This window comes from Corallococcus sp. EGB, assembly GCF_019968905.1.
In the GTDB taxonomy this organism is placed as follows: domain Bacteria; phylum Myxococcota; class Myxococcia; order Myxococcales; family Myxococcaceae; genus Corallococcus.
The window spans coordinates 2,107,980-2,164,622 of the sequence record NZ_CP079946.1 but is presented as its reverse complement, the minus strand read 5'-3'; the positions used below and the strand labels follow the sequence as shown (position 1 = coordinate 2,164,622).

General features: G+C 68.5%; 54 protein-coding genes and 1 pseudogene (2 of these 55 running past the window's edge). 23 read left to right on the top strand and 32 right to left on the bottom strand.

Annotated features, from left to right (window positions below; genetic code table 11):
• The 4 genes from KYK13_RS09055 to KYK13_RS09040 all read right to left on the bottom strand — a co-directional run.
• On the bottom strand, positions 1–1,554 hold the 5' portion of the coding sequence (locus KYK13_RS09055; RefSeq protein ID WP_223643674.1) for a WD40 repeat domain-containing protein. Its footprint begins 936 nt before the window's first position; the window shows 1,554 of its 2,490 coding nt (coding positions 1–1,554); it begins with the start codon at positions 1,552–1,554; the stop codon falls past the left edge of the window.
• Positions 1,555–1,775: 221 nt separating this feature from the next.
• Entirely contained in the window at positions 1,776–4,850 is a 3,075-nt protein-coding gene (locus KYK13_RS09050) for an efflux RND transporter permease subunit (RefSeq protein WP_223643673.1), read from the bottom strand.
• A gap of 18 nt (positions 4,851–4,868) precedes the next feature.
• Entirely contained in the window at positions 4,869–6,047 is a 1,179-nt protein-coding gene (locus tag KYK13_RS09045; RefSeq protein WP_223643672.1) for an efflux RND transporter periplasmic adaptor subunit, read from the bottom strand.
• Positions 6,040–7,293 (bottom strand): TolC family protein, encoded by a 1,254-nt coding sequence (locus KYK13_RS09040; RefSeq protein ID WP_223643671.1) that lies wholly within the window; start codon positions 7,291–7,293, stop codon positions 6,040–6,042. Before KYK13_RS09040 ends, KYK13_RS09045 begins: the two co-directional genes overlap by 8 nt.
• 206 nt (positions 7,294–7,499) lie before the next feature.
• Between KYK13_RS09040 and KYK13_RS09035 the strand changes: the two genes are divergently transcribed.
• The 3 genes from KYK13_RS09035 to KYK13_RS09025 all read left to right on the top strand — a co-directional run bounded on the left by KYK13_RS09035 (position 7,500) and on the right by KYK13_RS09025 (position 11,208).
• Positions 7,500–8,156 carry a response regulator transcription factor gene (locus KYK13_RS09035; RefSeq protein ID WP_223643670.1) on the top strand — a complete coding sequence of 219 codons (657 nt, stop codon included), beginning with the start codon at positions 7,500–7,502 and terminating at the stop codon, positions 8,154–8,156.
• Positions 8,137–9,498, top strand: coding sequence for a HAMP domain-containing sensor histidine kinase (locus KYK13_RS09030; protein ID WP_223643669.1), 1,362 nt, complete (start codon positions 8,137–8,139; stop codon positions 9,496–9,498). The genes KYK13_RS09035 and KYK13_RS09030 overlap by 20 nt, the downstream gene beginning before the upstream one ends.
• A 129-nt stretch (positions 9,499–9,627) precedes the next feature.
• A complete protein-coding gene (locus tag KYK13_RS09025) occupies positions 9,628–11,208 on the top strand; it encodes a metallophosphoesterase (protein ID WP_223643668.1) in 1,581 nt (526 codons plus the stop codon).
• Positions 11,209–11,235: 27 nt separating this feature from the next.
• Here KYK13_RS09025 and KYK13_RS09020 read toward each other — a convergent pair.
• The 3 genes and pseudogenes from KYK13_RS09020 to KYK13_RS09015 all read right to left on the bottom strand — a co-directional run.
• Positions 11,236–11,364: pseudogene (locus tag KYK13_RS09020) on the bottom strand (IS5/IS1182 family transposase); the annotation flags it as partial.
• Between the two features lie 134 nt (positions 11,365–11,498).
• The gene (locus KYK13_RS39230) at positions 11,499–11,702 is read right to left on the bottom strand and encodes a LysR substrate-binding domain-containing protein (protein WP_370645404.1); all 204 of its coding nucleotides are present in this window, start codon (positions 11,700–11,702) and stop codon (positions 11,499–11,501) included.
• A 105-nt stretch (positions 11,703–11,807) separates the two neighbouring features.
• Entirely contained in the window at positions 11,808–12,149 is a 342-nt protein-coding gene (locus tag KYK13_RS09015; protein WP_223643667.1) for a helix-turn-helix domain-containing protein, read from the bottom strand.
• Between the two features lie 65 nt (positions 12,150–12,214).
• On the opposite strand from KYK13_RS09015, the gene KYK13_RS09010 reads away from it, so the two are divergent.
• Entirely contained in the window at positions 12,215–12,559 is a 345-nt protein-coding gene (locus KYK13_RS09010) for a nuclear transport factor 2 family protein (RefSeq protein WP_223643666.1), read from the top strand.
• Positions 12,556–13,335, top strand: a complete 780-nt coding sequence (locus tag KYK13_RS09005) for an SDR family oxidoreductase (protein ID WP_223643665.1) — start codon at positions 12,556–12,558, stop codon at positions 13,333–13,335. The genes KYK13_RS09010 and KYK13_RS09005 overlap by 4 nt, the downstream gene beginning before the upstream one ends.
• 9 nt (positions 13,336–13,344) lie before the next feature.
• Here the strand turns inward: KYK13_RS09005 and KYK13_RS09000 are convergent, their stop codons facing one another.
• From KYK13_RS09000 to KYK13_RS08990, 3 genes are all read right to left on the bottom strand, one after another.
• Positions 13,345–14,058: a hypothetical protein gene (locus KYK13_RS09000; protein WP_223643664.1), complete on the bottom strand. Its 714-nt coding sequence runs from the start codon at positions 14,056–14,058 to the stop codon at positions 13,345–13,347.
• 788 nt (positions 14,059–14,846) lie between these two features.
• Positions 14,847–15,338: a hypothetical protein gene (locus KYK13_RS08995; protein WP_223643663.1), complete on the bottom strand. Its 492-nt coding sequence runs from the start codon at positions 15,336–15,338 to the stop codon at positions 14,847–14,849.
• A complete protein-coding gene (locus KYK13_RS08990; RefSeq protein ID WP_223643662.1) occupies positions 15,338–15,772 on the bottom strand; it encodes a hypothetical protein in 435 nt (144 codons plus the stop codon). Before KYK13_RS08990 ends, KYK13_RS08995 begins: the two co-directional genes overlap by 1 nt.
• Positions 15,773–15,918: 146 nt before the next feature.
• Here KYK13_RS08990 and KYK13_RS08985 point away from each other — a divergent pair, with 146 nt between their 5' ends.
• A complete protein-coding gene (locus KYK13_RS08985) occupies positions 15,919–16,593 on the top strand; it encodes a lipid-binding SYLF domain-containing protein (protein ID WP_223643661.1) in 675 nt (224 codons plus the stop codon).
• A gap of 7 nt (positions 16,594–16,600) precedes the next feature.
• On the top strand, positions 16,601–17,833 hold the full coding sequence (locus KYK13_RS08980; protein WP_223643660.1) for a hypothetical protein: 1,233 nt from the start codon (positions 16,601–16,603) through the stop codon (positions 17,831–17,833).
• 482 nt (positions 17,834–18,315) lie between these two features.
• Here the strand turns inward: KYK13_RS08980 and KYK13_RS08975 are convergent, their stop codons facing one another.
• The 3 genes from KYK13_RS08975 to KYK13_RS08965 form a co-directional block, all read right to left on the bottom strand.
• A complete protein-coding gene (locus tag KYK13_RS08975; protein WP_223643659.1) occupies positions 18,316–18,468 on the bottom strand; it encodes a hypothetical protein in 153 nt (50 codons plus the stop codon).
• A 521-nt stretch (positions 18,469–18,989) separates the two neighbouring features.
• Positions 18,990–19,634 (bottom strand): AgmX/PglI C-terminal domain-containing protein, encoded by a 645-nt coding sequence (locus tag KYK13_RS08970; protein WP_223643658.1) that lies wholly within the window; start codon positions 19,632–19,634, stop codon positions 18,990–18,992.
• A 95-nt stretch (positions 19,635–19,729) separates the two neighbouring features.
• A complete protein-coding gene (locus tag KYK13_RS08965) occupies positions 19,730–20,452 on the bottom strand; it encodes a hypothetical protein (protein ID WP_223643657.1) in 723 nt (240 codons plus the stop codon).
• A gap of 456 nt (positions 20,453–20,908) precedes the next feature.
• Between KYK13_RS08965 and KYK13_RS08960 the strand changes: the two genes are divergently transcribed.
• Positions 20,909–22,393: an FAD-dependent monooxygenase gene (locus KYK13_RS08960; protein WP_223643656.1), complete on the top strand. Its 1,485-nt coding sequence runs from the start codon at positions 20,909–20,911 to the stop codon at positions 22,391–22,393.
• Positions 22,394–22,699: 306 nt separating this feature from the next.
• Here the strand turns inward: KYK13_RS08960 and KYK13_RS08955 are convergent, their stop codons facing one another.
• The 5 genes from KYK13_RS08955 to KYK13_RS08935 form a co-directional block, all read right to left on the bottom strand.
• Positions 22,700–23,953, bottom strand: coding sequence for a hypothetical protein (locus KYK13_RS08955; RefSeq protein ID WP_223643655.1), 1,254 nt, complete (start codon positions 23,951–23,953; stop codon positions 22,700–22,702).
• A gap of 342 nt (positions 23,954–24,295) precedes the next feature.
• Entirely contained in the window at positions 24,296–25,558 is a 1,263-nt protein-coding gene (locus tag KYK13_RS08950) for an ABC transporter substrate-binding protein (RefSeq protein WP_223643654.1), read from the bottom strand.
• A gap of 112 nt (positions 25,559–25,670) precedes the next feature.
• Positions 25,671–26,210 carry a hypothetical protein gene (locus KYK13_RS08945; RefSeq protein ID WP_223643653.1) on the bottom strand — a complete coding sequence of 180 codons (540 nt, stop codon included), beginning with the start codon at positions 26,208–26,210 and terminating at the stop codon, positions 25,671–25,673.
• Between the two features lie 281 nt (positions 26,211–26,491).
• Positions 26,492–27,415: a hypothetical protein gene (locus tag KYK13_RS08940; protein WP_223643652.1), complete on the bottom strand. Its 924-nt coding sequence runs from the start codon at positions 27,413–27,415 to the stop codon at positions 26,492–26,494.
• Between the two features lie 272 nt (positions 27,416–27,687).
• Entirely contained in the window at positions 27,688–28,650 is a 963-nt protein-coding gene (locus KYK13_RS08935; RefSeq protein ID WP_223643651.1) for an alpha/beta fold hydrolase, read from the bottom strand.
• Positions 28,651–28,884: 234 nt separating this feature from the next.
• Between KYK13_RS08935 and KYK13_RS08930 the strand changes: the two genes are divergently transcribed.
• The 4 genes from KYK13_RS08930 (at position 28,885) to KYK13_RS08915 (ending at position 31,260) form a co-directional block, all read left to right on the top strand.
• Complete coding sequence (locus tag KYK13_RS08930; protein WP_223643650.1) at positions 28,885–29,685, top strand: helix-turn-helix domain-containing protein; 801 nt, start codon at positions 28,885–28,887, stop codon at positions 29,683–29,685.
• 189 nt (positions 29,686–29,874) lie between these two features.
• On the top strand, positions 29,875–30,036 hold the full coding sequence (locus tag KYK13_RS08925; RefSeq protein WP_223643649.1) for a ribbon-helix-helix domain-containing protein: 162 nt from the start codon (positions 29,875–29,877) through the stop codon (positions 30,034–30,036).
• A gap of 2 nt (positions 30,037–30,038) precedes the next feature.
• Complete coding sequence (locus tag KYK13_RS08920; RefSeq protein ID WP_223643648.1) at positions 30,039–30,410, top strand: hypothetical protein; 372 nt, start codon at positions 30,039–30,041, stop codon at positions 30,408–30,410.
• The gene (locus KYK13_RS08915) at positions 30,403–31,260 is read left to right on the top strand and encodes a class I SAM-dependent methyltransferase (RefSeq protein WP_223643647.1); all 858 of its coding nucleotides are present in this window, start codon (positions 30,403–30,405) and stop codon (positions 31,258–31,260) included. The genes KYK13_RS08920 and KYK13_RS08915 overlap by 8 nt, the downstream gene beginning before the upstream one ends.
• Positions 31,261–31,360: 100 nt before the next feature.
• Here the strand turns inward: KYK13_RS08915 and KYK13_RS08910 are convergent, their stop codons facing one another.
• From KYK13_RS08910 to rlmN, 4 genes are all read right to left on the bottom strand, one after another.
• Entirely contained in the window at positions 31,361–32,173 is an 813-nt protein-coding gene (locus KYK13_RS08910; protein WP_223643646.1) for an RICIN domain-containing protein, read from the bottom strand.
• 226 nt (positions 32,174–32,399) lie between these two features.
• Positions 32,400–33,749 (bottom strand): hypothetical protein, encoded by a 1,350-nt coding sequence (locus KYK13_RS08905; protein ID WP_223643645.1) that lies wholly within the window; start codon positions 33,747–33,749, stop codon positions 32,400–32,402.
• 211 nt (positions 33,750–33,960) lie between these two features.
• Complete coding sequence (locus KYK13_RS08900; RefSeq protein WP_223643644.1) at positions 33,961–34,320, bottom strand: NIPSNAP family protein; 360 nt, start codon at positions 34,318–34,320, stop codon at positions 33,961–33,963.
• 25 nt (positions 34,321–34,345) lie between these two features.
• The gene (gene rlmN / locus KYK13_RS08895) at positions 34,346–35,461 is read right to left on the bottom strand and encodes a 23S rRNA (adenine(2503)-C(2))-methyltransferase RlmN (protein ID WP_223643643.1); all 1,116 of its coding nucleotides are present in this window, start codon (positions 35,459–35,461) and stop codon (positions 34,346–34,348) included.
• Positions 35,462–35,722: 261 nt separating this feature from the next.
• On the opposite strand from rlmN, the gene KYK13_RS08890 reads away from it, so the two are divergent.
• From KYK13_RS08890 to KYK13_RS08880, 3 genes are all read left to right on the top strand, one after another.
• A complete protein-coding gene (locus KYK13_RS08890) occupies positions 35,723–36,424 on the top strand; it encodes a response regulator (RefSeq protein WP_223643642.1) in 702 nt (233 codons plus the stop codon).
• Between the two features lie 58 nt (positions 36,425–36,482).
• Positions 36,483–37,865, top strand: a complete 1,383-nt coding sequence (locus tag KYK13_RS08885; RefSeq protein ID WP_223643641.1) for an ATP-binding protein — start codon at positions 36,483–36,485, stop codon at positions 37,863–37,865.
• 98 nt (positions 37,866–37,963) lie between these two features.
• A complete protein-coding gene (locus KYK13_RS08880) occupies positions 37,964–39,730 on the top strand; it encodes a serine hydrolase (RefSeq protein ID WP_223643640.1) in 1,767 nt (588 codons plus the stop codon).
• Positions 39,731–39,790: 60 nt separating this feature from the next.
• Here KYK13_RS08880 and KYK13_RS08875 read toward each other — a convergent pair whose 3' ends face one another.
• Complete coding sequence (locus KYK13_RS08875) at positions 39,791–40,909, bottom strand: FAD-dependent monooxygenase (protein ID WP_223643638.1); 1,119 nt, start codon at positions 40,907–40,909, stop codon at positions 39,791–39,793.
• Positions 40,910–41,047: 138 nt separating this feature from the next.
• Between KYK13_RS08875 and KYK13_RS08870 the strand changes: the two genes are divergently transcribed.
• A complete protein-coding gene (locus tag KYK13_RS08870) occupies positions 41,048–41,689 on the top strand; it encodes a TetR/AcrR family transcriptional regulator (RefSeq protein ID WP_223643636.1) in 642 nt (213 codons plus the stop codon).
• Here KYK13_RS08870 and KYK13_RS08865 read toward each other — a convergent pair.
• From KYK13_RS08865 to KYK13_RS08845, 5 genes are all read right to left on the bottom strand, one after another.
• Positions 41,635–43,104 (bottom strand): hypothetical protein, encoded by a 1,470-nt coding sequence (locus tag KYK13_RS08865; protein ID WP_223643634.1) that lies wholly within the window; start codon positions 43,102–43,104, stop codon positions 41,635–41,637. The genes KYK13_RS08870 and KYK13_RS08865 overlap by 55 nt on opposite strands.
• A gap of 199 nt (positions 43,105–43,303) precedes the next feature.
• Positions 43,304–46,138 carry a carboxypeptidase-like regulatory domain-containing protein gene (locus KYK13_RS08860; protein ID WP_223643632.1) on the bottom strand — a complete coding sequence of 945 codons (2,835 nt, stop codon included), beginning with the start codon at positions 46,136–46,138 and terminating at the stop codon, positions 43,304–43,306.
• 189 nt (positions 46,139–46,327) lie between these two features.
• On the bottom strand, positions 46,328–47,056 hold the full coding sequence (locus KYK13_RS08855; RefSeq protein ID WP_223643630.1) for a helix-turn-helix transcriptional regulator: 729 nt from the start codon (positions 47,054–47,056) through the stop codon (positions 46,328–46,330).
• Positions 47,050–47,688 carry a DUF6058 family natural product biosynthesis protein gene (locus KYK13_RS08850; RefSeq protein ID WP_223643628.1) on the bottom strand — a complete coding sequence of 213 codons (639 nt, stop codon included), beginning with the start codon at positions 47,686–47,688 and terminating at the stop codon, positions 47,050–47,052. The genes KYK13_RS08855 and KYK13_RS08850 overlap by 7 nt, the downstream gene beginning before the upstream one ends.
• A 72-nt stretch (positions 47,689–47,760) precedes the next feature.
• The gene (locus KYK13_RS08845; protein WP_223643626.1) at positions 47,761–48,660 is read right to left on the bottom strand and encodes a LysR family transcriptional regulator; all 900 of its coding nucleotides are present in this window, start codon (positions 48,658–48,660) and stop codon (positions 47,761–47,763) included.
• A 105-nt stretch (positions 48,661–48,765) separates the two neighbouring features.
• Between KYK13_RS08845 and KYK13_RS08840 the strand changes: the two genes are divergently transcribed.
• Positions 48,766–49,638 carry an aldo/keto reductase family oxidoreductase gene (locus tag KYK13_RS08840; RefSeq protein ID WP_223643624.1) on the top strand — a complete coding sequence of 291 codons (873 nt, stop codon included), beginning with the start codon at positions 48,766–48,768 and terminating at the stop codon, positions 49,636–49,638.
• Between the two features lie 125 nt (positions 49,639–49,763).
• On the top strand, positions 49,764–50,342 hold the full coding sequence (locus KYK13_RS08835) for a TMEM175 family protein (protein WP_223643623.1): 579 nt from the start codon (positions 49,764–49,766) through the stop codon (positions 50,340–50,342).
• A gap of 35 nt (positions 50,343–50,377) precedes the next feature.
• On the opposite strand, the gene KYK13_RS08830 is transcribed toward KYK13_RS08835, so the two are convergent.
• Positions 50,378–50,953 carry a class I SAM-dependent methyltransferase gene (locus KYK13_RS08830; RefSeq protein ID WP_223643621.1) on the bottom strand — a complete coding sequence of 192 codons (576 nt, stop codon included), beginning with the start codon at positions 50,951–50,953 and terminating at the stop codon, positions 50,378–50,380.
• Between the two features lie 194 nt (positions 50,954–51,147).
• Between KYK13_RS08830 and KYK13_RS08825 the strand changes: the two genes are divergently transcribed.
• Positions 51,148–51,552 carry a hypothetical protein gene (locus KYK13_RS08825; protein ID WP_223643619.1) on the top strand — a complete coding sequence of 135 codons (405 nt, stop codon included), beginning with the start codon at positions 51,148–51,150 and terminating at the stop codon, positions 51,550–51,552.
• Positions 51,553–51,703: 151 nt separating this feature from the next.
• Here KYK13_RS08825 and KYK13_RS08820 read toward each other — a convergent pair whose 3' ends face one another.
• The 3 genes from KYK13_RS08820 to KYK13_RS08810 all read right to left on the bottom strand — a co-directional run bounded on the left by KYK13_RS08820 (position 51,704) and on the right by KYK13_RS08810 (position 53,776).
• Entirely contained in the window at positions 51,704–52,636 is a 933-nt protein-coding gene (locus KYK13_RS08820) for an RNA polymerase sigma-70 factor (RefSeq protein ID WP_223643617.1), read from the bottom strand.
• A complete protein-coding gene (locus tag KYK13_RS08815) occupies positions 52,633–53,229 on the bottom strand; it encodes a carboxymuconolactone decarboxylase family protein (protein ID WP_223643615.1) in 597 nt (198 codons plus the stop codon). Before KYK13_RS08815 ends, KYK13_RS08820 begins: the two co-directional genes overlap by 4 nt.
• Positions 53,230–53,377: 148 nt before the next feature.
• Positions 53,378–53,776 (bottom strand): GFA family protein, encoded by a 399-nt coding sequence (locus tag KYK13_RS08810; RefSeq protein WP_223643613.1) that lies wholly within the window; start codon positions 53,774–53,776, stop codon positions 53,378–53,380.
• Between the two features lie 228 nt (positions 53,777–54,004).
• On the opposite strand from KYK13_RS08810, the gene KYK13_RS08805 reads away from it, so the two are divergent.
• The 4 genes from KYK13_RS08805 to KYK13_RS08790 all read left to right on the top strand — a co-directional run.
• Positions 54,005–54,928: an RNA polymerase subunit sigma-70 gene (locus KYK13_RS08805; protein WP_223643612.1), complete on the top strand. Its 924-nt coding sequence runs from the start codon at positions 54,005–54,007 to the stop codon at positions 54,926–54,928.
• On the top strand, positions 54,925–55,821 hold the full coding sequence (locus KYK13_RS08800) for an alpha/beta fold hydrolase (protein WP_223643610.1): 897 nt from the start codon (positions 54,925–54,927) through the stop codon (positions 55,819–55,821). The genes KYK13_RS08805 and KYK13_RS08800 overlap by 4 nt, the downstream gene beginning before the upstream one ends.
• A gap of 113 nt (positions 55,822–55,934) precedes the next feature.
• A complete protein-coding gene (locus KYK13_RS08795; protein ID WP_223643608.1) occupies positions 55,935–56,207 on the top strand; it encodes a hypothetical protein in 273 nt (90 codons plus the stop codon).
• A gap of 77 nt (positions 56,208–56,284) precedes the next feature.
• Positions 56,285–56,643: the start of a PQQ-dependent sugar dehydrogenase gene (locus KYK13_RS08790; protein WP_223643606.1), read on the top strand. The gene runs 2,653 nt beyond the window's last position; the window shows 359 of its 3,012 coding nt (coding positions 1–359); it begins with the start codon at positions 56,285–56,287; its stop codon lies beyond the right edge, outside the window.

Below are 56,643 nucleotides of genomic sequence, written 5' to 3'. Positions count from 1 at the left end.
CGGGTGGAAGGGCGGGCGATCGCCAAGCTGCATCAAGGGGCAGGCGAAAACTGCATTGTCAGGGCTCACCTTCCAAGGCGCCAGAGGGACGGCGCGGTACTCATCGGGCGCGGTGCTCGCGCGCCCGTCGGCGCCAATCACCTGCACTTGCAAGCCCCTCTTCTGCCGAGCGAAGGCAAGCAGCCCCTCGGCGCTACCCCACAGGGACCTGGTGCGGTTCTGCTCGGCGAGCAACGCCGGGGAAGGGTCCTCCTTCAGGTCGCCGATGAGCAACCGTCCATCGGATGCGGTGAGGGCGAAGTGCTCGCCGTCGGGGTGAAACGCCACCGTCCTCCCATGCGCATCGTGCAAATAGGGGCGGGCCCGCGACACGGCGCCGCTCGTGACGTCCAGCACCTCCACGCGATTGACGGAGTCCATGCCCAGCCGGGAGCTGTCCAACCAAGCCAGCGAGGAGCATGGGCCTGTTCCGGTCGCGCCGGGCACTCGCGTCCAGTCCTCCGTCTTCACCCGCACCACGCCGTCCACGTCCGCGAGTGCGAGCCACGCACCGTCCGGACTGAAGGCCACGGAGTTGACGGAGGAGGTGGTGGGAACTCGGGCCACCTGATCGCCTGTCGCCACGTCCCAAACACGTACGGTATTGTCCGAAGCGCCCGTGGCCAGCCAGCGGCCTGAGGGGTGGAAGGCAACGCTCAATACCGACTGCTCATGACCGACAAGCGTTTGTGCCACCTCGCCGGTTGCGACGTCGATGAGCCTCACCCTCCAGCCCAGATTTGCCGCGGCCACCGTGCGCCCGTCCGGGCTGAAGGCCACCGACGTGACCTGTCCTTCCTGGCGGGTGAGGGAGTGCAACAAGGCTCCAGTCTCCGCGTCCCAAATGCACGCATCGTGGCTGCGGGCCCCGGAGGCCAGCTTCGTCCCATCCGGACTCCATGCGACGCTCCGGACGTCAAAGCCGTGGGCCAGACCCTGAAGGCGGGTGCCGGTGGCCACGTCCCAGATGTGCACGGTGTCATGGCTCCCCTGGGTGCCTGTCGCCACCTTCGCCCCGGAGGGACTGAAGGCCACGCACAACACACGGGCGTCGTGGGCAAGAAACCGGTCCTCGCCCATAAGCGGCCCCGGGAGCGGCCTCAGGGACTCCACCCACGGGGAACTTGAGCGGGACTCCCACTGCCGTCGCCAATGCTCCGCGAGGCGCCACACTTGGGACGCAGGGTCGCTCCAAGGACCTCGGCTCTCCGGGGTGAAGTGCTGTGCAGCGTCGGGCGCGTCGAACCAGCGCAGCCGGTTGTAGAGGCACTGGAAGAGCGCTTCGGGATGGGCGCGGAGGAAGGCTGCGTCAATCGCCAGGGCGCGCAGGAGCACCCGAAGCGCCCTCGTGTCGTTCAGGCGGGGGCCGTCCGGCGGGGCCTCGCTCGCCGCCGGCACTTGCCCCAGCAGTCGCTCCAGCGCGCGCTGGAGCGCGTCCAGGCCCTGCTCTTTGAAAAGACGCTCGAGCACGAAGAAGTCGGAGAGGGCCTCGCGAGTCAAGTCGGACGGGTTCATAGGCCATCCTTGTGACAGAACATGTCCCGGAGTCCCAGCGCAGACGCCACAGAGGCAACCAGGGAGGGCTGGGCATGATCCGCTACAGTGGACACCCACGAAGAGGCGGAGACGGTGTCCGACCTGGTGGAAGCGAAGTAGGAGCCCCCCAGCGCCAGGGGGTGCGCTTCACGACGCACTCCCAGCCCTGCCCTGCCCCAGGCGGGAAGCCCCACGGCCGTTCAGGCCTCCCCGCGCACCGCGCGTGTCCCGCGCCCGAAGCGCAGATACAGGGAGGGCACCAGCAGCACGTTCAACACCGCGGAGGAGACCAGGCCTCCGAGGATGACGACCGCCATTGGGTGTTCGATTTCCTGACCGGGCTTCAGACCTCCAGCGACGAGTGGCATCAGGGCCAGGGCCGTCGTCAGCGTCGTCATCGCCATGGGCTGAAGGCGCTCCAGCGTGGCGCGGAGGACCAGCTCCCCACCGAACGGGACGCCTTCACTGGACTCGAGGTGTCGGTAGTGGCTCACCAGAAGGATGCCGTTGCGGGCCGCGACGCCCAGCACCGTGACGAAGCCGACCAGTGAGCCCAGGGAGACCACTCCTCCGGTCAGCAGCACCCCCACGACCCCACCCACGAGCGCGAAGGGCAACGTCCCCAGCGTGAAGGCGACGAGGCGGAGGGACTGGAAGTCCAGGTAGAGCACCAGGGCGATGCCCAGCACCGCAAGGAGGGAGAAGGCCAGCAGGCGCGTCCGTGCACCCTGCCGCTCGGCGTACTCCCCCAGCACCTCAGCATGGTGGCCCGTGGGCCAGTCGATGTCAGCGATGGCGGCCTGGATGTCGGTCACCACCGCGCCCAGCGCCCGGCCCTGGGCGTCGCAGGTGATGTCCAGCCGGCGGGAAGCGCCCTCGTGCTGGACGATGTTGGGCACGGAGACCAGCTCCACCCTGGCCACGTCACCCAGTCGGTATGGCATGCCCGAGGTGGGGGCCACCAGACGCAGCGCCTTCACGGCGGCGACGTCCTGGCGCAGGAAGTCCTCGCCCCACACGACGACGTCCAGGGTGCGCTCTTCCTGGTACACCTCGCCCACCTTCGTACCTTGCAGCAGCGTGGCCACCGCGCGCTGCACGTCACCCGGAGTCAGGCCCAGCCTCCGCCCCGCCTCCGGTTCGAGCCGGACCTGAATCTGGGGCACCAGCACCTGGGGCTCCACCTTGAGGTTCACCACGCCGGGAATCGTCCGGAGCTTCGCTTCGATGACGCGGGCCTTGGAGCGCAGCGTGTCCAGGTCGGGGCCGAAGGAGCGCACCACGATGGACCCACCGGCTCCGCTGAGCACCTCCTTGATGCGCTCCTGAAGGTACGTCTGCACGTCGCGGTAGAGGCCGGGATAGCCCTCCACCACCTCGTTGATGCGCCGCACCGTCCCCGTGTAGTCGTCGACCTCGTCCAGGCTGATCCACAGCTCCGCGAAGTTGGGGCCCACCACCTCGTCCGCCACCTCCGCGCGGCCGATGTGCGCGCCGAAGTGACGGACCCCGGGGATGGCTCGCAGCTCCGTGCTGGCGCGCAGGGCCGTGCGCAGGACGGCATCCCCAGACGTCCCCGGCTTCGCCACCCAGTGCATGAGGAAGTCCGACTCCTGGAAGTGAGGCAGGAAGCCCTCTCCCAACAGCGCCGCCATCCCCCCGCCCACCGCCAGCACCGCCAGCACGGTCCGCACCACCAGTCGAGGGCGGTCCATCCCCCACGCGACAATGGGGCTGATGCGTGAGCGCAGCCATCCCGCGAGCCGGGGCGGCTTCTCCTGATGGTTCTTCAAGAACAGCAGACACAGCACCGGCGTCACCGTCAGCGCGACCACCATCGACGCGCCCACCGCCAGGACATACGCCACCGCGAGTGGCCGGAAGAACGCGCCACTGACTCCCTCCAGGAGGAAGACCGGCAGGAAGACGAAGACGACAATCACCGTCGCATAGACGACCGCGCTGCGGACCTCCATGGAGCCCTCGAGGACCACCTCGAAGACGGAGCGAGGACTGCCCAGCTTCCGGTTCTCCGCCAGCCGCCGCTGCACGTTCTCCACGTCGATGATGGCGTCGTCCACCACCTCGCCCAGGGCGAGCACCAGCCCCGCGAGCACCATGGTGTCGAGGGTCGCCCCCACCAGTCGCAGGGCGACGACGGCGCCCACCAGGGAGAGGGGAATCGCGACGAGACTGATGGCGGCGGTCCGGACGTCCTGGAGGAAGACGAACAGGACGATGATGACCATGATGCAGCCGAGCAGCACCGCGTGCCGGAGGTTGCCCACCGCCTTTTCGATGAACGTCGCGGGCCGGAAGATGCCCGGCACCAGGGTGACGCCCTGGAGCGCGGGACGCATCTGCTCCAGCGCGGCCTCCACCTGCGCGGTGACCTCCAGCGTGTTGCCCCAGGGCTGCTTCTCCACGATGAGGAGGATGCCCGGCGCGTCATCGACGATGCCCTCGCCGATGGGCGGTGGATGCCCCTCCTGCACCGTGGCCACGTCCGCGAGCCGGATGGAGGCGCCATTGCGGAAGGCCACGGGGACCTCCTTCAAGGCCTCCAGTGGGGTGTCCGCCGAGAGGCTCACGGCGAGCCGCTGATTGGGCGTGTCGACGAAGCCGCCCGAGGACGGGAGGCTCGCTTCCCTCGCCACGCGGAGGACGTCGTCCAGGCGGACGTTCGCGGCGCGCAGCCGCTCGGGGTCGACCTTCACCTGAAACTGCCTGTCCCGCTGGCCCCAGATGGCGACGTTCGCCACGCCCGGAATGCTCATCAGACGAGGACGCAGCGTCCACCGGGCGACCTCCGACAGCGCCATCCGGTCCAGGGTGTCGGAGACGAGGCCCACCTTGAGGACGCGGCTCGTCGCCGACACGGGTGAGAGCATCACCGGCGGGCGGGAGACTGCGGGCAGCGTGGGGGCCAGCCGCGCCAACCGCTCCTGCACCAGCTGCCGCGCCCGGAACAGGTCCGAGCCCCGCTCAAAGATGAGCACCACCGACGAGAGGCCGAGCACGGACTTGGAGCGCATCGTCTTGAGCGCCGGCACGCCCGCGAGGCCATTCTCCAGCGGCGTGGTGATGAGCTTCTCCACCTCCAGGCTGGAGAGCCCGGGGACCTCCGTCTGGATTTCGACCAGGGGCGGCGCGAACTCGGGAAACACGTCGAGCGGCATGTCGCGCAGGCTCGCGTAGCCCATGAGGAGCAGCAGGACCGCGGCGGCGATGGGGACGAGGCGATGGTTCAGGCAGGCGGCGATGAGCGAGCGCATGTCGAGGTCAGGTCTCCATCAGTGGCCAGCACCGAACTCCGTCCCGAACAACTCCGCCGCTCCCACGGCCACGACCGAGGTGCCCGCCGGCGGCCCCCGCGAGAGCAACGAATCCGCCCCCTCCTGGCGCATGACGTCGACGCGGCTGCGCGTGTACACGTGCTCCTGCTGCCGCACGTACACCCAGGCTCCCCCCAGCGCGTCGTAGACGACCGCCGACGACGGCACGGCGAGGACCTCCGCGTCATCGCCCAGTTGCAGCGACACCCCGACGCGCTGCCCCGGCGCCAGGCTCACCGACGCGGGCAGCTCGTAGAAGCGGTCCACCGTGGCGGCGATGGGGTCCGCGCTGGGAGGCCCCAGCACCGGCAGCGCCTCCACCCCGTCATCCCTGCCCGTGAGGAGCGCGTGCACGCGCACGGGGACGTCCGCCTTCACGCGGTGGGCCTCGTCGACGAAGAGCGACACGCGCACCCAGTTCGCCGTGGTGCCCACCACCTCGAACAGCGGAGCTCCCGCCGTGACGGACTGCCCGGGTGCGAACGACACCTGTCGCAGGACGCCGTCGCGCGGCGCGCGGATGCGCAGGCTGACGTCCGATTCGAGCGGCGAGCGCCCCACCAGCGCCAACCGCGCGTTCGCCGCCTGGAGCTCCGACCGGGCCACGGCCCGGTCCGCGCGAGCCTCTTCCACCGCCCGCTCGGTGCCCGCGCCATCCTTCAGCAAGCGCTCCGCGCGAGCGAGCCGGGCCGCCGCGGCCTCGTCACGGGCACGGGCGCTCTCCACGGTCCGCTGGGCCTGGGCATGGAGGTCCCGGTCCACCGTGGCGAGCGGCACCAGCCTCAACAACACGTCGCCTCGCTTGACAGCGGCTCCGGGACGCAGCGCGGACGCGGCGCCTTCCGCGACGACGCCACCCGCCACGGGCGCCGTCACCACGAGGGCACTGCCAGAGGGCACGACGACCTCGCCGCCCAGCACCTGCTTGCGCGCCGCCTTGCGTTTCTCCACGCTCTGGACGCGCAACGCCAGGCGCTCCTCGGCTTGGGGGACGAGCGTCACTGTCGCCAGCGCGGACTCAGCCACGTGGGCGCTCACCTTCGCAGCGGGAGGAATCGGCGCGGGCTTGTCGGGCCGGCACGCGAGCTTCAGGGTGACGAGGCTCGCGATGAGCGTGAGTCGGAGATGTCTACTCATGGGCCACTCCCTGTTTGCCCAGACCGCGGTCCAGTTGGGCAAGTGCACGGCGGAGATCCGCCTCGAGGTCGAGGGCGCGGAGGCGCGCGTCGGCCAGACGGCGGAGCGCGTCCAGCACCTGGAGGTAGGGGATGTCACCGGCGTCGAAGGCCTTGCGCGCACCCTCTCCCGCGGTGGTCAGCGCAGGCAGGATGCTGGCTTCGAAGGCCTCCAGTGACTGCGAGGCCTGGACCGCCAGCTCGCGCGCGGTGAGGACCTCGTTGGAGACCTGCTGTCGCAGCAGGACATAACGAGCGGAGGCGCGCATCAGCTCGGCCTCCGCGCGGCCGATTCCACCAGGGTTCCAGTTGAAGATGGGCACCTCGAGCTGCGCGCCGGGAACCCACAAGGCCTTGGGCTCACCGCTCGCCGTCGTCGAGGGCTTGGTGTCCAGCCTCGCCATCAACTGGAGGATGCGCGTCTTCTCCCAGCCGAGCCGTCCTCCCGCCAGGGCGATGCCCAGCTCCGCCGCGCGGACGTCGGGCCGCGCGGCGAGCGCGAGCTGGATCAGGTCCGGAAGGGGTCGCAGTGCCCGTGCATCCCGCGGCGGGACGAGCGGCGGGGCCGTCTGGAACAGCGGGCTCTGCGCCACGCCCATCAACAGTCGCAACCGCTCCCTGGCCAGGGTCACGTCCGTCCGTGAGCGCCGGGCGGCATCCTCCGCCAGCCAGGCCTCGGACCTCAGTGAGGCCACCTCGACCCGGCTGGCATCACCCGCCGCCTGTCGTGCCTCGACGAGCTCGCGGGTGTGCGCCCACAAGGCCGCCAGCTCCTCCAGCGCCACGCGGCGTCCCTCCGAGCGCACCCAGTCCGAGTGGGCCAGGCGGACGTCGCGCGCGACATCCAGCCCGTTCTGGACGAGTCCCCGCGCGACCTGCTCCACCTGGACCTTCGCGGCCGCCACGCGAGCGGGCCGCTGCCAGAGCGAGAACAGGGGAAGCAGCAACGAGGTCTCCAGCGTCCTGGGCCCCACGGGCATCAACAGCGAGAACGTCGGATTGGGGAGCGCCCCCGCCTCCGCCAGGTCAGCTCGCGAGACGCCGAGCTGTGCCATGTCGGACTGGAGCGCGGCGCTGTTCCAGAGCGCCACCGCGACGGCGGTCCGCTCGTCCAGCGGCAGGGTGTCCGTGACACCCGGAGGCAACGAGGGAGCCTCGGTGACGCCCGGCCCCAGCGGGGCCGCGAGCGTCGCGAGTTCCGAGGACACCCAGGCACGGTCATAGGGCGAGCTGGCACACCCCGTGGTGACCACCCACGCGAGCGCCAGCGTTCGAGCTTTGGGCCGTCGAGTCCTGCACCGGAAAGACATGGCGCGGACCCTGCCAGCCGAGGTTGAACGGTGGCTGAACGTCGGCCCGGCGGCCCCGTTTCGGAGCGACTCGCGGGTGGTATAGCTCCATGGAGAACCCCGCCATGCGAGTCCTCGTCGTCGATGACCATCAGGAGCTCCGCGCCCTCGTCACCCAGTCCCTGGAGCGCGACGGCCACGTCGTCCGCCAGGCGGGAGACGTGGAGCAGGCGCGTCGGTCGCTCGTCGACGAGACGGATGTCATCGTGCTCGACGTGGGCCTCCCGGACGGCTCCGGGCTGTCGCTCTGTCGCGAGCTGCGCGCGGACGGAATCCAGACCCCCATCCTCCTCCTCACCGCGCATCACCGCGTGTCCGAGCGCGTCGAGGGACTGGATGCGGGAGCGGACGACTTCCTGGGCAAGCCCTTCGCCATCGCCGAGCTGCGGGCGAGGGTGCGCGCGCTCGGACGCCGCAAGGACAAGGCGAGCACGGTGCGCGCCCGGGTGGGCGACGTGGTCCTCGACTTCGGCCGGCGTGAGGCCCTGCGGGCCGGCGCGGCCGTGGCCGTCACCGCGCGTGAGTGGGCCATCCTGGAGACGCTGGCGTCCCATGGAGACCGCGTCGTGAGCCGCGATGCGCTGCTGGAGTCCGTCTGGGGCGACGTCAGCCCTGGCGCCGCGAGCAGCCTGGAGGTCCTGGTCGGGAGGATTCGCCGCAAGCTGGGCGAGGACGTGGTGCGCACGCTGCGAGGCGCGGGGTATGGCCTTGGAAACGGCTGACACCGGGCGCCCCCGGGACTCCATGGTGCGCAGGCTGTCTCGCACCATGGTGGCCGTCGCCCTGACGAGCAGCGCGCTCACCGCAGGCGCCACGGGCCTGCTCGCCTACCGCATGTTGCTCGCCGGAGAGGACCGGCGCCTGCGCGACGCGGCGGTCGACATGGTCGAGGAGGTGGCCGGGCTGGATGACGCGCAAGCACGGATTGAAGCCGATGATGAGGCGACAGAGCTCAGTCCCTTCGGCATCCGCATCACCCTGTTCTCCAACGAGGGCAGGCTGGGGGGAGACCCGGACATCCCGCGCCAGTCCGGCTGCGCGTGGTCCCAGCTCCCGGGGGAAGAGGGCGTGAGGCGCTGCGGCGAGACCGCCCATGGGCGCCTGTCGGTGGCGCAGGAGAACATCGAGAGCATCCCCCGGCTCCGGCTCTCACTGCCGCTGGCCGCGCTGCTCGCCACGGCGTGTGCCTCGCTCATGGGCCTGTTGATGAGCCGCCGCGTGGCGAGCTGGGCGGCCCGGCCCCTCACCGAGCTGAGCGCCTCGCTCGCCCGCATCGAGGCAGGAAGCCCCCTCCCCGCTCCTCTCAAGACCCAGGCCCGCTACAGCGAGGTGAACGCGGTCCGCACCGCGCTGGTGGAGCTGCTCACGCGCCTCCAGGAAGCGCTGGAACAGTCGCGCCGCTTCGCGGCGAATGCCGCGCACGAGCTGCGCACCCCCCTGGCCACGCTGCAAGCGGAGCTGGAGTTGCAAGCAGAGATGCCTCAGCCACCGGACACCGCCCAGGCCCTGACGCGGATGCACCGGACGGTGACGTCGCTGGGAGTGCTCGTGGAGCGCCTGCTGGTGCTCGCGGACGACACCCAGGGCTCGCTGGAACTCGTCGAGCCGGTGAGTCTGGCGCAGGTCGTCGAAGAGGTCCTCCAAGCGCTCCCACCGGGCGAACGACGCCGGGTCGACTTCGAGGACGGTGCGCCCGGGCTCGTTTCGGGGGACAGACACCTGCTGCGACAGCTCGTCGACAACGGGGTGGAGAACGCGCTCAAGTTCTCCGACGCCGGGCGTGTCTGGGTCTCCGTTCAAGAGACACCTGAGGAGACGCGGCTCGATATCCGGGATGAGGGACCAGGCATCAGCGAGGCGGACTTGAGGCGGGTCTTCGAGCCGTTCTATCGCGCCTCCGGCGCTCGCGCCGGGAAACCCGGCCATGGAATCGGCCTGTCCCTGGTGGCGCTCGTCGCGCGTGCGCACCGCGCGAACGTCGCCTTCCTCCCTTCGAAACGGGGCGCGCACCTGCGGCTGACATTCGCTCGTGGCGACCCCTCCCAGCCGCGAGCTGGGGCCTGAGGGCATGACTCCTGTCGATGGCGATGAACTGAACCAGACCCGACGGCGCTTCCCCCCCCGGAACCGGGGCGTACCTTCGGCGCCATGCCACGCAGTCCAATCAACATGCTCGTGAGTGGGGCACTAACCTTGCTCTGCTCCGCCGCGGCCGCGGGCCCGCTCACCCGCGAGCCCTATCTCCAACAGGTGACCATGGAGAGCGCGCTCGTCGTCCTGGGCGTCAAGAACCCGTGCATCGCGACCCTGCGCCTGGGCGAGACGGGGCGTGCCCTGGAGCCCGTGGCATCGGACGGAGCACCCCGGACCACGCACGTGATTGCCTTGAAGAACCTGCGGGCGAACACGGCGTATGACTACGCCATCGAGGTCTGTGGCGAGTCTGTCGGCCCCTTCACCTTCCAGACCGCGCCTGGGCCCGGAGACCCGATTCAATTCATTGCCCTCGGCGATTCTGGCACGGGGAGCACCGCCCAGATGCGGGTGGTCGAGGCCATGCGCCGGGTCCAGCCTCAGCCCCAATTGCTGCTGGCCCTGGGAGACAACGCCTATGCGTCCGGCACTCATGAGGAGTTCCAGAGCCGCTTTTTCACGCCCATGGCGAGCATGCTGCGCCGTGCGCCGGTCTTCGCGACCCCGGGCAACCACGACTACGCGACGGAGACGGCACAACCCTACTTCGACAACTTCCACCTCCCCACCAACAACCCCACCGGCACGGAGCGGTACTACTCCTTCGAATGGGGTGACGCGCACATCGTCTCCATCGACACGAACTGCGCGATGGGGCTGGCGGGGGGCTTGTGCTCGCCCCGGGAGCAACGCGAGTGGCTCATCGACGACCTCCGCGCGAGTCCCGCGAAGTGGAAGCTGGTCATCATGCATCATCCCCCCTTCTCTAGCGGGGTGCATGGTGACGACAGCCCGATTCGGGGGCTCTTCGCCTCCCTCTTCGAGCAGGGCGGCGTCGACCTGGTCCTGACCGGACATGACCACGACTACGAGCGCACGTATCCCCTCCTGGCGGAGAGCGTCGCCCCCAAGGAGAAGCGGGGGGTCACGTATCTGGTGGTCGGGTCGGGAGGCGCGGTGCTGCGCAAGTTCCCCCGGCGCCAACCCGCCTGGAGCGCCGCGCGCAATGACAAGGACTATGGCTTCCTTGATGTGCGCATCGACAAGGACGTGCTCACGGGAAGGCTGGTGTCAGCGGACGGAGGGATCGCCGACGAGTTCGTCATCTCCAAGCGCTTGGACCTGCGGCTCACCGCAACCGCCACCCCGACAAAGGGCCCCGCGCCGCTCACCGTGGCCTTCACGGCCGTGCCCAGTCACGAAGGTGCGAGCATCGCGTGGCTCCAAGGCGAACGCTCCAGTCTCGGCACGGGCCCGACCCTTACGCATGTCTTCACCGAGCCAGGGCGATATCAGGTCCAGGTCCGGGGCACACTGGGGTCCGCAAGCACGATGAACTTCCTCCCCATCGAAGTGGAAGCAGCCCCACCGCCCCCTCGCGTATCCGAGCCATCGGTACCGCCTCCCCTTCCATCCCCTCCCGTGGATGCATCACCGCCTCCCAGGCCTCGACCCGAGGTGACGACGACAGCCCCACCGCCTCCAAGGGGTTGTGCCGGCAACGCAATGGGTTCCTTCGTAGTCACGCTCCTCGGAATCAGCCGCAGACGCGCAACTGGCTCCAGGACGAAGCATGGCTGAGGCAGTCGCGCCAAGAGCCTCTTTCGGTAGGAGCGAATGGAACCAGGTGATGATGCCCAGCGCGAAGTGCAGCATCGCGACATAGGTGTCTTCCCAGCGCACCAGCAGCCGCCGGAAGCAGTTGAGCCAGGAATGAGTTCGCTCGACGACCCATCGTGGCAAAGGGCGTCCACGCCGTGCGCATCTGGGAGCGCCGTCTCAGCGCCCGGAGCGTGAAGCCATGCTTCTGGGCCAGCTCGCGTACGGCCCTGAATGCATGCCCCAAGTCGGAGCACAGCGCCTGACGACGGCTATACCCTTTGCAACCAGTCCGCCACGGCGGCCCCCGCGTCGTAGCGCGCCTGCACGATATCGGTCAGGCCATAGTCCGTCGCCAGCTCGACACGACTGTCCGGGTACTTCAGAAGAAAGCGCTCCAACGCAGGCCATAGGACGTGCTGCACCGCGAACTCGTCGGCGGTCAGCCGGACGGTGCCAGACGGCCGCTCGCGCAGGTGGCCACGTGCGCGAGCCCTTCGGCGAAGGTGCCTACACGGGTGCTCATGGCTCCTGACCGCGCGCCCATGAGCTGGGGCGATGGGCGCTCCAATCGGCCGTCGCTAGCGCTTCGGCGTTGGCCGCTTCTCCGACCACGACAGGAGCTCGTCGAGCGCCGGGCAGAGCGACTGCCCCCACTCGGTCAGGTGGTACTCGACCTTGGGCGGCACCTGCGCGTGAACGATGCGCGCGACGATGCCGTCCTGCTCGAGCTGCCGAAGCTGCTGGATGAGCATCTTCTGCGTGATGGCTGGAATGGCGCGCTCCAGTTCGGAGAATCGGAGCGTCTTCCCACCGAACAGGTGGAAGAGGATGACGAGCTTCCAGCGGCCCTCCAGCATCTGGATGGCCTCCTCGATGCCGCTGGCCGCCGTCGCTGGCGTATGGCCCCCATGCTTACCCAAAAGTATGTACCTCACTTTTTCGTGTGTTCTTGCGGCCCAGAACCGTACTCATTACAGATTGAGCGATGCAAACGACACCTGACCAGCTCCCCAGCCTGCCTGCGCCCATCGCTGGCTACTTCGCACACGAGAAGACCAGCCCTGCCGCCGTGGCTCGGTGTTTCACCGATGATGCCGTCGTCGTAGATGAGCGCCGCGAGCACCGCGGGCGCGCTGCCATCGAGGCGTGGAACGCCGCCGCGAACAGCAAGTACAAGTTCACGACGACATTGCTCGCGGTGGAGTTCGACGGACCTCGCACCACGGTGCGTGCGAACATCGCGGGCAACTTTCCAGGGAGTCCCGTCGAGCTCCGCTTCCGCTTCACCCTCGCGGGTGGACTCATCACTCGACTGGAGATTGCACCGTGAGTTTCGATCTCGAACTGAAGAACCGCCGCGCGCTTGTCACAGGAGGCACGAAGGGCGTCGGCGCGGCGGTCGTCGGGGCCCTCGTCGAGGCCGGCGTCAAGGTGGCCACAACCGCACGTACCGTTCCCCGCGACACGTCTGGCGTGCACTACATCGCGGCTGACATCACGACCGTCGAAGGCTGCGCGCTGGTGGCGCGGGAAGCGCTCGCGCACCTCGGTGGTATCGACATCCTGGTGCATGTGCTCGGCGGCTCGAATGCTCCCGGCGGTGGCTTCGCTGCGCTCGGCGAGGACGAGTGGAAGAAGGAGCTCAATCTGAACCTGATGCCCGCGGTTCGCATCGACCGAGCGCTCTTGCCGTCGATGCTGGCGCAGAGGGCTGGCGTCATCGTCCACGTCACGTCCATCCAACGCGAGTTGCCCCTTCCAGAATCAACGACGGCGTATGCCGCGGCAAAGGCGGCGCTGTCGACCTACAGCAAGTCGCTGTCAAAAGAGGTGGCGTCCCAAGGCGTGCGAGTGGTCCGCGTCTCGCCGGGCTGGGTGGAAACAGAAGCCTCGGTGCACTTGGCGGAGCGCCTCGCCCAGCAGGCCGGCACCGACTACGAAGGTGGCAAGCAGATCATCATGAAGTCGCTAGGCGGCATCCCGCTCGGCCGCCCTGCCAGGCCTCGCGAGGTCGCCGACCTCATCGCGTTCGTCGCGTCGCCGAGGGCGGGCGCCATCACCGGCACGGAGTACGTCATCGACGGCGGCACAGTGCCAACGGTGTGAGCCGTGGGTTCAGTGCTTCTGACCTCGCCGCGTTCGCCCGGATGCACGCCGTTTCGAGCCAGCGGAGCCTCGCCGGAACCGCTGCGCGCGGGAGGCGTGCTCCGGGGCGGAGGCCGGCTGCGCTTGGGCCCGCTCCCGTCCCCCGCCGCCGTCGCGCTGTGACCCGCGCTTCGGCCGCTTCGAGCCGCCCGACTGCATCGATTGACTGAGCGACTGACTCGCGTCCTTCGCCACGCCTCCGGGCCCGAGCGTTCCCTTCACGGCCTCTCTCACGGGTCCGCCGGGCCCGAGCGCCTGGTTGGCAACGCCGCTGACCGTCCCCCCCGGTTCCAACGCCCCCTTCGCCGCCCCTCCCACGTCCTGGACGGCCCCGGACACCGCGCCACCCGGCTTCAGCGTCTCATGCGCGGCCTCCCCCACCTCGCCAATCGCGTGCCCCACGGGACGCAGCAGGCTGGCGAGCAACTCGGGGTTGGCATCCAGCGTCTGGAGCGCGCGGTCCAGGATTTCATAGACCCGTTGGAGCCGGACCTTGAGCAGCGCCTGGGCCTCCACGCCCTTGATGGTCAACTGAACCTTCTCGATTCCCACGTCCGCGCCCACGTCGAGGCGCACGAGATTGGCGAGCTCGGCGTGAAGGGAGACGCGCGCGTGCAGGTCTTCCACGTCGAGCGAAATCTCGTCGACCTTCACCGTCGGAACGTCGAGCAGGACGTCCGGCACGAGTTCAATGGGTCCTTCGTCGACCCCCGCCTGCGCGAGCGCATGCCGGGTATCCTCACGCGTGGCCTCACCGCTGCGCTGCGACCCCTTGTCTTCAGCCTTTGTTCCATGTGAACGCCATGCGCCCCAACCCATCTTTCTTGCCACGTTCGGCCTCCTCCCTTTGTCCAAAGTGAGGAGCGGACGACAGGCCTGGCACCCGCGATGAGCGGGGACCTCGCTTCACTGGCCTCGGCCCTTCGCGATGCCCTGACGAAAGGCCGCAAGGCCGCTCGCGCAAGCCTCCTGGGTCCCCATGGCTGCATGCCGGCACGGACTGGCGCGGCCGGCCAGGGAGGGCGTCTCCAGATTGTTCAGGGACCGGTGACCCACATCCCAGGGAGCCCCCATGCCCTCACGTCGACAACCCCGCTCGAGTCGCTCGCGCCCTCCCCATGCGCCCATGAACGGACAGGCGTCCGAGCTGAACGATGACGACGCAGGCATTGCCGCACGAGCCCGAGGTGACTCGCTCGTCGTGCATGCCATCCAGGGTGTTCAGGTCCGCACCTGGTCGTCTCCTGACTTCGAGAGCGTCCACACCTCCTACCGGACTGGCGTACCGACGCCCCTCACTCCGGGGCGCTACGGCCCCTTCGAAGCGGCCGTGCGTGTGGGGACACGGATTCCCGAGCCTCCAGCGGCCCCAGCGTCCAGCGGTGCTCGGGCCTCGCGGAAGCGCTCGGGGCGAAGGCGGAGGTGAGCAGCCATCCGCGGGCAGGCGGGACCGCGCCGTCCCCGCCCGGCGCTCACCGGCCTTTCCGGTCGACCCGCTCCAACCTGCGCCGGGCAGGGCCTTCTTCGGGTTCGGACCGCAGTGATTCCAGCTGCTCGACCGCCGCGTTCGCCGCCACCTGCCGTACGGACGCCAGGACCTCCTCGAGCCGCCCCGAGGCATCCAGGCGGTCCGCCAGGTCCCGCGCCTTGCCCGCCGCGCGTGCATAGGCGCGGCGCTCCAGGCCCGATGCAGGCACGAGGGAAGCGGACAGGAAACCCAGGGCCAGGACGCCAAGCCCCGCCCCCACGGGATGCTGCTGGAGCGTCTGCGTGGTCCACGTCCGAGCCCCCTCCGTGCGCGAGCGAGCATCCTGTCGCGAGGGAAGCTTCCCCCGCAGGCGCCCCGCGACCGCCCGTCCCTTGTCACGGACCGTCCGCAATGGCGCCAGGCCCCCTTGCGTCATCCCTGGAGCGTCACCGCTCCTGCCCTTGCGCTCCGCCGCCTTGTTCGCGCTCCGCCGCATCACTCGGTTCCCCCTTCCACGTCGCCAGCGCTGCTGGCGCGAAACATCCGCCCCGCGAGCAGGCCCGCCCCCAGCAGCCCTGTGAGCAGCCACCCCGGGCGCTGCCGCACGAGCTGTCCCGTGCGATCCAGGAATGCCTCGACGGATTGCTCCTCCAGCCGCGAGGAGGCGCCGCGGAAGATGCGCTCTCCGGTCTCCAGCATGCGTTGCGAGGCCGGGCTTGGGGCTCGCCGGGTGGCGCTGCCCAGCCCCTCTGCCATGTCGTCCAACACGGACACGAGCACGCCTCGCTGGAAGTCCAGGCGGTCCATCACCCGGCCCCGGGCGTAATCCGCGACCTGGTCGAGTTGCTTCTGCGCAGCCTCCATTTTGGGTGATGCGCGTCGAGCCGGACCGCGCGAGCGCCCTCTCCCCTTCGTCTTCATCGAGGCCATGGTGTGCGTCCTCCTGGCACCGAAGGTAGACACCTTCGCGCCATCCCTGGGCAACCGGACCGCTCACGGCGTGGCCGTCCGGACGCGCATCGCGCGGGTGCCGTGCGGCCATGGCCGTCGCCACGTTGATTCATCAGGAGGCAGTCATGACGCCAGAGCAGGAGAAAACGCTTCACGAAGATGCCGTGGCAACGGTGGACCGGCTGGTGCGCAAGAACCCGGCGCTGGAGAAGGAGCTCCAGCAGGCCCGGGGCTATGCCGTCTTTCCCTCGCTGGGCAGGGCCTCGTTGGTCCTCGGCGGCTCGTACGGTCACGGCGAGGTGTTCGAGAAGGGCAAGCCGATTGGCTTCGCCACGCTGAGCCAGCTGACCATCGGCGTCCAGGTGGGCGGACAGACCCTGAGCGAGCTCATCTTCTTCAAGGACCCTGAGTCCATCAAGGCATTCAAGGGAGGGAAGGCTGCCTTCGCCGCCAACGCGTCCGCCGTGCTCGTGAAGGCGGCGGCGTCCGGAACCAACAACTATGCGAAGTGCGTTGCCCACGCATACTCGCGTGGCGGAATGGTGCTCGAGCTATCCCTGGGCGGGCAGAAGTTCACGTTCATTCCTCGTTCGTCGGACGCACCGCAGCAGGAGCACGGGGGCATCCTGGAGCGCTTCCGCAGGAAGGACTCCTCCGAGGAGCAAGGGGCTGAAGACGGCGCACCGCGCTCGCGGCCGCAGGCTGCGCACCCTCCTCCCGCCCTGACCACGGGCCTGACGGCGGCCGCCATGGTGCTCACCCGACTCATCAAGGCGCAGGCCAGTGCCCACCATGCATGACGGCTCCATGAGGGAAACGCTGGCACGACAAGGCCGGCGTGCGCTGAAGCTCGCGCGCAAGGAGCTGGATGTTCACCGCAAGCTCCACGGTGATGCACGGGCGGCACTGCACCGGATGGAGGCCCGCTCGCCGGAGCTGGCCCGTGCAAGGGCTCGGGCCTATGCCTACGCCGTCTTCCCTTCGTTGGGACAGGGGAGCGTCTTGCTTGGAGGCACCTGGGGGCTGGGCGAGGTCTTCCGGCATGGGCAGCTGATCGGTTACGCGGCGATGGGACAGCTCACCTTAGGGGTCCAACTGGGCGGCCAGACGTCTTCGGAGGTCGTCCTCTTCCAGGACCGGGAGGCGTATCAACGCTTCAAGCAGGGGGGGACCGGACTGGCACTCGGCGCGGCCGCGACCCTGGTCAAGGCAGGCGCGGCGAAGACACGGGGGCCGGCTGGCAGCACGAGGGTCTCGGTGGCCACGGATGGAGGGCTGTGGGCAGGCGCGGCGATTGGCGCCCAGCGCACCTTCGTCGTGCCCGCCGTCCTCACCCGCAGCGGTGCGTTGCGCCGGATTCTCACGTCCATACCTTCTTTGACACGAGGAACGCCGCCCCCCAATGCGGGCGGCACGAGGGAGAGCGCGATGGCCAAGGCGCAGACGAGCAACTCCGGGGGAAAAGGGCTGAGCAGACTCACCGCGGTCTTGAAGCGCCGGAAGGCACCGGTCGAAGAAAAGACACGCCCCCAGAAGGTGGCTGAACACACACGCGAGGCCATGCGGAGGGCCGGCGATCGAGGGCGCATGACGCTGGAGCACATGAGAGACCGGGTCCCCAGTGGAGACAGGCTCCGTGAGCGAGCAGGCAAGGTGCGCACCTGGGCCGCCGACCAGTTGGGTGAACACGCGGTGGCCATTGGCCTCACGACACTGGCGGCAGGCGTCGCGGGAGCAGCGCTGCTTCCCGTGTCGGACCGGGAACGCCGCGCGTTGGGCTCCGTGTCCCACAAGGTGAAGGGGCTCACCCACGCCGTCGGTAAGAATCCCCAGGTCGCCCGGGTGGCACGGTCCGTGGATGGCGCGGTGGCGCGTGTCCGCCACGACAATGGCGCTTCCACGGAGGAGAAGCCCCCGGCTCCCCGCACCAGGAATCCCGCGGCGACGCGTGGCAAGAAAGCCGCGGGCAGACCCGCGGCGGCGGCCAAGACGTCGCGCCGCCCGCGCAAGAAGGCCTCGGGACCCCAGCCCCGGAAATAGGCGCGGGGGGCGTTTCCCGCGTTCACCGCACAAGGGGATGCTGACGCGACGCGGATGAAGGCTCACGGGCAGGAACAGGCTGAAGCATCCCTCATCTGAATCAGGAGGACCTGGGCCCGCGCGCTGCGCGATGACGGCCTCGGTCCCCTCCGCCAGCACGAAGAACGTTTCCAGACATCGAAGCGCCCATTCGACAGCAGAGAGGAGCGCTGGGTGCCAGGGCAGCCCGACGTGCGAGTGCTGGTGTACCGCCCGAGCAACCCGCCTCCGGTGTCGGGGGCCATCTTCGTCGGGGGCCATCTCCTATGTGCACGGCGGCGGCTACATCACGGGCGTCGCGGAGATGACCGATGCGGCGTGTATGCAGCCCGGGCGTGATCCGCTTCAGTGGACGCCCGCCATATGCTGGTTGAACCAGCCCACCAGACGCTCGAGATGCTGCCCGAAGTAGTTGTAGGCGTGGAGTCGCTGATTGGATTCCTCTATCCGAGCAGCAACTTCTCCTGCGCGCCCAAGGCATTGAAGTTCGCCTGGCCATCGCGCTCGCCCAGCTCTCTTCGGGAGTCGGGCAGTCGGAGGTTCTCCTTCGTCGAAGGTGCTCCCAACACCGTGAACACGAGGACGACGCGCGCCAAGCGGAGGCGCCCGAGAAAGAGCCCGGGAGGCACCGCATCCAGCCTGCTTGAGGCTGGGAATGAGAACCCAGGTTCTTGCAGCTCGCGCGCTTCACAGGCTCGGACTCATCCAGCACATCGACTTCGTGGTGAGGCGATACCTCGACGAGGGCAGGCTCGAGCGCGTGCGCAAGCCGTGGTGCTCGCCATCCCCGGGGTTCTATCTCTGCGTCCCATCTCGAGAGATGCCCTCGAAGGTTCGAGCGCTCCGCGACTTCCTGTTCGAGAAGAGGGACAACCCGAGCGCTTCGGTCACGGCTCCGCGGCGCGCGAGGTCACCCAAGGTCCGACGTCGCTGACGGGGACGCACAAGCGCCCCCTGAAGTCCGCGCAGCGGGCCCAGGTCCAGGGGACCGTACGGGGCCTCGCCAGCGGGCGGGTCCTGGTACTGGGGGTGTCGCGCGTGCTGGAGGGCCCCACCCGCATCGCCCGGCACATGCCGCGTGGAGCGGAAGGACAGGAGCCAGCTCGAAACGACGAGCCTATCCGCCGTCCCGTGCGAGCGATTGGAAGACGAAGGGATAGGTGATGGTCACCACTCCCGTGCCCCAGGGCGCACGGAAGCGGGCCTGCGACAGCTCCGTCAGGAGGCAGGACAGGAACAGCGGATCGTTGAGCGTGGACTCGATGATGTCCGCGTCCTGGAAGGACCCCTGTGTGCCCTGGCCCACCAGCGTGAAGCGCACCACCACGCGCTGATCGCCCACGCCACGCTCGGCCACGGGCGCGTAGCACTTCTGGAGCCCGGGGCGGACGTCCTGGATGGCCGTCCGGATGTCCTCCTTGCGCACCGTGGTTTCCTCGACGGCTTTCACCGCCTTGACCGGCGACGGGCCAGACGCCTCCAGGCCCCCGGACGGGTCCTCGCGAGCCGGTTCGCCCGACGTCCCAATGGAGTAGGCGGCCCCGAGTTGGGAGGCGGGCGTGAGTGCAGGAAGCACCAGGATTCCCCCTCCATCCGTTTGGGGCGCGCGAGTGCCCCCCGGCTCCACGGCGGGAGCGGTCGCACGGACGGGCCTCGCCGCCTCCGTCACCGCGGGAACCTGGGACTCCCAAGCCCTCCAGTGACGAGCCAGGAGCACCAGGCCCAGCGCCAGCACCACGAAGAGGGGGAGCAGTTTGCGCACGTCCCCCACGATAGCGCCCCAAGGGATTTTGTTCCGTCGCCCGTTTTGGAGTGTCGGCCCCCTGGGTGCCCGCCCTTTCGGTGCGAAATTTGAACTCAGGGCGCTTCGAGGTCCGGCAGCACCTGCTGCGTGGGCGCATCAGGCGCCTGTTCGAGCGCGCCACCGTACACCTCCCCTTCGACCCGGTGGGGCATGGAGGGCGGATCCTCCGGCTGGCGCGAAGATGGCGCGCAGACAGGCAGCGTCTCCTTCAGGCTCCACCGGGTATACCGCCGCGCCACCATCTCCAAGCGAGGCGGGATGTACTCGCTGCGGAACTGATACTCGAAGCGCGTCACCGTACGCGTCATGGGCGCGTAACCGCATTTCTGACGGTTCTCGAAGCGCGTCACCATTCGCGTCCGCGGCACGGAGCGGCTCGTCTTCGAGGACGAGTCATATTGACGCTCGTAGTAGGTCTCCGAGACAGTGCGCGGCTCCATGACGAACTGACACTGATACTGGCTTTCAAACACAGTCTTCGTGACAGGAACCAGGTGGTATCGCATCTCGGTACGCCCCGGCGTACTTTGAAGCATTCGGGCAATCTCGACTGAAGACTCCGGCACGATCTCCGTCAAGCACTCTACCGGCTCCCCATCCTGGTCGCTCGCCAGCACGATGCGCACATCGCTGACGTAGCGCCCCCCTGCGGCTTCCGCGCGCTTCATGAAGTCGAGCAACAGCTGGGTACCATCCCGCCGGGCACCGAAGGCAACCGCCAGCTTCCACGGCTTGAGGCCGGAGGCTGCGGCCTCGTCTCTCGTTGTCAGGGTCACTCCGTTCGCCTGGTATCCCTGAGGCTTATGCATGCACCCAACGGCAACGAGAAACACCCACGCATGAATTGCAACCCGTCTCAAGAGCCCACCCTCCTGTCGACCGCTCGGACTTCATAGCAGGGCACAGGTGAAGGAGGCCCTGAGACACATTCCACTGTTCAAGCCAAAGACAGGGCTGACGCCGGGCGACTGCCGGAACAACTTCCTCGTCGGAAATGAAAGCGGCCAGGTCCAGCCTCATCCCCCCCGCTGGTGGCGGGCGTCATCGAGCGCATGGAGGAGGAGCGTGGCGTCACGACAAGAGGAGGCAACGGGCCTCGACCATGTGCGGGGAGCCGCAGCCCTCTCCCCTCTTTCCACTGCCAGCAGATGCCAGACCCCGGGTGTTGCCGCAAGCCCCCCCGGTCGTGCTCCACCATCGCCCGTTTCGAGTCAGGAACGGGAGGCCGACAGATGCAAACGGACGGGGTGACGCAGCACGCAGTGGTGATTGTGGGAGGGGGCCCTACAGGGCTGATGCTCGCGGCGGAGCTGGCGTTGGCGCAGGTGGACGTGGCCATCGTCGAGCGGCGCGCCAGTCAGGAGGTCGTTGGCACCCGCTCGCGCGGCCTGCACGCGCGCAGCCTGGAGGTGCTCGCTCAGCGAGGGGTCGTCGAGCGCTTCACCTCGCAAGGGCAAGCGGTCCAGAACGTCGCTTTCGGGCAGGCGCATCTGGACCTCAGTGACTTCCCGACGCGTCACAACCATGGGCTCGCGCTCGTGCAGCAGCGCTTCGAGCGCATCCTGGCGGAGTGGGTGGGCGAGCTGGCGGTGCCCCTCTACCGTGAGTGCGAGGTGACGGGCTTCGCGCAGGACGACACCGGCGTCGACGTCGCGCTGTCCGACGGCCGTGCGCTGCGGGCGAAGTACCTCGTCGGGTGCGACGGGGGTCGCAGCCTCGTCCGCAAGACGGCGGGCATCGAGTTCCCGGGGTGGGACGCGTCCATCAGCTACCTCATCGCCGAGGTCGAGATGAGCGGTGCGCCGGCGTTCGGCATCCGCCGGGATGAGAAGGGCACCTACGCCATGGGCCCGATGGAGGACGGACGCGTGGGCGTCGTGCTGAGAGAGGAGCGGGTCGGCACGGGCGACGCGCCGACCCTCGAAAGTCTGCGCGAGGGGCTCATCGCGCTCTACGGGACGGACTACGGCCTGCGCAGCGCCACGTTCCTCTCGAGGTTCACCGACATGACGCGGCAGGCGGCGTCCTACCGGGACCGGCGGGTGCTCCTGGCAGGCGATGCGGCCCACGTGCACTCGCCCATGGGAGGACAGGGGCTCAACCTCGGCGTGCAGGATGCCGTGAACCTGGGGTGGAAGCTGGCCCAGGTCGTGCGCGGTGTCTCGCCGGAGACCCTGCTCGACACGTACCAGGCCGAGCGCCACCCCGTCGCGGCCCGCGCGCTGCGGAAGACGATGGCGCAGACCGCGCTGAGCCGCGGTGACGCGCGGATGGACGCCGTGCGCGAGACGCTTTCGGAGCTGCTGCGGATGGACGGGCCGCGCAAGCAGTACGCGGCGATGATGTCGGGGCTGGACATCCACTACGACCTGGGCAACGGACACCCGCTGCTCGGGCGCCGCATGCCGGACCTCGACCTGATCACCCCTGACGGCCCCCGGCGCGTGTTCCACCTGCTGCACGACGCGCGGCCGGTGCTGCTCGACCTGGGCGAGCCCGGCACACTCGACATCACACCCTGGGCGGACCGGGTCCGGAGGGTCGCGGCTCATTACACGGGGGCGTGGGAGCTCCCGGTGCTCGGAGCAGTCACGGCGCCCGTCGCGGTGCTGATTCGACCGGACGGACACGTCGCGTGGGTCGGAGAGGGCACGGACCAGGGGCTGCGTGAAGCCCTGAGCCGATGGTTCGGACCGCCGCGTGCTTCTCTCCAGTGACGCGCGACGAAGGCCCAAACCCGCTGGCTGCCTGCTCCGCACATACCGCATCGCGACCGCCCGTGAGCCGAGCTCCAGCCGGCTCACGGGCGTCAAGTCGACACACTTCGAGAGCCCCGCGAACAAGGTCGGCCCATGGTCCACCAGCCTGGGATGCATCACGAACGGGTACTCATCGTTCAATCCCAGCTCCGCCAACGCCAATGGGAGCTTCACGCCTCCCACGAGCCATCCCCTCCCCGGCTCCCGCTTGAACCGCTGAACGGCCTTGTCCCAATCCCCACGCATCAGCAGGGCCGACGGGGCCTACCGGGCGTCGCTCGCGTCCACGGTGAGGCAGGGCTCCATCTTCTCGGGGGCGACGAGGAACCGCTGCTCGCGGCCCAGGTCCTGGGAGAGGCCCTGCGCCGCGAGGCCAATCTGGCCGCCGCCGTCGTACATCAGGGCCGTCCAGTCATTCTGCGAAGCCGGGAAGACGTTGTTCGCTGCGCCGGAGCGGTTGAAGTCCAGGGCGTAGGACGCGGCCTGGATGGTCCCATCGCCGTTGAAGTCGAGGTTGACGCTCGCGTTGCCGACGACCTGGACGTTGTTGAAGCGCAGCCCGCCGATGCGGGCGAGGTCCGCCTCCGTGGTCGGGGCGACGGGCGCGAAGGCAGTCTGCTCGTTGACCGACGCCTCGTTGAAGGAGGCCACCTGCACGCGCGAGTAGTCGAGCACGTTGTTCAAGCCGCCGATGCCGAAGCCATAGAACTGGTACTCGTAGTTCATGATGCTCAGGTAGTTGGGCTTGTAGTTGGAGTCGTCATTGCCGCCGTGGCGCAGTCCGATGTTGTGCCCCAGTTCGTGCATCAGGGTGCCGGCCTGCTGCAGCTCCGTGCCACCCCCGATGAAGCCCAGCGTCACCACGAAGTCATGCGCGGGGATGCCACGCGAGATACCGCTGGAGTTGCCCCCGCTGTAGCGGTTCGCGAACAGCATGTAGTGGAAATAGGGCGCGCGGCTGGCGTTGAAGTACTTCCCCTTGATGACGTCGAAGTCCGTCCACACGGGGTTCAGGTCCGAGTCGGCATCCGCGGCGGCGATCTCCTGGTCCACCACCAGGTGCAGCGTGATGCCCGTGGTGTTGTTCGGGTTCGTCACGGGTGCGTTGGCGAACGCCGTGGTGACCCGGTTCAGCATGGCCTGGGTGGGCTTGAGGCCGGGGTAGTAGTCCACCTCGATGAAGATGTCCTTCTTGAGCGGGTTCGCGCCGAGCGTCGGCAGGTCCAGGACGCCTCCGAAGCCGAACGCCTCCGCGTAGTCGCTGAGCCGGTCCCCGTCCGTGTCGGGGTTGTTGGGATTGGTGCCCAGCACCGCCTCCACGATGTCGCAGATGCCGTCGCCGTCCGTATCCAGGGCGCCCACCGGGCATCCAGGGACCGGGAGGGGCACGGCCGCCGCCGCTGCCACGCCCTGACGGGCGCTTGCCATCTCCACGTCCTGGAGGCTGGCATCGCCGCACCCGTTCAAGAAGAGGAGCACCACGGAGGCCGTCAGCAGGGACTTCCGAGTCTGGATCATACAATTCCTTTGCGCATCAACGACTGGCTTCACGCCAATCACTCCCCACATAAGAAATTCAATGATTATATTCTATAGTGGCTTTCACTTGGTTCCCCTGCGTTTGACCAATCTGTCACCGTGGGTGTCTACGAGGTTCCCCCAGGCAGACACCGTCAGCGCCTCAAACCGAGCCGGATGGCGCGCTGCATGGGTCGTGTGTTGGGATTGAGCGCCTCGCCCATCGCAGGTTCGGCGCAATGCAACCCGCAGGGAGGCTGGGCGCTCAGGGCACGTACACCTCCGCCGTGGCCAGTGGCTGGATGCCATCTTCGCCCCCCACGACGAGGACCCGGCCCGGGCTCAGCAGCGTCGCGGTGTGAGCTCCGCGGGACGCGGCCATGGAGGCGGTCGCGGACCAGGTGTTGGTGCCCGGGTCATACAGCTCGGAGGAAGAGGGCCCGGTGGGCGCTTGCCCCCCCGGAGACGAGCACCTTGCCCGAGGAGCGCGCGGCGGCGCTCCACCACGAGCCCCCCGACCACCAGCGCCTGCAAACCGCTGAGCGTCAGGGCCCCCAGGCCCCACCAGCGGTAGCGCTCCCAGAGCGTGGGCTCGTCGAAGGCGAGCCGCACCCCGGCGGGCACCCGCTCACGGGGGATGTCCCAGCGCCGCAGCGCGCGGGCGTCGACCGTCAGCGTGTCCACGGGTGCCGGCTTCAAGGGTGCGAGGAATTCCTCCTGCGCGCCGTGCAACACGCGGGAGGTGAGCATGCCCAGTTGTTGGCCCACGGCCTCGTAGCTGACGAGCGCCCCGCCGACGAACCCCAGCCCCAGGACGGTGTCATGGAGGGCGAAGCAGGGCCGGTTGCTGGCGGCGAGCAACATGCGTGCGATCTCCCGCCCCACGAAGGGTCTCCCGCTGGGATCCGTCATGAAGGCGAAGGTGAGGACCACGGTGTCGTCCGGCAGGGTCCCCGCGCGCTGGAGCATCTCGGCCAGCGGCAGGTTGCTCAGGTCGATGAACTCCAGCCCCCGCTGCGCGAGCAGCGGCTGCAGCTCCCGCATCATCTGCTCCTGCCGGGCGCGCTCCCAGGGACTGGAGCCGTTGATGAGCGCCAGCCTCCGTGTGCCGGGCAGCAGTTGCAGGGCCAGCTCCGCGGTGGCCCGCATGTCGTAACGCAGCCAGAGGCCCGCGACCCGCTCCAGGCGAGGCTGCTGCTCCCAGAGCCGCTCGCCCTCGGAGAGGACAATCACCGGGATGTCCAGCCACAGCTCCTGGCGCAGCTGCAGGGCTCCCTGGATGGCGTCTGAGCGGAAGGCAATGAGGGCATCCGGCCGGCGCTCCCGGTACCTGGCCAGATTCCAGGTGTGCAGCGCGTGTGAGTAGGCGGCCCCGCGGGCCCAACCCAGATCCAGGCTCTCCACATCCAGGGTGACCGGGCCGCCCTGGGCCTCCCACAAGGTGGAGCGGAGACTGGCGACGAGCGTCGCCAGGGCGGGCAGCGCCGTGTCCTCGGGAATGAGCAGGAGCACGGACTTCCCAGCCGGCCGCGCCTCCTCGGCCACCGCCAGAGGGGACAGCAGCGACAGGAGGCAGAGAACCAGGATGGACAGGGGGTGCCGCATGCCCTTGGCACGATGCCCGTAAAGGGGGGGCCATGAAACCCGGGGCGGGAGCCCTCGAACAAGGTTCCTCCCGCCCCCCAACCTCACATGCCCCGAAGTGCGAGGCGAGGCCTTACGGGAACGCCGCGACGGTCGGCGGCGTGGTGCTGGTGAAGAAGTCCGGGAAGGTCGCGGTGTAGTGGCTCCCGCTGCCGCTCTCTCCGTAGATGACGCCGGACTTCGAGCCCGAGACCGTGACCGTGGTGCCGTCCGAGGCAATCGCCACGTTCTCCGACAGGATGTTGCCCGCCCCCAGGTAGACGCCCAGGCTGTTGCTCCGGACGACGGTCAGGGTGGCCGGGTCCACATGGTGCACGCTGAGGGTGATGGGCGAGCTGCCGCTGACGCTCGACTTCTTGGTGAAGCTCGCGGCGATTCCCAGCGCGTTCACCGCCACGGACCGCGTCGGCTCATAGATGACGGACGTGCCCAGGGTCACGCTGCCGGTACCATACGCACACGTCGGGATGGGCTGGCGGAAGAGCTTGACGTCATAGACAGTCGGCGTCACGCCTGCCTGCGGGTAGGCGGAGATGCTGTAGATGCATCCGTCAAGCGACGCGGAGGTTGCCGCTGACTCCTGCTGCGCCAGCGCGTCGTCCGGCCCAGTCACCCCATCGCCTCCGCCGCAGGCAGAGAGGGCAACGGCGGCACAAAGATAGACAGCCCGATTGAAGAATCGCATTTTGCAATAACTCCTTGGCTCGCGGGGAAGCCGGGAACGTAACACAGCAATGCGGTTCTCATCGTGGACAATCTGTACGCAACCCCTCGGTCCTCGATAACACCACGGGGGCGACGATGACCCCAGCGGCCCCCCCGGGGCTCACCCTCTTTACCCCGAGCATTGGGAGCTGGGACTCAGCGAGAGGGGCCGCGGGCGCAAAGCCCGCGTCAATCACAGTAGTACGTCGGAGCCAGCTCCAGGACGCGCTGCTCCGCGGCGGGGGAGAGCGCGCGCAGGCGTGAGAGGAAGAGGGGCGCCTTCATCCCCATCCCGATGAAACCCCAGACGTACGAGCGCTCCTGGGACTCCGCCAGGTGCTGGTGTTCCTCCCGGGTGAAGGTGCGCCCCACCGCCCTCTCCAGCGTCTGGAGATCGAGCGCGAGCTGGGCGTTCAACGTCCCCCGCAGTGCCTGGAGCAGCTCCGCGTACTCCGTGAGGGCCCCGTCCAGCGCATCGGGTTCCCGGGCAAGGATCTTCTGCGCCTCCAGGAAGTCCAGCCGGGTGTGCTGCGCCTCTTCGAGCCAGTGGTGCTTGAGCAGGTTGCAGAACAGCGGATCCAGCGTCTCGGTCTTGTTTCCGCGGACCGTCTCCAGATAGTGCTGCTGCGTCATCAGCTCCAGGTGCAGGTTGAAGATGAGCACCCCCAGGTTCGACTTCGCCATGATGGCCCGCGCCACCTCGACGTGGTTGTCGAGCAGGGCGGGGACGACCTTGAACCCCCGGGCGAACGCGCCGGTGAACCGGGAGAAGAGCTGCTGGTGCTTCAGCTCCTCCTCCGTGAAGCGCAGGAGCGCTCGCATGTGCGTCGCGTTCCCATGCAGCTCCAGGCTGGCGCGCTGGGCGGCCAGCGCGACGGCGTACTCCTCCAGGAACAGGAACAGGTGCGCGTAGCTGTTGGAGCGGATGTGATTCAGCATCAGCCGCTCCTCCGCGTTCAGGAAGGGAATGGCCTCCGCACCCGTCAGCTCATCCGAAAGGAACCGGTGGCTGAAATCCAGGACCGTGTCCTTGGGCAACAGATCATCCAGACGCCAGGAGACCTTCTCCGAGCTCTGGATGCAGGATTGATATTCCGGAGTTTGATTCAACATTCGAAGTGAACCCCTGAGAATGGCGGAATCGGCTGGCATGCGGACCCGCGCCGCGCATCACTGCAACGCCAATGCCAGCCGTCTCCAGACAGAGGCCAGGCAGGTCCCCTCCCCCGCGTGTTCGAGCGGTCTCCACGCTCCGGCAGGCGTGTCGCGCGGAGGTGCCCTCGTCAGGAGGAGGCGTATCCGGGAGGCATTCATGACACGTCATGAGGCGGCCCTGACGTGTCAATGACGGGAACAGGCCTCCTCTCCAGCGAGGCGCCCGCCACTCAGCCAAGACGCCACAGGCGCTGGGCCTCCTCGGCGATGACCTCAGGAAACTCCTCGGGAAAGAACAGCTTCGCCCCGGGCACGAAGCGGATGCCCTGGGATTGGGGGAATATGCGGTCGAGGTAGCGGGCATCCTCTGGCGAGAAGATGTCGTCGCCGTCCCCCCACACGATTCGCACCGGGACCTGGCTGCGCTTGAGTCGTGCCTCCATCCCGGCCAGCGGGTTGGGCTCCAGCGCGAGGTGGAACGCGTGGTACTGCGCCCTGCGCAATGGCGAGCTCACCAGCGGCGCGGCGTAGTACTCGATGGTCTCGTCAGCGAAGCGGCTGGGGTCCCGGAAGACGGCCGCGCCGAACGTCGAGCGCGCCAAGGCCTTGTCGGTCAGCCACCGTGCGGTTTCATCCGCGAGTGCTCCGGTACGCGCCAGCTCGATGGCCGGCTTGACCTTGGGGGGCGGGCTGTTGGGCTCGGTGTCGCAGTTGGTGAGGAGCAGCGTCCGGACACGCTCGGGATGACGGGCCGCGAGCAACTGCGCGACCGCGCCGCCGCTGTCGCTGGCGACGATATCAGCCTGGGGAATCGCGAGGGCATCCAGCAAAGCCACGACCATGGCGGCCTGAGCGTCGGCCGCCAGGGACTGGTGCTCCGGGATTCGCGAGTACCCAAGGCCCATGAAGTCGGGCGCGACGCAGCGCCGGTGCGCGGACAGTCGCTCCATCGCACCGCGCCACTGAAAGCCGTTGAGGGGAGCGCCGTGCAGGAACAAGGCCGCGTCCCCCACGCCGCGTTCGACATAGGCAATCTGGCCGAACGACAGGTCGGCGAAACGCCGCGCCGCGCGAAAGGCCTCCGCGGCTGACCGTGGCGATGGGGCCGAGCCCACCGCTTCGTGGCCGGTGTCCACGCGCGATACACACGCACCCACAACACCGGCGGCGAACGCGGTGCCGGTCCATTGCAAGAACTGTCTCCGTCTCATGGCGAGTCTCCCAGCAGCGGGGGTTTCCGCATGCGAGCACCCTCGCACCGCCGCCGCCGTCGCGCGCGCACGGATGGCTGGTTCCGGGCACGAACGGATGATCTTCCGCGCTTGCGCAAAACAGGAGGCACGGAGATGGTCGAGGCGATGAGCGACCGCCCCTCCTGCTACCCAAGCCCTCCGGCCACGCTCCTTGCGAGCACAGGGTCAGAGCGCTTGCCGCTGCTCGACGTGCTCACCTCCCCGGTGCCCTCGGGAGTGTTCCAGTCCCCGCTGGATGACCGTCATGTCCTCTGCCTCCACCTGGGCGACCCGGTCCCGGTCTCCTATCGGGTGGGCGACCGGGAGCGGCAGGGGACCCGGCTCCATGGCCAGTTCTGCGTCGTCCCGGCTGGCCTGAGCACCCGCTGGACGGTCTCGCAGCCCGCGCGCTCGTTGCTGCTCCGCCTGAGGCCGTCGCTCCTGCAGGACACCTCGGACACCATGGGCCTGGGCGCCCGTGCCGAGCTGGACCCTTCGATTCACGTCCGTGATGCCCAGATCGAGCGCATCGGCTGGATGATGCAGGCGGAGGACCACGACGACTATCCGGGAGGCCGGCTGTTCACGGACAGCCTCGCCACCGCCCTGGCCGCGCGCCTCCTCGCCCTGCAATCGCGCAAAGGCGAATCGACCTCCAAGTCAGCGCGAGCGCTGCCTGCCTGGCGGCTGCGTCACGTGCTCGAGTACATTGAGGCGCACCTGGACGAAGACCTCACGCTCGCCCAGCTCGCGAGTGTGGCGGGGTTCAGCCTGTCGCACTTCAAACCGCTGTTCAAGAAAGCCACGGGGGTGCCGGTCCATCGCTTCGTCCTCGGGCGGCGCGTGGAGCGCGCACGGCTGCGCCTGCTCGAAGGGGGGATGAGCCTGACGGAGATCGCCCTGGAGACAGGCTTCGCGCACCCGAGCCACATGGCCCGCTGCATGCGTCGCGTGTTGGGGCTGAGTCCTTCGCAAATCGCAGCCTCGGCTCAATGACCTGAACCTCCCCGGACCTCCGGGGCCGAGCTGGGCACTGCGAGCAGCCCCTGTGCCTATGTAGCCAGAGAGCGACCTGTTGATTGGCAGGCGCCAGGCCGAGCCGGCGCCCTGCCCCGCGGGGCCTCCAGCTCGCTCCTCGTTGTCCCTCAATTGCTAGGATGCTAGCATCCTAGCATCGAGGTTCGGATGCCTGAGGACGTCAAGCAGTTCAACGTGTACTTGCCGGCCGAGCTCATCCGCGAGGTGAAGCATCACGCCGTGGAGACCGAACAGTCGCTGTCGGCGATCGTGGCCGCGGCCTTGCGCGCCTACCTCGGCGCGCAGCCACAGAAGCGAGGCAGGAAATGACGATGACGAGCGGAGTCCAGGGGCTCCTGATCGAGACGCACAATTGGGGCAAGACGGTCGCCTTCTGGAAGGCGCTCGGCTACGAGTTGGAGTTCGAGACGGACCATCACTCGGGCCAGCTCCGCCACCCGAGGGGCGGACCGTTCCTCTTCATCGCCGAGCGCCCGGAGGGTGCGCCGCTCAGGCTGGTGCCGATGGTCGAGGCCAGCGAGGCCGCGGCGTTCGCGCCCCCCAGCTCGGGGACCGTGGTGCGCCCCTTCGAAGCGCAGCACTGGAATGTCCTCGAGCTTCTGCTCGCCGATCCCGATGGCCGTCACGTGAGCGTGCAAGCGCCGCTGCCAGCGGACCAGTCCAAGGAGCGCCCTCATGGCTGACGCGAACAGCACCGGGCCGGACAACACCGCCGTTCGCGTGGCCCTGTGGCGCGCGCTGCATGTGCTGGCCGACGCGCCTCCTCACGTCTTCGAAGATCAGGTGGGCCTGGCGCTCGTCGGCCCTGCTGATGACTGGCGGAGCCGACCCGACATGGGCCCCTTCACGCGCCCGTTCCGCGCGTCGATCGTGGCCCGCGCGCGCTTCGTCGAGGACCTCGTCGAGGAGCAGGTCGCGCGCGGCGTCACGCAGTACGTCATCCTTGGCGCGGGGCTCGACACCTTCGCGCAACGCAGACCGGAGCTCGGCGCGCGCCTGAAGGTATTCGAGATCGACGAGCCGAAGACGCAGGCGTGGAAACAAGAGCGTCTGATGGAGCTCGGCCACGGCGTGCCACCGTTCCTGCGGTTCGTGCCGGTGGATTTCGAGCACGGAGACGCATGGCTGGAGCGCCTCGCCGCCGGGGGCTTCGACACGAAGCAACCCACCGTCGTCGCGTCTTTGGGCGTGAGCATGTACCTCTCGAATCAGGCCATCCGTTCCACGCTGCGAGACGTCGCAGCGCTCGCGACGGGCTCCACATTGGTGATGTCCTTCATGCTGCCCATCGAGCTGGCTGAGCCCGAGGTGCGCCCTGGCATCGAGGCAGCGGCGCGTGGGGCTCGTGCGAATGGCACGCCGTGGTTGAGCTTCTTCAGGCCCGAAGAGCTGCTCGCCCTTGCTCGCGAGGCGGGCTTCCGCGCCGTGCGGCATGCGTCCGCGGATGCCCTGACGGAGCGTTACTTCTCAGGGCGAACCGACGGGCTGCGCCTCCCGAGCAACTCCGAGGAGCTGTTGGTCGCGACGACGTAGGCGAGTTGCCGCCGTCCGACACGGTCGCAGGCCAGCCGGCAGCCCTTGATTGGGCTGCCGCCATGAACCTCCCGCTCGCGCCGTAGCGCGCTGTTCCAACTCAATTGATGATCGGCGGGTGGTTGCGGCTGGTATCCCAGACCACCCAGCGCTGTGCGTACCCACCATTGTAAGGCCAGCCCCAGACCGGCTGCCATGCCTGGATCGTGCCGTTCATGACGTCGAGGTAGAAGTCGGAGCCCTGCGCCGTGCGCGTGAACAGGAGCTCGGCTTGGGGCCCATTCCCACTCGAGACGTTCGAGCGAAACCACTTCTGCTGTGGAGGTGTGGGCGAATAGCAACCCCACGTCTGGATCTTCGCGCCCGCGTTCGCTGGCGGTGAGGAGAAGTCCAGGCAGTAGCTCCAGAAGTCAACCAAGCTGATTCGATAACCGCTGCCGCCGCCCAGGGGCATGCTGGTGATCTGCCACTTCGCGGCACTATATGGATGACACGGATAGATGCCGACCTGGAGTCCATTGTACGGGTTGCCACCCAGCGCATCGAGACAGTACGGAACCGCCCCCGGAAGATTGGTGGATTCCAGGATGATGTTGCCGGGGACGAATGCATGGTTGGCGCCTTGCCATCCGGTCCACACGCGCGTCGCGCCCGAGTTTGCCGGCAGGTTGAGCGTCCCGTGGTCCGGGACGAGATACCAGGTCGCGCCAGGGACGCCGGCGCCCTGCTCGTCGGTCACCCAGATGCGAGAGTTGTTCGGGCGTACGCTCAGCACGGTGAACGGCAAGCGGTCTGAATATCCAAGTCCGTTGAAGCAGAGCTCCGTGCCTGTTCCGTTCGCTCCGGAATAGACACACGGCGTGTTGTTCTGGCGCGACACCGGACTGGCCAACTTCTGCGCCACGGTTGCCACCGCGGGAGCCGTGACCTCCTCTGCGATTGGGGGGCTCTCGTCCCCGGGCGCACAACTGATGACCAGTGCTGGCAGCGCAACGCGAGCGACTGGCCCCAGTACAGCAAGCAATCGTTCAAGCATGTTTCCCTCCTCGATACCGCGTTGTGGGTCCCCGCATCCGGCGGCACGCGTCGCAGTCCCGCTAGAGGCCTGCTCATGCGCCCCCCCTGACGAGCGCCTCACCTCAGCGCGCGAGTCCCAGCACGAACCCGGTATAGGGGGACACGGGCGTCACCGGCCCATCGCCAAAATCCGTGTCTCCATAGAAGTACCCCACGACCCGGCTCAGGCCCTTCTTGTCGATGTCGACGTCAGAGACCCAGCTGCCGGTGGAGGGGAACCCCCGCGCCCAGCGGATTCGTCCATTCGAAATCTTGAAGCTGGCGGCGAAGATGCTCCAGGGGGCCGCGCTCGGTGGCACCGGGGGGAGCGGGACTCCGGCGATGGTGTCTCCCGTCACGTAATCACCCACCACCACCACCTCGCCCTTCGACGACACGGCGATGGACCGGCCGCGGCTGGCGAAGCCCTGCCCCCAGGACTCCTCGCCTGACGTCGAGTAGGTCAGGACGAAGGCGTCCGCCCACCCCGAGGGCGTCACGGTCTGCCCCGCGAAGGAGAAGGGCTCGCGGAAGAAGCCCGTCAGCGCCACCCGGTTGCCGTGCATGGCCAGACTCCTCACGTTGCCCAGGGGGCCCAGCACGCGCCGGCTCCAAACGAGGGTGCCTCCGGGAGTGAACCGCTTGAGGAAGAAGTCGCCGTAGTAGCTGCCGTCTCCGTTGAAGGCAGTGGTGATGGTTCCGCCCAGATACGTGGTCCCGTCGTCATCCACCGCCAGCCCGGGGGCCTCGCTGCCCTTCACGTCGGGAAAGATGTGGCTCCAGCGGGGCGTGCCATCGGCGGAGAACTGGGCGATGAAGGCCGTGTCCGGTGCCGAGGCGAGCGGGCCCTGCCCGAAATCCACGACGCCGTTGTAGACCCCCGCGATGGTGATGTCACCGGAGCGGCTGGCGACAATCTCATAGGGCTGGAAGAAGCCCTGGCCGCCAATGGGGCGAACCCAACGGAAGCCGCCGGTCCGGTTCAAGCCAACGATGAAACGCGCGGCGGAGATGGGGCCTCCTCCGAAGTCCATGTCTGGCCAGAACGACTTTTCCACTACCAGGGAAATGTTCCCCCTCTTGTCAATGGCCGGGCCAATGATTGACGAGGTCCTGCCCGCGAAGGCCCGAGCCCATTTGACGGCGCCATGGGACTTGTATCCCACCAGCGCGACGCCCTCGCCGCCCCCAGGCACGGAGACCGGACCGCCTCCGAAATCGGCGGTCCCGGTGAGGTAGGACAGGAGGACCTGGTCGCCGTCCCGGTCATGCTTGATGGAGATGGGGGAGGCCTGGAAGCGCCTCAGCTCCACGCTCGCCCCAGGGGGCGTGTGGCCATGGTCCGGGGCCGCCTCCGTGGCGTCCTCCAATGCCTCCTGGAGACGCGCTTCCGCCGGCGTCTCGCTGGGAGGCTCGTCCGTGCCCGGAGGCACTCCCCCGCAACCCCATCCCAACAAAGCGATACAGCAGAAGACTCCCAGGCCAAACCCGCGATGTGCCATGACCTTCTCCTTTGGGCGAGGGTTCAAGCAGACAGGGCTTGGAGACGCCTGACAATGGACCCCGGGGGGGCAATGTCGCGAGGATGAAGGTTTGCTTCAAAACGCATGCATGACGCGGTGAGCCCTTGCGGCAATCCTGAGTTCAGCTCAAGTCCCGCGAGCCCGAGCCCGTACGCCGCAGGTCCTGGAGGGTGGCCTCGTCCACCTCGAGCATCACCGAGGTGTAGCTCTCGATGAAGGCGAGGATGGCCTCGCGAGGCCCCTTGCGCCACTCGTCACTGCCGTAGAAGGCGTCCTGGCTGCTGTCCCGGTGGGCCACGCTGTCATACGCGCGGATGAGGAAGTACGAGACGTCGTCATGCGGCGAGCCCCCCGCACAGACGACCTCCACCTTCCATCGCGCCAACATCGGCAGCGCCTCCCGGGTGAAGAGGTCATGGAACGCCTGCCGCGTCCCCGGCTTCAAGTTGTACGAACGGATTTCAATCCAGCGTCGGGCCATGGTCCGCGATCCTAACCCCGCGCGGTCATCCACGGGGATCGCCGGAGGGGCGCCGCCGACCGAGGCGACCCAGCGATTCCGCGCGCAACTGACCGCAAGCCGCATCGATGTCCGCCCCGAACTGCTGCCGTCGCGTCGCATTGACGCCCAGGCGATGCAGCCGCGCCACGAAGTCGTCGACCCTCGAGGACTCCGGGGCCCGGAACGACGGGTCCGCCCCAAAGGCGGCGTTGTAGCGGATGACGCTGACGTGAAAGAGCTCCGGCCTGGACCGCCGCTGCACGAGTCGCGCGAGCGCAGCGAGGTGTTCCTCGGAGTCGTTGATGCCTTCGATCAACAGGTACGCCAGGTAGGTCTTCCGCCGTGCGCGCAGAACGTGTCGATCCAGGATCGCGAGGTTCTCCTCGAGGGTGAACCGGCGCTCGAGCGGGATGAGCTGTGCGCGTTGCTCGGGGAACGGAGAATGAACCGAGAGGGTCAGGGTGACCTGGGGGTGCGCCTCGGTGAGCGCGGCGAGGGCCGGCGCGAGGCCCACCGTCGAGACGGTGATTCGACGCGGTGACAGCCCCCCGTAGCCCGGCGCCGTGAGCACGCTCAGCGCCGTGAGCACGTTCGGATTCGCGAGGGCCTCGCCCATCCCCATGAACGCGACGCTCTTCGGAGCGCCGCCAGGCTCCGAGCTCCAGCGCCGGTGCACGACCTGGGCGCAGATCTCGTCAGCGCTCAGGTTGCGCTCGAGCCCCAGGGCGCCCGTGGCGCAGAACGAACAAGCGAGCCCGCAGCCTGCTTGCGTGGACACGCAGACCGAGGACCAGCCGGCGCGGTAGCGCGAGAGGACGGTCTCGACACGCGCCCCCGTGCGCGTGCGGAAGAGCACCTTCTCCACCTGCGCTCCCGTACGGACTGTCTCGACCTCGAGCGGAAGGACGGTCAGCCCGAAGCGGGAGACGAGCTGCTGCCGCAGGTCGCTCGGCAGGTCGCGGACCTCCTGGAAGCTCTGCGCGCCCCGCTGAAAGGCCGTCACCAACTGCTGGTAACGATACGGAGGCGCACCGAGCCCGCGAAGGAACGAGTGGACTTCGGAGAGGATACCCGGAGGCGGGGGCGGAAGTTCGTGCAGGGAGCTGCGGCGCATGGACATGAATCACTCCAAAAACCCAAGGGCACACGGATACCGTGCGCGGCTCATTCGAGAGGATGACGTGCATCCTCGAAGCGACTGGGGTTGGGTGACTCAGGCCATGGTGGCGCTGGCAGGACCAGCGCATGCGCTGTGTAACACGCGCTCCACGGGCTTGCAGCCCCTTTGTGGTTCGCGCCTCAGACAGACAACGGCTGCCGGGGCCAGGAACGCGAGCGTCGCTTCTCCGCGTGGACTGGATGCTGGATATTGGCAGGCACCATGGAGAGCCGCCCCCAGGACATCCTCCTCGTGGAGGATGATGAACGACTGGCCGAGCTCGTCTCGTCCTTCCTACGCGGACAGGGATTCAGGGTCAGGGCCGTGACGAACGGTCCGGATGCGCTCGCCGCGCTCAGGAGCGAGCCTCCGGACTGCCTCGTCCTGGACATCCTCCTCCCTGGCATGAGCGGCATCGAGGTCTGCAGACAAGCGCGAGAGAGCTTCTCCGGTTGGATCCTCATGCTCACCGCGCTCGACGAGGACCTCCACGAGGTCGTGGCACTCGACACGGGCGCGGACGACTACCTCACCAAGCCCGTTCGTCCCCATGTGCTCCTCTCCCGGCTGCGCGCCCTCTTCCGCCGTGCGACCCGGGGAGGCGCCCCAGCGCCGCACGACAGCCGGTGGTTTCCTTCCGTGAAGCTGCGCATTGACAGCGTCCTGCGCACCATCCGCCTCGCGGACACGCCAGTCCATCTCACGGATGCCGAGTTCGACCTGCTGTGGCTGCTGGCCCGGAGCGCTCCGGAGGTGCTCAGCCGGGACGACCTGCTCTCCTCCCTGCGCGGTATCGAGCATGATGGCCTGGACCGCTCCATCGACATGCGCATCTCCAAGCTTCGGCGGAAGCTGGGCGACGAGCCGCCGCACCGGATCATCAAGACGGTGCGCGGCCGGGGCTACTTCTGCACGCCCGAATAGGGCCCCCACTTCGACCCCGGGGATGGAAGGAAGAGGTCTTCGATTGAGGAATCCGCGTGTGGGGCCCCTCCGTCAATGGGGAGGACTGTTCTTCCGGATGTATGCGGGCATCGTCGCCGCCATCGTCCTCGCGCTCATCGTCATGGTGACCATGTCCACGCGCCGGCTGCCGCCCCAGTCGCTCGACGCGGAGGAGGCGGAGGCCCACGCGGCGACCTCGGGCCGCGAGCTGGAGCGCCTCACCCAGGGGCTGCAATGGCTCATCGCGCAGGAGCTCGCCTCCCAACCCCCAGCGAAGTGGGAAGAGGTCGTGGCGCGATGGCGGAAGCACTTCGACTACCCCATCGCGCTGCGTGCCCGAGGCGAGGTGCTGAGCATGAACCCGCCTCAGCGCGTCCGCGAGCGGCTCGCCCAGGGCGTCCCCTCGGCGTGGATGAAGTCCTCGGGCGTGACGGGGGACCAGGTGTTCCTGTTCCTTCCGCTTCGTGACTCGGAGCAGGTGGTGGTGCAGGAGCTCCGGCTCGGGCCCAGCCCGGAGCGGGCAATCGAGTTCCTCGCGCCGGAGACATCGGTGCTCCTCGCGGTGCTCGGACTCGCGGTGCTCGCGCTCACCTGGCCGTTGTACCGGCACGTCACCCGTCTGGCGGCGACCGCGAGCACCTTCGGCCAGGGCGACTTCCAGGCTCGCGCGGAGGCCCGAGCGCCCGAGCCCATTGGCCACCTGGCGCGAACGTTCAACGACATGGCGGAGCGCATCCAGCGCATGAGCCAGGAGCAGCAAGCCAGCCTGCAGGCCATCTCCCACGAGCTGCGCACCCCCATCTCCCGCCTGCACTTCGCCCTCCACCTGGCAAGAGAACCGACGAATGCCGCCACACTCCACGCCCAGCTCGGCGAGATGGAGAAGGACGTGGACGAGCTGGACCAGCTCACCGAGGAGCTCCTCACCTTCACACGCCTGCACCGCGACGCCCCACCGCTGGAGCGGGTGCGCGTGGACCTGACCGAAGTGGTGACGGAGCTCTTTGGCCAGCGCTCCGTCCTCAGTCCTCACTTGCGCTTCCAGCTCCATGCCGCGGACACCGTGGAGACGGAGGGCTCGCCACGCTATCTGCGGCGGGCCATCGGCAACCTCATCCAGAATGCACAGCGCCATGCGCGCTCGGAGGTGCACGTCCACGTGAGCAGGGATGGGACGCACTGCACTGTCGCCGTGGATGATGACGGGCCCGGGATTCCCGCCTCGGAGCGGGAGCGGCTGTTCCTCCCCTTCACCCGCCTGGATGACAGCCGCAACCGCAAGACGGGCGGGCATGGGCTGGGGCTCGCCATCACCCACCGCATCATGCAGGCCCACCAGGGGCGTGCGTGGGCGACAGAGGCTCCCCTGGGGGGCGCCCGCGTCGCGCTCTCGTGGCCCGACGCCCGGGGAGCGCCGTGACAAACGGTGACAATCGCTGACGCGACTCCCACGGCCTCAGGCGGCCCATCCTGGAAGAAGTCTCCCCGCGCCCGAGCTTCGGGCCCAAGGAGACACCGATGCAGTCCCATCTTCCTGCCCCCTCCCGTTGGTTCCGGGCGCTGGTGCTCGCCTGCACCTTCGCCTCCGCCTGTCATGGCGACCCGCCTCCACCTCCAGCCGGGCCGGGCTACGCGGCGCTCAGGCGGGGGTTCGAGCGCGAAATCCCCATCGCCATGGCACAGACCGGGGTGAAGGGCCTGAGCCTCGCGCTGGTCGACGGCGATGAGGTGGTCTGGTCCCAGGGCTTCGGCATGGCCCACGAAGAGGCCGGCATCCGAGCCACGCCAGAGACGGTCTACCGCCTGGGCTCCGTGGCCAAGGTCTTCACGGCGTCCGCCGTCATGCAGGCGGTGGAGTCGCGCCGCGTGAACCTGGACCAGCCCATCGAGGAGGTCGTCCCGGGGTTCAGCATGCAGGCCCGCTTCTCCAGCGCGCCCATCACCCTGCGCAGCCTCCTCACGCACCATGCGGGCATCCCCGAGCAGCTCGGTGGCGGTTTCTCGCCCCGTCCCCTCTCGCTCTCCGAGCGCGTGGAGGCGCTCCGTGAAGAGCACCGCACGTGGCCCGTGGGCACGATCCACGCCTACAGCAACACGGGCTTCGTCATCGCGGGCCGCGCGGTGGAGGTGGCCTTCGGGAGCGACTTCGACATCCTCATGCAGCAGCGCATCTTCGGTCCGCTGCGGATGGAGCACTCCGCGTTCCGCGTCACGCCCACGCTGTCGGAACGGCTGGCGCGGGGTTACGGCGGCGTGCCACCCGAGAACCTTCCCCCCTACTGGCTCGAGAGCGAGGCCCCCGCGGGTGGACTCCTCGGCTCCGTGGAGGACGTGAGCCACTTCCTCCGCATGCTCCTGAATGAAGGCCGCTTCGATGGCCGCCAGGTGCTTCAGCCCGAATCCATCCACGAGATGTGGCGCGAGCAGAATGCGGGCCACCCGCTCGACGTGGGGACACGCATCGGCCTCGCCTGGAATCTGCACGACGTGCCGCTGGAGAACGGGGACGCGGTGCGGATGGTGGAGCACGACGGGAGTGCCATCCAGTTCAATGCGATGGTGGCGTTGATGCCGGAGCAACGGCTTGGCGTAGTCGTCATGTCCAACACCGACATCGCGGGAGGGCTCGTGAACGACCTTGCACGGGCGGTGCTCGCTCGCGCCTTCGAGGTGAAGACAGGTCTGCGGGTCGCCGACCCCGAGCCGCCCGCGGTGCAGCCCGAACCCCAGGCTCCCGAGACGCTCGCCACGTGGGCGGGTCTCTACGCGACGGATGCGGGCCCCATGCACATCGACGTGCAGGGCGGCAACCTGGTGGCAACCGCCGGAGACCTCGTGCTCGAGCTGGTGCCACACCAACGAGGATTCTTCAGGGCACTCCTGGGCGAGGCGCCCCTCTGGCTCACGTTCCAGCAATCGGGAGGCCAGACGCTGCTCATTGGCCACTCGGCGACGCAAGGCGAGGGCCTGCTCGGAACACGCATCACGCCAGCCCCGATGCCAGAATCGTGGCGCGCGAGGCTGGGCTCCTACCGGGTCCACCCGGGACAGGGCCGCGAGCTGCTCGACGAGGTCGTGTTGAGTGAATCGAGCGGCATGCTGCTCCTCTCCTACTCCGGCCCGCTCTATGATGGACCGGTGACGGTGGCGCTGGATCCGGCAGGCGCCGAGCTCGCGGCCGTCGCGGGACTGGGACGAGGCCGGGGAGAGGTCCTCCGCATCCGGGACGCAGCGGACGGAGCGACGCTCATCTTCAAGGGCGTGAGCCTTCACCCCGCGCCGTAGCAGCGCGGACTTCTTCTCTGCTCGGGAGACGGAGTGGGTGGCGACCTCGGACGCGCGCGCTCAAAAGTCGGTCCGCGCGTTCCTCGCGCGGATCGCCTCTTCGGTCCTCGGAACGAGGGACTCGAGCCCGGTCCTCACGGCCTCCGCCTGGACCTGCTCGACGAACGGGCGGAAGCGCTCGTTGTAGGCACGAAACGCAAGCTCGAAGTCGCAGTCATGGTCTCGCATCGCATCCGCCAGTGCGGCCGCGCCATCGATGGCCAGCGAGCCCCCCATTCCGGCAGCAGGTGAAGGGCAGTACCCCGCATCCCCCACCAGCGCGACCCGGCCTTTCGTCCAGGAAGGCATTCGGATCTGGCACAGCTTGTCGAAGTAGAAGCTCTTCGAGCCCCGTACCTCTTCGAGCAACTCGGCGGTCCTCCAGCCCACCCCGGCGAACCGGTCCGCGATGAGCCGTCGCTGCGCCTCCTCATCGCGACGGTCGTACGGGAGCTCCTTCTCGGAAGCGAACGCGAAGATGATGTCCGTGTTGTTCTTGTAGGCGTTGAGCATCACGGCCCTGCCCGGCACGTTGAACATCTGCGCGGTGTTCCGCTCGATGAGCAGCTTGTCCACGATCGTGATCGAGAAGTACTGCTCGAGGAAATAGAGGTACCGGGCTTCGTCGCCGAAACAGAGCCTCCGCACGGCGGAGTGAACACCGTCGCAGCCGAACACCAGGTCGAACGTGCGTCGCGTGCCCCTGGCGAACGTGGCCTCGATGCGGTCCTTCGTCTCGCTCAGCGCGGTAATGCTGTCGTCGAAGACGACTTCGATGTGGCCCTTCACGGCGTCGAACAGCATGTTCAACAGGACGGTCCGCTCAATCTCGAACTCGTCATCCGAAGGTGCTTCGCCTTCAGCCCTCAGCACCAGCGAGCGCTCCGTGACATCGCGCTCGTTCTTCATGTCCCACCGCTGAAGGCTCAGCCGGTTCGACCGGATCTGCTCGAAGAGGCCCATGCGCCGGACGATGTCGACGGTGTTGCCCTTGATGTCGACGGCAGTGCCGCCCGTCCGGAGCCCGCGCGAGACCTCCACGACGGTGACCTCGTAGCCGAAGCGGCTCATCCAAAAGGCGGTCGAGAGCCCGGCGAAGCTCGCGCCGGAGATGAGGACCTTCTTTCCATTCGCGCGCATGACGTCTCCCCTGGATGGCCGAACCCTGGCAGCCCTGCCGCTCAATTATTGGACTCGGTAAACATTTTCTCAAGCGATTCGTTGACCGAGCACAAAATTCAGCGCCCATGCTGGCGGCGCTTCGATAGAATCCGGCGCATGGGCGAGCGACGCGAGAGCAAGAAGCGCGAGACCCGGCAGCGGATCTCCGATGTGGCGACAGCGCTTTTCTTCGCGCGGGGCTTCGACGCGGTGACGCTCGACGAGATCGCGGCTGCCGCGGGCGTCTCCAAGATGACGGTCCTCAACTACTTCGGGCGCAAGGAGGACCTCATGCTCGATCGCCAGGATGACCTGAAGCTCCTCTTCTTCCGCGAGGCGATTCGCGCGAGGCCGCCAGGGCAATCTCCGCTCGCCGAGCTCCGAGCGCTCATGGTCAGGCTGCGAGAACAGAAGCACCCGTTCGCCCGCTTCGACCGCCATACGGCTGCCTTCTGGCGATTCATCGCGGCGAGCCCGCCGCTCGAGGCGCGGCTCCGTGAACTCAACGACGAAGCGACCGAAGAGCTGGCGATCGAGCTCGCCGGTCCGCCACCGGATGGCCTCGCGCGGCTCGCGGCAGGGATGATCGTGCTGACGGTGCGCACGGCTCGCCAGGAAGCCGTCCGCGTGTTCGAACGCGGAGGCTCGGCGAAGAAGGCGAACGACGTGTTCTTCGCCTTGATCGATCAGGGCCTCGCGGCCGTTCAGGGAATGGCGGCGACCGAAGCGCCGGCCCGCGGGGTGATGGCTCCCCCCTGAGGACCCGTTCCCGGTTTGCCGGTGGTGACCTCGTGAGGCGCCACGAGCGCGGGAGGCGATGCGGTCAGTGAGCCCAGGTAGAGCCGCCCCTGGACTCCATGGGGCTCCTGAGGCGTGAAGAGCTTCAGGCCCGCGACCTGCTTGGAGGACTGCCATGCCTCGGGCGCCGGGCTGATACCGAAGACGTTGCACTCCACCGCCTCGGCCCAGACGCTGTAGCGGCAGGCGAACTGGGTGCCGCGCTGGAAGCCCACGTCCAGCGCACGCACCGCAGGCAGGGCGCGCGCCACGCGCGAGCCCATGGGCTCGAAGTCGCCATCCCAGCTCACCCCCGTGGTGCGCGCGTGCACGCTGCCCGTGAGCACCAGCGTCCAGGCCTGGGAGCGCTTCGACCGGGCGTCCAGCAGGTGCTGGGCCATCTGCGCCTCGCGCTCGTTGCCGTGGGCCTTGTCGGTGTCGATGGCGGCCACGGCCACATCCCTCCCGGAGACGCGCAGGCGGCGGACCTGCTCGACGAGCCCCAGCATGGCGCGGCTGCTGCGTCCGTCCTGGTAGGTCCGCCGCCAGAAAGTGCTCTGTGAGAAGAGCTCCTGCACGGCGGCGGAGTCGCCATCGCTGGCCAGGTAGCGCTCGAGGAGCGGCTGCTCCGAGGCGGGAATGGACAGCGCCAGCGTCACCGGCAGGTCCCGGGCCGTGGCCTCGCACACCATCCTCAGCGCCGCGGACGGCACCTCTTGCGTACCCAGGGGATCCGCCACGAGCAGGACGCCCCCCGCGGAGATCAGGGACGAGGCGTCCTCGATGGGGGCGCCGCACGCGGGAGCGGGGGAGGTGGCCGTGCCCTCCCCCTTCTCCCCCGTGCTCCCCATCACCACCGAGGCGAGGGGAACGGGCGGATTGCCGTCCACCAGCTCCAGTGACGGAGCCATCTCCAGCACCTCCAGGAGCTTCTGCTCGACTTCCATGTCGCGGAAGCCGTGCGCCGGCCGGTAACCCTCCAGCCCGGGGACATCACGGAAGAAAACCGGCATGGAGTCCTGCCCGTTGGACCGGCCAGAGTCGTCCGCGCCATAGCCTCCCTCCTGCGTGTACCTCAGGCGAAAGATGCGAACGAGTGACTGCCGGGGACCAAGCCGCTCTCCCTGGATGTAGTAGCGCTCGGGGGGAACGACGTCCGGGATGAAGGAGGAGTACATCTCCAGTCCCCCCTCCTTCTCCATCACGGAATAGTGGTTCTTCTCCAGGACGTACCGGACCGTCATCATCGCGTCCTCGGCGGGCACCACATAGACGAGCTCGTGCCGGGGCGCCTCATACTGACCGGTCTCCGGGTTGTACCTGGCGGAGAGACCTCGCGTGGGGCTCACGCAGCCCACGCATCCCAGGAACCCCAGCATCACTCCAAGCCGTCGCATCGCTTCCTCCAAGGGATACCGGCCCTGGCCGCATCCATCGCGGAAACGTCCGGAGGGCGCGAACATACCGGCCTCAATCGGAGCCCGCCTCCATCCACGACGGTCGGGGTCACTCCCCACCTTCGTGCGCCCCGCCCACTCCCCGGAACCAGCGCTGTCTCTAAGTGCCCCACGCTGACGGGTGCCCGCAGGCGCAGCGTCACCGCTTCGTGTTCACGAAATTCAATGTCACCTTCCCTCCTGGCGGGAGCGTGACGGTTCGTGACTCGATTTCGAACGGCGGCGCCCTGTCACTCGCGGCATCAACGAAGACTTCGTAGGTGCCCGCGGGGATGTCCGAGCGTGAGAAGTGCTCTCCCTCCAGGCGGATGCCATTCGCGAAGGGTTCCCCCTGGCGGGACAGGACCACCTGGAGCCAGCGCGTATGAACACCACGCACCGTGCCCTGCACCGTGGCTCCGGGCTCGAGCCGCACGGAGACATCCTGGACGGAAAGAGGCACGCGCGCCTGCACGAATCGGGGATGCGTCACCAGCAGGGCTCCGGAGCGCGCCCCCACATGCGGCAGGGTGAAGGTGCCATCCACCGCCGTGCGCACCCCACCCTCTACCAATGACGGATCCATCCACTCCGTCGACCCTTGTGCGTCCTCGGGAACTTCATCCACCTGCACCAGCGCACCGGCGACGGCAGCCCCCGTCGCGGCGTTCGTCACCCGCCCCTTCACCACCCGCCCCTCGGCAACAATCACCGCGCCCAGGTCCACGTCTTCTCCACGGCGCGCTGTCACCTCGCGTGACACCGTCGCGAGCCCGGCCGCCTCGAACACCAGCGGGGACGTCCTCGGCGCGTCCTCCGTGGAGAGAAAGAACGCGCCCTCGAAGTCCTCGACCACTTCGGCGCCCAGCCTGAACCGTGTGATGGGAGAGCCATCTTCGCGGGTGAGCCGCCCCCGGATGCCGGGCGCACGGCGCAGCACCAGGCGCACATCCGAGCTTCCCGCCTGCACAAGCACGGCGCTTTCGGATGCCGTGCCCCCGGTGCTCGCCTGGGCATCCAATGCGTAGCCCCGCGCATGCACGGTGAGTTCGTGCGGTCCGGGATCCAGATGGAGCACCTCGAAGCGCCCATCATCTCCGACCCAGGCGCGTGAGAGGGACCCACATGACACGACGCCCGGCCCTTCACGCTCCAGCGACGTGTCAGGTTGCTGAAGGCTCACCTCCGCGCCCACCCGAGGCCGCCCGTCGGAGTCCACCACGCGTCCCGAGACACGCAGCCCCTGGTCAAGCCGCAAGGACTCCTGCCGGGCCTCCGTACCGGCAAGGTCCAGGTCTCTCGCCACGCACCGCCTCTCGACGGCCCCCCTGTACTCCGCCTGGAGCCGATACCTCCCCGGGGGAATCCCCCTCCAGGAGAACAAGCCCCGGGCATCCGTCATCGTGCCCAACTCGAGCAGGGAGCCGGCCAGGCCATGGACGGGTAACAAACTCACGCGGAAGCCCCGGGCGGGGAATCCCTCCGAGTCCGTCACCTCGCCACTCATGCGCGCGCCCTCTCCGAGCGTGATGCGCAGCTCCGAAGCCGGCGACGTCACGGGCAGGACGATGGCTTGGAAGCCATCCCGTTGGACTGTCATGAACCAGGAGCCCTTCGCGATGGCGCTGAGCACGAAGGTCCCATCCTGCCGGGACGTCGTGGAGCCCCCCGACTCCAGCCCCACGTCCATTGAAGGCTCCGTCCGGAGCAGGTCCTCGGGGGCCCTGTCGCCCGTCCTCGACCACAGAGCGAGGTGAGCTCCACCCACCGGCCGTCCCTCCGTATCCACCACGCTCCCTCGCACCACCGCGGCGTCACGCAGCACGAAGCGCTTGGGCTTCACGCCGTCGACGTCAATCCAAGTGCCCCATTCCCCCAGGAAGCCATCGGCGTCGACCTGGACCTGGTAGCGCCCGGGTACCAGCGGGCCCAATTCATAGGTGCCGTCGGCGGCGGATTTCGCATTGCGTCTGGCAGGCCAGGCGGATTCAAACCCCGTGCGCCCCCCTGTCCGCGCATACACCGTCGCACCGGGAATGGGCTGTCCCCTGGCGTCCAACACCCGGCCCCGCTGCCGCACACCTGTCCCCAGTGAGAGCTCGACGGCCGGAGCCTCCTTGCCCGCTGGCACTTCCACCTCCGCGAGTGCGTCCAGCCCCTGGTGATTGGAAGCGAGGACGTGGAGCCCCGGATGCACGCCCTCGAAAGCGAAGCGTCCTGCCTCGTCCGTCGTCGTCTCCCTGATGGGAAACAGGCCGTGGAGTGACACCCGGACTCCCACCACCGGCTTCGCCCCTCGCAACACACGCCCTGACAACGCACGTGAGCGCGACATCGTCACTTCGAGCGGGGGATGGGCCGCGATGTGGAGTTCCTCGAACCGGGTGAGGAGCCCCTCCCGCTGGAAGAGGACGACGTATTCGCCAGGAGGGAGCGACAGGAACTCGAACCGGCCCGTCGCGTCGGTGCGAGCCTCGAAGTAGCGGCGGTGCGTGACGTGGATGGCGGTGACCCGGACATCCCCAGCGAGCTGTCCGCTGTCGTCGCGCACCTGCCCCCGCAACGCACGCGGCTCCGCCAGCCGCACCTCCACGTCCTGCGTTCCAGCGACGATGCCCTCCCGAAGGCCCGCGCCCCGGGAGCTCTCGACCCAGAGTGTGAAGCGCCCCTCCCCCAGCCCCGTCAGCGAGAAGTGGCCCTCGGGGTCCGTGGTGGCACGCGCGAGGACGCGCTCTTCCCCGAACCGCTCCGCGCTCCACGACTCCAGCGTGAACAGCGTTGCCAGACAGTTGGGTGAAAGGAGCCCGGTGTCCTCCCAGTCAGCGCGGGAGGGACAGGGAATCATCTCCAACGGCTCCGATGACTCGACGGCCATCGCCATCACCACGGCATTCGCGACGGGCCCCTGCGGCCCCAGCACCGTGCCTCGCACACCTTGCGGGTCACCCGCGGGCACGCTGGGGGCCGTCACCTCGGCTCGGATGCGCTCGGTCACCCCGTCTCTGCGTGCCAGGGCGGCGTTGTCCCGAGGAGTCGAGCACGCGAGCACCCACACCAGAATGCACGACGCCAGGACTCCTCGGACTCCGTATTGCATCACCGCCCCCATTTCACTTTGAGCTGACGGGAGGATACCAACCCATCGAGCCAAGCTGGGGCTGGCCGGGGGCTGTCTTCCGGCAGGTCAGCGGCGCGGCGCTCGTAGCACCTGCCCCGGCTGCTCGTCGGACGCGGACATCCCCCATTCGGCATGCAGCGCGGTCCGTCCGCGCTCCGTGAGCCGGACCGCGCGAGTGCCGCGCAGCCGCGTGAGCCATCCGCGTTCGAAGAACCGCTCGGCCAAGGCCGCGCCCAGCGAGCCCGCGAGGTGGGGCCGGCGCTCGCTCCAGTCCAGGCAGGTGCGCGTGAGGGGCCGGCGGCCCGCGCGCAGTGCGTCCATGGGGATGCCGAAGTCGCGCAGCCACGCGTCCCCGGTCCGCGTCACATGGAACACGTCCCCCTGGCGCTGGAGGAACGCGCGCTCCAGGAGGAAGTCCGTCACGCGGATCCCGAGCTGGCCCGCGAGATGGTCGTAGCAGGTCCGCGCCTCGCGAAGCGCCGTGACCCCGCGCCCATCCGTCACGAGGTGGGCGGGTGTTCGTGGCGCCAGCACCGCGAGGGCCTCCAGCAACGTGACGACCTCCGGCCCCGCGAGTTGGAACAGCCGTTGCCGGCCCTGCGTCCGGGACGTCACGAGGCGCGCCTCCACCAACCGAGCCAGATGGCTGCTCGCGGTCTGCGCGGACACGCCCGCGCGTCGCGCCAGCTCCCGCGCCGCGAGCGGAGGTCCCTCCAGCAATGCCACCAGCATGGCGGCCCGCGACGGCTCGCCCACCGCCGCCGCGACCGATGCGATGTCCGGCTCCGTCAACACGCCAGCCGTGCTCCTGAAGACGTGTCCGTGCGAGCGAAGAGGTGTGGGTAGCGCTCCCTGGGAGCGGTGATGAGCCGGTCGCGCGACACCGGGCCCCCGAAGCGGAGCCGATCCCACGGCGCGAACTCGCGCTCCAGGGCGTCCAGGGCCTCCACGTCGGTGAGCAACCGCGCGCACCAGGCCTCTTCTTCCGGAGCGGGAGCGGCAAGCGCCTCTGTCAGCCGGAGGACCAGCCGCTCCTTGCAGAAGATGTGCTCCGGAGTGACGACGCGCAGGCACGCGCCGTAATGGCCCTTCAAGTATCCACGCCACTCGGCGTCCAGCCGCTCTTGCGCGAGGGCCTGCCCGAAGCGGGCTGCCATGCGCGACAGGCGCCCGTCGAAGTGGGCACGCACCGCGTCCGGGCTCCCGGCCGCGTCCAGGAGGGCCAGCACGTCGCGAGGGAACATGCCCGTGCCATCGGCGAGCGTGTACGTGGGTCGGGGCAGGTGTCCCGAGTCGATGAGCGCCTGGAGCGCCTCCGGGGTTTCCGGCCGGCCCGCCGCCACCGTCCGGAGCGGGACGAAGTGTTCGGTGATGTAGCGCACGTCCGCGGGGGTCAGCGCCCCGGCGCCCGAGGTGTTTGGGTCCATGGGCCGGTGGTAGCACGCCCTCACTTCGGTCCGCATCGAAGTGTCATCGCGGGCCACGAGCCGACACCGTTTTCAAGGCTTCATCGCCCTGACGAAGTCGATGAACGCGCGCAGCGGCGTCGGGAGGTGGCGACGACCGGGGTAGTAGAGAAACGGCCCGGGGAAGCTCGGCCACCAGGGTTCGAGCACGGGTTCCAGCTCGCCGCGTTTGATGAAGGGGCGAAGCCAATCCTCGAAGTCGTAGATGATCCCGGTGCCAGCCACGGCCGCCTCCACCGCGAGGTCGGTGGTGGTGCCAAGGCCGACAATCAGCGGCCCCTTCGGATCGACGCTGAGGGTCACTCCGCCGCGCTCGAACTCCCACGCATGCAGCGGGCCGCTCGTGAACCGTCCCCCCAGGCAATCATGGTCCAGCAGCTCGCGCGGGTGTCTGGGGCGCCCGCGACGGGCGAGGTAGGCGGGCGAGGCGGCTGTCGCGAATCGCTGGACCCGCGGACCGATGGGAACAGCCACCATGTCCTGCGCGAGCCGCTCTCCATAGCGGATGCCCGCGTCATAGCCCTCGGCCACCACGTCCACGAGGCGCTCCTCGGCGATCACCTCCAGACAGATGTCGGGGTACTTCGCGAGGAACGGCGGCACGATTCGCGGCAAGACGAGCCGTGCTGCCGCGATGGGTACGTTGAGCCGCAGGCGCCCCGCGGGCCGGCCGCGGAAGTCGTTGACCACGTCCAATGCCGAGCGCACCTCGCTGAGCGCGGGCGAAAGCCGCTCGAGCAGCCGGGCCCCTGCGTCCGTCAGCGTCACGCTGCGCGTGGTGCGATGAAGCAACCGAACGCCGAGCCGGGCCTCCAGCCGGCGGACAGCGTCTCCCATGCGCGAAGCGCTGCTGCCCGACGCCCGGGCAGCGCCGCGAAAGCCGCCCTCGCGAGCGACCGTCATGAATGCCGTGAGATCCGCGAGCTCATCCATCACTGTGCGGATTTTCGCACGACCTGTGCGGATTGCCACCGATGCTCGTGCGGTGAGTCCTTGCGTAGATGGGTGGGCAACCTCAAGCGACAAAGGAGCTTCGCCGTGGCCCACAATCAAATCTCAGGCAGCTACCGCCTTGGCACACACACCGTCCGCCGAGTGGGTTACGGCGCGATGCAGCTCGCCGGCCCTGGCGTCTTCGGCCCGCCCAAGGACCGCAAGGCGGCGGTCGCGGTGCTGCAAGAGGCCATCGCCCAGGGCGTGGATCATCTCGACACCAGCGACATCTACGGTCCCCACGTGACCAACCAGCTCATCCGGGAGGCGCTGCACCCGTATCGCGACGGCCTGGTGATCGCCACGAAGGTCGGCGCGGTGCGCGGGCCCCATGGTTCGTGGGAGCCTGCGTTCTCCACCGCGGACCTCGAGCGCGCGGTCCACGACAACCTGCGCAACCTCGGGCTCGATGTGCTCGACGTCGTGAACCTCCGCGCGATGTTCAGCGCCGAGGGCCCGGCGGAGGGCTCGATCGAAGCGCCGCTCACCGCGCTCGCGGAGCTTCAGCAGCGCGGCCTCATCCGCCACATCGGCTTGAGCAACGTCACACCGGCGCAGGTCTCCGAGGGGCGCAAGATCGCCGACATCGTCTGCGTGCAGAACCACTACAACCTGACGCACCGGCGTGACGACGCCCTGATCGACCAGCTCGCGGCCTGGGGGACGGCCTACGTGCCGTTCTTTCCACTGGGCGGGTTCACTCCGTTGCAGTCGAGCGCGCTGAACGACGTGGCCGCGCGGCTGGTCGCGACACCGATGCAGGTTGCGCTTGCCTGGCTCCTGCACCGCTCCCCCAACGTGCTCCTCATCCCAGGCACGTCGTCAGTCACCCACCTCAGGCAGAACCTCGCCAGTGCCGCGCTCGCCCTGAGCACCGAGGACCTGGACACCTTGAACCGTCTTGCCGAGCGGACCTGACCCTTCCCGCTCTGCCGGCACGCGAGCGAGCGCCCGTTCCGCCGGTCCTGGCCCCACGCCGCTGGCGTCCCGACCTGACAGGCAGGGCCGACCGGCGGCGGACTCGAATCGTGCAAGGGGGAAGCATGGACAGGCACCGGCTGGAAGCGTTCAGCGACGGCGTCATCGCCATCATCATCACCATCATGGTGCTGGAGCTCAAGGTGCCGCACGGCAGCGAGCTGGCCGACCTGCGGCCACTGATTCCCGTCTTCCTCAGCTACGTGCTCAGCTTCATCTACATCGGCATCTACTGGAACAACCACCATCACCTCTTGCACACCACCACCCATGTCACCGGCGGCCTGCTGTGGGCGAACCTGCACTTGTTGTTCTGGCTGTCGCTGATCCCCTTCGCCACCGGCTGGATGGGCGAAAACCATTTCTCGTCCGTGCCGCTGGCGCTCTACGGCTTCGTGCTCCTGATGTGTGCCTTCGCCTGGTGGGTGCTGCAAACCCTCATGGTGGTGACCCACGGCCGGAAGTCGCCACTGGCGCTGGCGGTCGGGCGCGATCTCAAGGGCAAGATCTCACCCATCCTCTATCTGGTCGGCATCATCAGCGCCTTTCTCAACGGGTATGTATCCGAGGCGATCTACGTGCTGGCCGCGCTGATGTGGCTGGTGCCGGATCGCCGCTTTGAGAGAGCGACGCATGAGGGTTAGCTGGCGCCGCCTGTAACGGCTGGCGGGACGCCGGCTCACCCCGTCTTGCGCGCCAGGTAGTAGGCGTTCCCGCCAGCGTCCGTGTGCGTCGCCTCCAGCGTGAGCCCGTGCGCGCGCAGCAGGTCGCGATACCCGTCGACGCTGTACGAGTAATAGCGGAACGGGACGCCATTCATCGGCGCGCCGTCCACGGAGCCGTGGGAATCGCCCGAGGTGAAGAGGAACGCGGCGCCACGTTTCAATGCCCTCGCGACCCGGGCGATCGCCTGTTCCTGCGCTTCGTGGGTCAGGTGGAACAGGACGCCCCATGCGATCGCGGCGTCGAATGCCCGCTCCTGAAGCGCGCACGACTGGATGGGCGCACAGAGCACCGGCACGTGAGGGAAGTTCGCTTGAAAGCGCGCCAGCATCTCACGTGAGCTCTCCACGCCCAGCACGTGGCAGCCGTGCTCCAGCAGCACCCGCGTCAGCGGCAGCCCCGTGCCGCAGCCGACGTCCAGCACCAAGGCGCCGGCCGGAAGTGCGGCCGCGAGCGCGGTCACCTCCGGGACGCCCATGGGGCCCGCGCGGTGGGAGGCATACCAGTCCGCGATCAAATCGTACTCGTGCATGCGTCAGCTTCCTCCTCGCAGGTCCCTGGGGCAGCGCATAGAGTCGACCCACGTCATGACGTTTTCTCCCGAGGGCTCTTCGCTCCAACGCTTCGCGGCCAGGTTCCTGCTGCCCTTTACGTTCGCGGTCTGGGCCGCTGCTGGCCGCCGCCGCGATGGTTCCGCTGCCTCTGCTTCTCAAGCGCCGCCCGCCCATGTGGGTCCTGAATGAGAGTGCGCTGCGACGGACGTGGCGTGCCCTGGCGCAGCCTGAGTCCTCCCCCGTCTACCATCCCAACACTCCCCAGCGGCTCGCCAGCGTGGGGCAGGGCGTGAAGACACTCCTGGAGCATCCCGGGGGCCGTGCGCTCCTGAGCGGGAATCTCGTGGCTGCGCTCGCTGCACGCGACGAAATCTACGCGGTGGGCGGGCCTCAACCTCCGGGTGCGCTTGTCTGCTCGTGGGTGCTGGTTGAGAAGCCCGGTGGCAACATCATCCCGACTCCGCCGGAACGCATGGAGGAGCTCATCGCCCGCTGGCGCGATTCCCCGGGCACACGGGTGCTCATCGACGACGCCCATGTCTTCTTCGCTCAAGGCGCTTTCGTGGACGGTCACTGACACCTTGCCACCAGTGGCGTGCTGCGGCGGGGCGGACCGGCGGGCTTCCCCCTGAACGACGTGGCCGTCGCGCAGGGGATGTCCCGCACCGCGCTCATTCAGGAATCAACCACTCGTGGGACAGGGCCTCACCGCTGTCGAGCCAGTCCCGCTACCGGCGCAGCGGCACCTGCGCATCAAGCCGGCCCAGCTTGTGCGGGTTGCGCATGGCGTAGATTCGGGTGACCCGGCCGCTCTCCACGACAATGCTGATGATCGTGCCGAAGTCGCCGGGGACGTCGACCCGGAGCGCGGGCGCGCCGTTGATCCAGACGGTCTGGATCCGAGCACCTGGCGCGCGTGTGGAAAAGGTGGCCAGAACCCTGGCCACGCGATCTCCGCCAACGATGGGGAGCCGGATCGCCGTCGCCACGCCGCCACCGTCTGCGACCAGCACCACGTCGGGGGCGAGCACCTTGAGCAGGCCCTGCAGGTCACCGGTGTTGACCGCGGCCAGGAAGCGCTCCAGGACCGCCTGTTGTTCCACCCGGTCGACCTGCATCCGGGGCCGGCGCGCGGCGACGTGCTCTCGCGCCCGGTGGGCGATCTGCCGGACGGCGGCCGGCGTCTTGTCGAGCGCCGGGGCAATCTCTTCGTATGGCAGGTCGAAGACCTCTCGCAGCACGAACACCACCCGCTCGGCGGGGGTGAGGGTCTCCAGCACGGTGAGCATCGCGATCGAGACGCTCTCCGCCAGCTCGACGTCCTCGGCGACCTCGGGGCTCGTCAGCAGCGGCTCGGGCAGCCATTCACCCACGTAGTCCTCCTTGCGGCGGGCGAGCGTGCGCAGCCGGTTGAGCGCCTGCCGGGTGACGATCCGGACCAGGTAGAGGCGCGGGTCGCGCACCTCGGCCCGGCCCGCGTCACCGATGCCCGCCCACCGCAGCCAGGCCTCCTGCACGACGTCCTCGGCGTCGGCCGCGGAGCCGAGCATCTCGTACGCGACCGTGAAGAGCAGGCTGCGGTGGCTGGCGAAGAGGTCCTCCGAGCCCTGTGGAGCGTGAGCCGCATCAGCAGTCCCGTCGTCAGGAGGAGAGGCCGTCATGATGCGGTCGCTTCCTGCAACCGTGCGCTCGGCTGGGCCATCGGCTTCAGCCCGCACGAGGCGGCGAAGCCCTCCGACTCGATGCCCAGGGCGGTGTTGGAGCGGGTCGTCAGGTTGGCGAACCCGATCACCGTGGTGAGCTCGATGAGCGCCGCGGCACCGAGCTGCTTCCTCAGGCTCGCGACCCGCTCGTCGGTCACCGTGGGGGGCGTCTGGCTCATCGCCTCCGCATACTCCAGCACCTCCCGTTCCAGGGGGGTGAACACGACGGACTCCCGCCACCGCGGGACCTCCCGCGCCTTGCCCACGTCCAACCCCTGGTTGTGGGCCATGAAGTAGTTGAAATCCAGGCAGAAGGAGCACCCCACCAGCGAAGCCACCGCCATGTGCGCATACGACTTCAGGCTCTCGTCGCACTGGTCCCACTTCTGGAGCTTCTGCCCGAAGCCCATGCTGGCCTTGAGCACCGGCAGGTGGTGCCACATCACACCGAGTGATTTGGGGACCTGACCGAACGTCCTGCGGGCGAACATCTTCACCACTGCGCCATAGAGTCCGGTGAGCTCCTTCGGGGGAATCCGCGTCGAGGTCATGTCGTCTCCAGTGTCAGCATCGGTTTCCATCGGCCTGAAGACACCGGCCGCCCGCGGGCTGTGACACCGGCCCCTCCCCTCCCTCCAACCTCATGACATCACTGGGATTTCATCTCCTCGTGGAGGCCGCCTGTCCCCTGGGACGTCCTCACTGCGGCTTGGGTGGGAGCGTGTCGAACCGCGGCACCCCGTCCGCGACGTCGTAATAGTCGCCCTTGTCGGCCATGTAGATGTGGAGCGCGATGCGGGTGTGGGTCGGCGTGTCGAAGGCGCCCATCGCGATTCCAATCCAATCGCGTTGGAGCGGATCCCAGAACAGCGATGAACCGCAGACGGAGCAAAAGCCGCGACGCGCCTTCTCGGACGACTGGAACCAGCGGACCTTGTCTTCTCCCTCGATCCTGACCGCTGAGCGCGGCACGTCCGTCGAGACAAAGTAGTGGCCCGAGTGCTTTCGACACTTGCCGCAGTGGCAGGCGTCGGGACCTGGCAACTCGCCCTCCACGGTGAAGCGGACCGCACCGCACAAGCAGGAACCCCGATGCATGAGTGACCTCGTTCGAACGAAGGAAGGACCGCGCCCCTTGCCATGCCCAGGCAAGCACGAGCGTAGCCAGGTTGCGCTGTTGGGCGTCTTCACCGGGTGACGCAGTTCCGAGACCTCACACAATCGCGCTGCCAGCCCGGACTCCTCCAAGTCCGCGTTTTTACAGGGGATTGGGAGAAATCATCGGTCGACCGATGATTCCGGAGCCCCGGTGTCGTTCTGGTGTGCATGTTAGAGCCCACTGCCTTCCCTCCCCCGATGACGGCCTTCGACGCGCTCCTGCGGCCGCACCGCCGTGCGGTGCATCTCCACTGCTACCGAATGGTCGGCTCGTTCGCCGAGGCCGACGACCTCGTCCAGGAAACACTGTTGCGCGCGTGGAACTCGCGCGACGCGTTCGACGCGAGCAGCGGTGAGACCGGAATGCGGCGCTGGCTGTACCGCATCGCCACGAACGCCTGCCTCGACCACCTGCGGACCTCCTCGCGGCAGGCGACCTCCGCGCACTCGTTCGCGGAGATTCCCTGGCTGCAGCCCTACCCGGACGTCCTCCTCGAGGAGGAGGCCGTCGCGCGCGAGTCCATTGCCCTGGGCTACCTGGCCCTCATCCAGCGGCTGCCCCCGCGGCAGCGGGCCGCCTTCGTGCTGTGCGAAGTCCTCGACTGGTCGGCGGCCGAAACGGCCTCGCTGCTGGAGACCTCGGTCGCGGCGGTCAACAGCAGCCTCCAGCGTGCACGCGCCACGCTCTCGCGTCACGAGACACCCGCGCACGGCGGCCCGGTGACGGCCGACGAGCGCGCGCTGCTGGCGGCGTTCATTTCGGCGCACCAGGGCGGAGACTGCAAGGCGTCCATCGCGTTGCTCACACGCGACGTGCGAGTGACCATGCCGCCGCTGCCCATGTGCATCGAAGGCGTGGATCAGGTCCTCCCGCTCATGGAGCGGGCGAACACCATGGGCGAGTGGCGGTTGGTGCCGGCGTGGGCCAATCGCATGCCCGCGGCCGTGAGCTATCTGCGGCGGCCGGGCGACCAGGAGTTGCGCGCCTTCAAGATCGACGTGCTGCACGTGCGCGACGGCCGCATCCACGAGATCACCACGTTCCAGCCCTCGCAGCTCGCGGCCTTCGGCTTGCCGGAGGTGCTCGCGTGAGAGCGTTGCTTGCCGCCCTGTCCCTCTTCGCTGTCGCCTGTACCTCCCACCTCTCCTCCCGAGGCACCTCCCCCATGACCGCCCCCACGACCCCGACGAAGACTGGCTACGCCCACGTGAACGGCCTGCACCTCTATTACGAAGTGCGCGGCCCCCTCGCTGACGGAGCAACGCCGCTCGTGCTGCTGCACGGCGGGCTCCACAACACCCTGCTGGACGCGCCGGTCGCGACACGCCTCGCCCAGGGGCGCCAGGTCATCTCGGTCGACCTCCAGGGCCATGGCAGGACCGCCGATGTCGACCGGCCGCTGCGCTACGAGCAGCTGGCGGACGACCTCGCGGCCGTGCTCGACGAGTTGCGCGTGCCCCGGGCGGACGTGCTGGGCTATTCGCTCGGCGGTGGCGTCGGTCTGCGCTTCGCCATTCAGCATCCGTCACGCGTGCGCAAGCTCGTCGTGGTGGGCTCGCCGTTCAGCAGTACCGCCTGGTACCCGGAGGTGGCCGCGGCGTTCCAGCACCTGACCGGCGCCATCGCCGACATGATGAAGCCCGCGCCGGTGTACCAGACCTACGCGGCAATCGCGCCCGACCCCGCGAGCTTCGCGCGTCTCCTCGACAAGACCGGTGAGCTTCAGCGCAGCACCTACGACTGGTCCGAGGAGGTGTCGAAGCTCTCGATGCCCGTCCTCCTCGTGTTCGCCGACGCGGACAGCATGCCGCCCTCGTACATCGCGCGATTCTACGAGCTGCTCGGCGGAGGTCAGCGCGACGGCGGCCTCGATGGCAGCGGTCACTCCAAGTCGAGCCTCGCCATCCTGCCCGGCCGCACGCACTACGACCTGTTCGAGTCCCCGGCGATGATCGCAGCCGTTGAACCCTTCCTCGGGTCCTGACCCACACGAGCCGGGCATGCTCCGCCCGACCGGCTCGGACGCGGTCGGTGCAGAGCCCCGGTGAACAGGTTGAGCAGCCCCTGCGGCGCGTTGGGGTCTTCGAAGCAGAGCGCGTGGATCCTCGCGGCTTCGACAGAGGCGTTCGCGCTCCGGATGAACAGGGCCTCCTCGTACTCGGTGAGCGCTGCTTCGAGGTCACCTGCGTGCGCGGCAATGGCCTTGCCCAACTCGGCGCCGTCGTACATCGCGAGGTTCGCGCCCTCCCCGTCGGGCGGGTTCAGGTGCGCGGCGTCTCCGTCGACCGCATCGGGCGCCAGGTCCAGGCGCTGGGGGTTTCAGGCAGCGCCGAGTTCACGGCGGCGTCAGCGCTGCTGAGCTACTCCTGAAGGGGATCGCGGCATCTCGCTGAATGGGGCTTCCCTGGCGTCCGCAGGAGCGAATGAGCACCCCAGGGTGTTCTTCGATGTCACTCGAACAGGATTTCATCGTAAAAGCGGATGAACCTGTTCGACCGGGAGAAGCAGCGATGCCAGGAGCGAATGTACGAGCGGAGTCTCCCCTGCCACTCTTTGTCGTGTGCGCGGTCTTCGCCCTCCTTGTGGGCTGCTCGATGGAGTCGCCCCCGGAGCTGGGGGTCGCGCGAGCGGGCGCCGTCGTTCAAGACGCCAACTTCGCGGACTCGGTCTTTGTCAGTGGCCTCCAGGGCCCCACCACCATGACCTTCGCGCCCGACGGGCGCCTGTTCATCTCGGAGAAGAACGGCTCGCTGCGTGTCGCCGTGAACGGCCAGCTTCTGGCAACCCCGTTCATGACGCTCACCGT

Bases quoted from the DNA above. Each gene is read 5' to 3' on its own strand.
- KYK13_RS08880 (WP_223643640.1), top strand. From the start codon at position 37,964: ATGCAGTCCCATCTTCCTGCCCCCTCCCGTTGGTTCCGGGCGCTGGTG.
- KYK13_RS08815 (WP_223643615.1), bottom strand. From the start codon at position 53,229: ATGACCTCGACGCGGATTCCCCCGAAGGAGCTCACCGGACTCTATGGC.
- KYK13_RS08875 (WP_223643638.1), bottom strand. From the start codon at position 40,909: ATGCGCGCGAATGGAAAGAAGGTCCTCATCTCCGGCGCGAGCTTCGCC.
- KYK13_RS08995 (WP_223643663.1), bottom strand. From the start codon at position 15,338: ATGCGGCGGAGCGCGAACAAGGCGGCGGAGCGCAAGGGCAGGAGCGGT.
- KYK13_RS08980 (WP_223643660.1), top strand. From the start codon at position 16,601: ATGAGGGAAACGCTGGCACGACAAGGCCGGCGTGCGCTGAAGCTCGCG.
- KYK13_RS08960 (WP_223643656.1), top strand. From the start codon at position 20,909: ATGCAAACGGACGGGGTGACGCAGCACGCAGTGGTGATTGTGGGAGGG.
- KYK13_RS08870 (WP_223643636.1), top strand. From the start codon at position 41,048: ATGGGCGAGCGACGCGAGAGCAAGAAGCGCGAGACCCGGCAGCGGATC.
- KYK13_RS08890 (WP_223643642.1), top strand. From the start codon at position 35,723: ATGGAGAGCCGCCCCCAGGACATCCTCCTCGTGGAGGATGATGAACGA.
- KYK13_RS08950 (WP_223643654.1), bottom strand. From the start codon at position 25,558: ATGCGGCACCCCCTGTCCATCCTGGTTCTCTGCCTCCTGTCGCTGCTG.
- KYK13_RS08825 (WP_223643619.1), top strand. From the start codon at position 51,148: ATGTGGGTCCTGAATGAGAGTGCGCTGCGACGGACGTGGCGTGCCCTG.
- KYK13_RS09010 (WP_223643666.1), top strand. From the start codon at position 12,215: ATGCAAACGACACCTGACCAGCTCCCCAGCCTGCCTGCGCCCATCGCT.
- KYK13_RS09030 (WP_223643669.1), top strand. From the start codon at position 8,137: ATGGCCTTGGAAACGGCTGACACCGGGCGCCCCCGGGACTCCATGGTG.
- KYK13_RS08900 (WP_223643644.1), bottom strand. From the start codon at position 34,320: ATGGCCCGACGCTGGATTGAAATCCGTTCGTACAACTTGAAGCCGGGG.
- KYK13_RS08820 (WP_223643617.1), bottom strand. From the start codon at position 52,636: ATGACGGCCTCTCCTCCTGACGACGGGACTGCTGATGCGGCTCACGCT.
- KYK13_RS08845 (WP_223643626.1), bottom strand. From the start codon at position 48,660: ATGGATGAGCTCGCGGATCTCACGGCATTCATGACGGTCGCTCGCGAG.
- KYK13_RS08940 (WP_223643652.1), bottom strand. From the start codon at position 27,415: ATGTTGAATCAAACTCCGGAATATCAATCCTGCATCCAGAGCTCGGAG.
- KYK13_RS09050 (WP_223643673.1), bottom strand. From the start codon at position 4,850: ATGCGCTCGCTCATCGCCGCCTGCCTGAACCATCGCCTCGTCCCCATC.
- KYK13_RS08850 (WP_223643628.1), bottom strand. From the start codon at position 47,688: ATGGACCCAAACACCTCGGGCGCCGGGGCGCTGACCCCCGCGGACGTG.
- KYK13_RS09045 (WP_223643672.1), bottom strand. From the start codon at position 6,047: ATGAGTAGACATCTCCGACTCACGCTCATCGCGAGCCTCGTCACCCTG.
- KYK13_RS08990 (WP_223643662.1), bottom strand. From the start codon at position 15,772: ATGGCCTCGATGAAGACGAAGGGGAGAGGGCGCTCGCGCGGTCCGGCT.
- KYK13_RS08955 (WP_223643655.1), bottom strand. From the start codon at position 23,953: ATGATCCAGACTCGGAAGTCCCTGCTGACGGCCTCCGTGGTGCTCCTC.
- KYK13_RS08865 (WP_223643634.1), bottom strand. From the start codon at position 43,104: ATGCGACGGCTTGGAGTGATGCTGGGGTTCCTGGGATGCGTGGGCTGC.
- KYK13_RS08830 (WP_223643621.1), bottom strand. From the start codon at position 50,953: ATGCACGAGTACGATTTGATCGCGGACTGGTATGCCTCCCACCGCGCG.
- rlmN (WP_223643643.1), bottom strand. From the start codon at position 35,461: ATGTCCATGCGCCGCAGCTCCCTGCACGAACTTCCGCCCCCGCCTCCG.
- KYK13_RS08810 (WP_223643613.1), bottom strand. From the start codon at position 53,776: ATGCATCGGGGTTCCTGCTTGTGCGGTGCGGTCCGCTTCACCGTGGAG.
- KYK13_RS08985 (WP_223643661.1), top strand. From the start codon at position 15,919: ATGACGCCAGAGCAGGAGAAAACGCTTCACGAAGATGCCGTGGCAACG.
- KYK13_RS08915 (WP_223643647.1), top strand. From the start codon at position 30,403: ATGGCTGACGCGAACAGCACCGGGCCGGACAACACCGCCGTTCGCGTG.
- KYK13_RS08805 (WP_223643612.1), top strand. From the start codon at position 54,005: ATGTTAGAGCCCACTGCCTTCCCTCCCCCGATGACGGCCTTCGACGCG.
- KYK13_RS09035 (WP_223643670.1), top strand. From the start codon at position 7,500: ATGCGAGTCCTCGTCGTCGATGACCATCAGGAGCTCCGCGCCCTCGTC.
- KYK13_RS08835 (WP_223643623.1), top strand. From the start codon at position 49,764: ATGGACAGGCACCGGCTGGAAGCGTTCAGCGACGGCGTCATCGCCATC.
- KYK13_RS08920 (WP_223643648.1), top strand. From the start codon at position 30,039: ATGACGAGCGGAGTCCAGGGGCTCCTGATCGAGACGCACAATTGGGGC.
- KYK13_RS08925 (WP_223643649.1), top strand. From the start codon at position 29,875: ATGCCTGAGGACGTCAAGCAGTTCAACGTGTACTTGCCGGCCGAGCTC.